This window comes from Azospirillum sp. UENF 312511 (genome assembly GCF_058780635.1).
Window position 1 is genome coordinate 117625 of sequence record NZ_JBSNCG010000003.1, and the last position, 55711, is coordinate 173335.

Annotated in this window: 51 protein-coding genes (1 of these 51 cut by a window edge); 18 read left to right on the plus strand and 33 right to left on the minus strand. The window is 68.9% G+C overall.

Annotation, left to right across the window (positions count from 1 at the left end):
- The 5 genes from ACWPN7_RS11875 to ACWPN7_RS11895 form a co-directional block, all read right to left on the minus strand.
- Positions 1–434, minus strand: the start of a protein-coding gene (locus ACWPN7_RS11875; protein ID WP_014240257.1) for an LL-diaminopimelate aminotransferase. 841 nt of this gene lie to the left of the window's left edge; 434 of the gene's 1275 nt are visible here — the first part of the coding sequence; its start codon is at positions 432–434; its stop codon lies beyond the left edge, outside the window.
- Between the two features lie 154 nt (positions 435–588).
- Positions 589–1935: a multidrug effflux MFS transporter gene (locus ACWPN7_RS11880; RefSeq protein WP_459197652.1), complete on the minus strand. Its 1347-nt coding sequence runs from the start codon at positions 1933–1935 to the stop codon at positions 589–591.
- Complete coding sequence (locus ACWPN7_RS11885) at positions 1932–2375, minus strand: MarR family winged helix-turn-helix transcriptional regulator (protein WP_492273291.1); 444 nt, start codon at positions 2373–2375, stop codon at positions 1932–1934. Before ACWPN7_RS11885 ends, ACWPN7_RS11880 begins: the two co-directional genes overlap by 4 nt.
- Positions 2376–2454: 79 nt before the next feature.
- The gene (locus ACWPN7_RS11890; RefSeq protein WP_149651145.1) at positions 2455–2673 is read right to left on the minus strand and encodes a hypothetical protein; all 219 of its coding nucleotides are present in this window, start codon (positions 2671–2673) and stop codon (positions 2455–2457) included.
- 87 nt (positions 2674–2760) lie between these two features.
- Positions 2761–3156, minus strand: coding sequence for a hypothetical protein (locus ACWPN7_RS11895; protein WP_459197654.1), 396 nt, complete (start codon positions 3154–3156; stop codon positions 2761–2763).
- Between the two features lie 233 nt (positions 3157–3389).
- On the opposite strand from ACWPN7_RS11895, the gene ACWPN7_RS11900 reads away from it, so the two are divergent.
- The gene (locus ACWPN7_RS11900) at positions 3390–5189 is read left to right on the plus strand and encodes a PHA/PHB synthase family protein (RefSeq protein ID WP_201043390.1); all 1800 of its coding nucleotides are present in this window, start codon (positions 3390–3392) and stop codon (positions 5187–5189) included.
- Between the two features lie 189 nt (positions 5190–5378).
- On the opposite strand, the gene ACWPN7_RS11905 is transcribed toward ACWPN7_RS11900, so the two are convergent.
- From ACWPN7_RS11905 to ACWPN7_RS11930, 6 genes are all read right to left on the minus strand, one after another.
- Positions 5379–5966 carry an OmpA family protein gene (locus tag ACWPN7_RS11905; protein WP_014240251.1) on the minus strand — a complete coding sequence of 196 codons (588 nt, stop codon included), beginning with the start codon at positions 5964–5966 and terminating at the stop codon, positions 5379–5381.
- Positions 5967–6179: 213 nt separating this feature from the next.
- Complete coding sequence (locus ACWPN7_RS11910; RefSeq protein WP_201043412.1) at positions 6180–6698, minus strand: gamma carbonic anhydrase family protein; 519 nt, start codon at positions 6696–6698, stop codon at positions 6180–6182.
- 35 nt (positions 6699–6733) lie between these two features.
- Positions 6734–7786: an N-acetyl-gamma-glutamyl-phosphate reductase gene (gene argC, locus ACWPN7_RS11915; protein ID WP_014240249.1), complete on the minus strand. Its 1053-nt coding sequence runs from the start codon at positions 7784–7786 to the stop codon at positions 6734–6736.
- A gap of 135 nt (positions 7787–7921) precedes the next feature.
- Positions 7922–8404: a 30S ribosomal protein S9 gene (gene rpsI / locus ACWPN7_RS11920; protein ID WP_014240248.1), complete on the minus strand. Its 483-nt coding sequence runs from the start codon at positions 8402–8404 to the stop codon at positions 7922–7924.
- Positions 8405–8408: 4 nt separating this feature from the next.
- Entirely contained in the window at positions 8409–8873 is a 465-nt protein-coding gene (gene rplM, locus ACWPN7_RS11925) for a 50S ribosomal protein L13 (protein WP_014240247.1), read from the minus strand.
- 196 nt (positions 8874–9069) lie between these two features.
- Positions 9070–9540 carry a PaaI family thioesterase gene (locus tag ACWPN7_RS11930; RefSeq protein WP_035673266.1) on the minus strand — a complete coding sequence of 157 codons (471 nt, stop codon included), beginning with the start codon at positions 9538–9540 and terminating at the stop codon, positions 9070–9072.
- 259 nt (positions 9541–9799) lie between these two features.
- Between ACWPN7_RS11930 and ACWPN7_RS11935 the strand changes: the two genes are divergently transcribed.
- The 4 genes from ACWPN7_RS11935 (at position 9800) to ACWPN7_RS11950 (ending at position 13267) form a co-directional block, all read left to right on the plus strand.
- Positions 9800–10606: an enoyl-CoA hydratase gene (locus tag ACWPN7_RS11935; RefSeq protein WP_459197655.1), complete on the plus strand. Its 807-nt coding sequence runs from the start codon at positions 9800–9802 to the stop codon at positions 10604–10606.
- The gene (locus ACWPN7_RS11940; protein WP_459197656.1) at positions 10603–11121 is read left to right on the plus strand and encodes a CoA-binding protein; all 519 of its coding nucleotides are present in this window, start codon (positions 10603–10605) and stop codon (positions 11119–11121) included. The genes ACWPN7_RS11935 and ACWPN7_RS11940 overlap by 4 nt, the downstream gene beginning before the upstream one ends.
- An 18-nt stretch (positions 11122–11139) precedes the next feature.
- Positions 11140–12429, plus strand: a complete 1290-nt coding sequence (locus ACWPN7_RS11945; protein WP_459197657.1) for an O-acetylhomoserine aminocarboxypropyltransferase — start codon at positions 11140–11142, stop codon at positions 12427–12429.
- Positions 12430–12604: 175 nt separating this feature from the next.
- Entirely contained in the window at positions 12605–13267 is a 663-nt protein-coding gene (locus tag ACWPN7_RS11950; protein WP_459197658.1) for an SPOR domain-containing protein, read from the plus strand.
- A gap of 4 nt (positions 13268–13271) precedes the next feature.
- On the opposite strand, the gene ACWPN7_RS11955 is transcribed toward ACWPN7_RS11950, so the two are convergent.
- Both ACWPN7_RS11955 and cutA read right to left on the minus strand, forming a co-directional pair.
- Entirely contained in the window at positions 13272–14486 is a 1215-nt protein-coding gene (locus ACWPN7_RS11955) for an MFS transporter (RefSeq protein WP_459197659.1), read from the minus strand.
- A gap of 121 nt (positions 14487–14607) precedes the next feature.
- On the minus strand, positions 14608–14922 hold the full coding sequence (gene cutA, locus ACWPN7_RS11960) for a divalent-cation tolerance protein CutA (protein ID WP_038528188.1): 315 nt from the start codon (positions 14920–14922) through the stop codon (positions 14608–14610).
- Between the two features lie 91 nt (positions 14923–15013).
- On the opposite strand from cutA, the gene ACWPN7_RS11965 reads away from it, so the two are divergent.
- Complete coding sequence (locus ACWPN7_RS11965; protein ID WP_137102821.1) at positions 15014–15298, plus strand: hypothetical protein; 285 nt, start codon at positions 15014–15016, stop codon at positions 15296–15298.
- A 107-nt stretch (positions 15299–15405) separates the two neighbouring features.
- Positions 15406–15933, plus strand: coding sequence for a P-loop NTPase family protein (locus ACWPN7_RS11970; RefSeq protein WP_459197660.1), 528 nt, complete (start codon positions 15406–15408; stop codon positions 15931–15933).
- A 16-nt stretch (positions 15934–15949) separates the two neighbouring features.
- Here ACWPN7_RS11970 and ACWPN7_RS11975 read toward each other — a convergent pair whose 3' ends face one another.
- Both ACWPN7_RS11975 and ACWPN7_RS11980 read right to left on the minus strand, forming a co-directional pair.
- A complete protein-coding gene (locus tag ACWPN7_RS11975; protein WP_459197661.1) occupies positions 15950–19321 on the minus strand; it encodes a PAS domain-containing protein in 3372 nt (1123 codons plus the stop codon).
- A gap of 58 nt (positions 19322–19379) precedes the next feature.
- Positions 19380–19667 (minus strand): hypothetical protein, encoded by a 288-nt coding sequence (locus ACWPN7_RS11980; RefSeq protein WP_459197662.1) that lies wholly within the window; start codon positions 19665–19667, stop codon positions 19380–19382.
- Between the two features lie 230 nt (positions 19668–19897).
- Between ACWPN7_RS11980 and ACWPN7_RS11985 the strand changes: the two genes are divergently transcribed.
- A complete protein-coding gene (locus ACWPN7_RS11985) occupies positions 19898–21349 on the plus strand; it encodes an FAD/NAD(P)-binding protein (RefSeq protein WP_459197663.1) in 1452 nt (483 codons plus the stop codon).
- A 47-nt stretch (positions 21350–21396) separates the two neighbouring features.
- Here ACWPN7_RS11985 and ACWPN7_RS11990 read toward each other — a convergent pair whose 3' ends face one another.
- Entirely contained in the window at positions 21397–21888 is a 492-nt protein-coding gene (locus ACWPN7_RS11990; protein WP_081862918.1) for a cupin domain-containing protein, read from the minus strand.
- 155 nt (positions 21889–22043) lie between these two features.
- Between ACWPN7_RS11990 and ACWPN7_RS11995 the strand changes: the two genes are divergently transcribed.
- Positions 22044–22688, plus strand: coding sequence for a dienelactone hydrolase family protein (locus tag ACWPN7_RS11995; protein ID WP_038528202.1), 645 nt, complete (start codon positions 22044–22046; stop codon positions 22686–22688).
- 77 nt (positions 22689–22765) lie between these two features.
- The gene (locus tag ACWPN7_RS12000; RefSeq protein ID WP_456511454.1) at positions 22766–23638 is read left to right on the plus strand and encodes an alpha/beta hydrolase; all 873 of its coding nucleotides are present in this window, start codon (positions 22766–22768) and stop codon (positions 23636–23638) included.
- Positions 23639–23769: 131 nt separating this feature from the next.
- Here ACWPN7_RS12000 and ACWPN7_RS12005 read toward each other — a convergent pair whose 3' ends face one another.
- The 10 genes from ACWPN7_RS12005 to ACWPN7_RS12050 all read right to left on the minus strand — a co-directional run bounded on the left by ACWPN7_RS12005 (position 23770) and on the right by ACWPN7_RS12050 (position 38810).
- Positions 23770–25455, minus strand: coding sequence for a methyl-accepting chemotaxis protein (locus ACWPN7_RS12005; protein ID WP_459197664.1), 1686 nt, complete (start codon positions 25453–25455; stop codon positions 23770–23772).
- Positions 25456–25688: 233 nt separating this feature from the next.
- Positions 25689–27578, minus strand: coding sequence for a response regulator (locus tag ACWPN7_RS12010; RefSeq protein WP_459197665.1), 1890 nt, complete (start codon positions 27576–27578; stop codon positions 25689–25691).
- A 14-nt stretch (positions 27579–27592) separates the two neighbouring features.
- Entirely contained in the window at positions 27593–30091 is a 2499-nt protein-coding gene (locus ACWPN7_RS12015; RefSeq protein WP_492273292.1) for a hybrid sensor histidine kinase/response regulator, read from the minus strand.
- 270 nt (positions 30092–30361) lie between these two features.
- Positions 30362–32314, minus strand: coding sequence for a response regulator (locus tag ACWPN7_RS12020; protein ID WP_492273293.1), 1953 nt, complete (start codon positions 32312–32314; stop codon positions 30362–30364).
- Between the two features lie 13 nt (positions 32315–32327).
- The gene (locus tag ACWPN7_RS12025; protein WP_459197668.1) at positions 32328–34403 is read right to left on the minus strand and encodes a hybrid sensor histidine kinase/response regulator; all 2076 of its coding nucleotides are present in this window, start codon (positions 34401–34403) and stop codon (positions 32328–32330) included.
- A 51-nt stretch (positions 34404–34454) separates the two neighbouring features.
- Positions 34455–34886 carry an ArsC/Spx/MgsR family protein gene (locus ACWPN7_RS12030; RefSeq protein WP_035673230.1) on the minus strand — a complete coding sequence of 144 codons (432 nt, stop codon included), beginning with the start codon at positions 34884–34886 and terminating at the stop codon, positions 34455–34457.
- Positions 34887–35127: 241 nt separating this feature from the next.
- On the minus strand, positions 35128–36147 hold the full coding sequence (locus tag ACWPN7_RS12035) for an ABC transporter substrate-binding protein (RefSeq protein WP_349621665.1): 1020 nt from the start codon (positions 36145–36147) through the stop codon (positions 35128–35130).
- Between the two features lie 33 nt (positions 36148–36180).
- A complete protein-coding gene (locus ACWPN7_RS12040; RefSeq protein WP_014240225.1) occupies positions 36181–36990 on the minus strand; it encodes an ABC transporter permease in 810 nt (269 codons plus the stop codon).
- Positions 36991–37014: 24 nt separating this feature from the next.
- Positions 37015–37869 (minus strand): ABC transporter ATP-binding protein, encoded by an 855-nt coding sequence (locus tag ACWPN7_RS12045; protein WP_014240224.1) that lies wholly within the window; start codon positions 37867–37869, stop codon positions 37015–37017.
- A 101-nt stretch (positions 37870–37970) separates the two neighbouring features.
- A complete protein-coding gene (locus ACWPN7_RS12050; protein WP_459197669.1) occupies positions 37971–38810 on the minus strand; it encodes a CE1 family esterase in 840 nt (279 codons plus the stop codon).
- A 167-nt stretch (positions 38811–38977) separates the two neighbouring features.
- On the opposite strand from ACWPN7_RS12050, the gene ACWPN7_RS12055 reads away from it, so the two are divergent.
- Positions 38978–39643, plus strand: a complete 666-nt coding sequence (locus ACWPN7_RS12055) for an ATP-dependent Clp protease proteolytic subunit (RefSeq protein ID WP_459197670.1) — start codon at positions 38978–38980, stop codon at positions 39641–39643.
- A 6-nt stretch (positions 39644–39649) separates the two neighbouring features.
- Here ACWPN7_RS12055 and ACWPN7_RS12060 read toward each other — a convergent pair whose 3' ends face one another.
- Both ACWPN7_RS12060 and ACWPN7_RS12065 read right to left on the minus strand, forming a co-directional pair.
- Positions 39650–40831, minus strand: a complete 1182-nt coding sequence (locus ACWPN7_RS12060; RefSeq protein ID WP_456525474.1) for an aminotransferase — start codon at positions 40829–40831, stop codon at positions 39650–39652.
- 125 nt (positions 40832–40956) lie between these two features.
- On the minus strand, positions 40957–42189 hold the full coding sequence (locus tag ACWPN7_RS12065; RefSeq protein ID WP_200475993.1) for a diaminopropionate ammonia-lyase: 1233 nt from the start codon (positions 42187–42189) through the stop codon (positions 40957–40959).
- Between the two features lie 187 nt (positions 42190–42376).
- On the opposite strand from ACWPN7_RS12065, the gene ACWPN7_RS12070 reads away from it, so the two are divergent.
- Positions 42377–42658, plus strand: a complete 282-nt coding sequence (locus ACWPN7_RS12070) for a DUF2312 domain-containing protein (RefSeq protein WP_014240219.1) — start codon at positions 42377–42379, stop codon at positions 42656–42658.
- 112 nt (positions 42659–42770) lie between these two features.
- Here the strand turns inward: ACWPN7_RS12070 and fliN are convergent, their stop codons facing one another.
- A complete protein-coding gene (gene fliN / locus ACWPN7_RS12075) occupies positions 42771–43073 on the minus strand; it encodes a flagellar motor switch protein FliN (protein ID WP_014240218.1) in 303 nt (100 codons plus the stop codon).
- 194 nt (positions 43074–43267) lie between these two features.
- Between fliN and ACWPN7_RS12080 the strand changes: the two genes are divergently transcribed.
- Positions 43268–44110 (plus strand): sulfurtransferase, encoded by an 843-nt coding sequence (locus ACWPN7_RS12080; RefSeq protein ID WP_103040992.1) that lies wholly within the window; start codon positions 43268–43270, stop codon positions 44108–44110.
- Between the two features lie 3 nt (positions 44111–44113).
- On the opposite strand, the gene murJ is transcribed toward ACWPN7_RS12080, so the two are convergent.
- Entirely contained in the window at positions 44114–45664 is a 1551-nt protein-coding gene (gene murJ, locus ACWPN7_RS12085; protein ID WP_038528226.1) for a murein biosynthesis integral membrane protein MurJ, read from the minus strand.
- Between the two features lie 172 nt (positions 45665–45836).
- Between murJ and ACWPN7_RS12090 the strand changes: the two genes are divergently transcribed.
- Entirely contained in the window at positions 45837–46616 is a 780-nt protein-coding gene (locus ACWPN7_RS12090; RefSeq protein ID WP_451991857.1) for an alpha/beta fold hydrolase, read from the plus strand.
- Between the two features lie 100 nt (positions 46617–46716).
- Here ACWPN7_RS12090 and ACWPN7_RS12095 read toward each other — a convergent pair whose 3' ends face one another.
- Complete coding sequence (locus tag ACWPN7_RS12095) at positions 46717–48156, minus strand: hypothetical protein (protein WP_349621656.1); 1440 nt, start codon at positions 48154–48156, stop codon at positions 46717–46719.
- 276 nt (positions 48157–48432) lie between these two features.
- Here ACWPN7_RS12095 and ACWPN7_RS12100 point away from each other — a divergent pair, with 276 nt between their 5' ends.
- Together ACWPN7_RS12100 and ACWPN7_RS12105 are read left to right on the plus strand one after the other, a co-directional pair.
- Positions 48433–49185: a hypothetical protein gene (locus ACWPN7_RS12100; protein ID WP_451991855.1), complete on the plus strand. Its 753-nt coding sequence runs from the start codon at positions 48433–48435 to the stop codon at positions 49183–49185.
- Between the two features lie 171 nt (positions 49186–49356).
- Entirely contained in the window at positions 49357–49881 is a 525-nt protein-coding gene (locus ACWPN7_RS12105) for a response regulator (RefSeq protein WP_081863038.1), read from the plus strand.
- Positions 49882–49986: 105 nt separating this feature from the next.
- Here ACWPN7_RS12105 and ACWPN7_RS12110 read toward each other — a convergent pair whose 3' ends face one another.
- Positions 49987–51348 carry an HlyD family type I secretion periplasmic adaptor subunit gene (locus ACWPN7_RS12110; RefSeq protein ID WP_137114380.1) on the minus strand — a complete coding sequence of 454 codons (1362 nt, stop codon included), beginning with the start codon at positions 51346–51348 and terminating at the stop codon, positions 49987–49989.
- A 55-nt stretch (positions 51349–51403) separates the two neighbouring features.
- Complete coding sequence (locus ACWPN7_RS12115; RefSeq protein ID WP_345772292.1) at positions 51404–53140, minus strand: type I secretion system permease/ATPase; 1737 nt, start codon at positions 53138–53140, stop codon at positions 51404–51406.
- A 198-nt stretch (positions 53141–53338) separates the two neighbouring features.
- Between ACWPN7_RS12115 and hutH the strand changes: the two genes are divergently transcribed.
- Together hutH and ACWPN7_RS12125 are read left to right on the plus strand one after the other, a co-directional pair.
- Positions 53339–54865 carry a histidine ammonia-lyase gene (hutH, locus tag ACWPN7_RS12120; protein ID WP_459197671.1) on the plus strand — a complete coding sequence of 509 codons (1527 nt, stop codon included), beginning with the start codon at positions 53339–53341 and terminating at the stop codon, positions 54863–54865.
- Positions 54866–54975: 110 nt separating this feature from the next.
- Complete coding sequence (locus ACWPN7_RS12125) at positions 54976–55506, plus strand: peroxiredoxin (protein ID WP_038528240.1); 531 nt, start codon at positions 54976–54978, stop codon at positions 55504–55506.
- Positions 55507–55711: the final 205 nt, after the last annotated feature.

Below are 55711 nucleotides of genomic sequence, written 5' to 3' on the forward strand. Positions count from 1 at the left end.
AGATGGCGCACCGAGGCGCCGGCCAGGATGAAGCCGAAGGGATGGATCGGGTAGCTGGGGTTCGGCACCAGGATGATGTCACCGGGGCTGGTGATCGCCTGGGCGAGGTTGGCCAAGCCTTCCTTCGAGCCGATGGTGACGATGCACTCCGACTCCGGATCGACGTCCACGTTGAAGCGGCGCTTGTAATAGGCCGCGTGCGCCTTGCGCAGACCGGGGATGCCGCGGGAGTTCGAGTAGCGGTGCGTCTTGGGATCGCGCACGGCCTCGATCAGCTTATCGACGATGTGCTGGGGCGTCGGCTGGTCCGGGTTGCCCATGCCGAGGTCGATGATGTCCTCGCCGGCAGCTCGGGCTCGCGCCTTCATGGCGTTCACTTCGGCGAAGACGTAGGGCGGAAGCCGCTTGATCCGGTGGAATTCTGAATCGCTCATGGACGCTCCGAAGCCTTGTCCGGCCACGCCACGAACCCATATTTGCGGACCGGGACCACTTATCTACCGCCCCGCATCTTCAGAAGCGAGGTAAAATTCGCGTCCGGCCGCATTCCTGCGCTCCCCAAGGCATACCGGACGCCGAAGCCCATCTTCAGCCTCCCTTGCGGCCGGAAGCCCGGCGCTGGTGGAGCGCTTCCTCGATCTCCTCGCCGCCGGCACCAACCAGGGCGACGGGGTCCACCGCGACCTCCAGATCCTCCGGCCGGGCGGGCTTGGCCGGGTGGCCGCGCCGGGACGCCGGCACGCGCAGCAGCGCGAAGGAGAGCAGCGACAGCGAGGCGAGGCCCGGCATGATGGCCGTCGTCGCGGTGTAGGGATCGGCGAACAGCGCGGCCACCGCCGTGCCGGCCAGCCCACCGCCGATCTGCATGAAGCCGATCAGGGCCGACGCCGCCCCGGCCATGCGGGGGAAGCCGGCCAGGGCGTCGCTGGTGGCCCCGGGCATGACCAGGGCGATGCCGAAGGCCCAGACGGCGGTCGGCCCCATCACGCTCGCCACGGTCGGCTCGCCGGTCAGGGGCGCCAGGGCAAAGCCGAGCCCGCCCACGGCCACGCAGGCCAGCCCGTAGGGGATCAGCCGCATCGCGTCCACCCGGCGCAGCAGCCGCCCCGCCAGGGTCGCCCCCAGCGTGTAGGAGCCGGTCTGCAGCAGCATGGCGAAGCCGAAGACGGTCGGGCTCAGCCCCACCCGCTCGATCATCACGAAGGGCAGCAGCGCCGCCATGGTGTAGAGGCCGCCCAGCGTCGTGCCGAGCACCAGCCCCGCCCGCATGAAGCGCCGGTCGGTCAGCAGGGTCCGGTAGTTGCGGATCACCGGGCCGGGCCGGGCCGCCGAGCGATCCCGCGTCCGGTTGGTCTCCGCCGTGCCCAGCGCGAAGACGGTCAGCACGGCGAGCCCGTAGAGCGTCATCACCACGAAGATGGCGTGCCAGCCAACCGTGCCGAGGATCACCCCACCCAGCGTCGGCGCCACCGCCGGCACGATGGCCAGCATCAGCCCGATCAGGTTGAGGATGCGCGCCGACCGCTGGCCGGTGAACTGGTCGCGCACGATGGCGCGGGAAATGGCGATGCCCGCCGCCGCCCCGATGCCCTGCAGGGCCCGCCCGACCAGCAGCCATTCGATGCTGCCCGACAATGCCGCCACGACGCTGCCCAGCACATAGGTGACGAAGAAGCCCAGGGCGACCGGCCGCCGCCCGTAGGCGTCGGACAGCGGTCCGCAGGCAAGCTGGGAAAAGGCGAAGCCGAAGAAATAGACGGAAAGCGTCAGCTTCAGCGCCGCCGGTGTGGTCTGGAACGCCTCCACCAGCATCGGCAGGGCCGGCGTGTAGAGCGCGAGGCTGAGCGGCCCCAGCGTGACGATCAGCGTTCCGATGACGGCCGTCCGCGTCTCCGTCATGGCGGGCGCGTCGGTCTGCACGGGAGGATGGCTCATCGGCCGGCTCCGCCGCGGTCGTTGGCGATCATGTCGTCGGCGATCATGCGGTTGCGCAGGCGGCCCAGCATGTCCTTGAGCAGGACGATCTCTTCCGCCGAAAGGTCGGCCATGGCCGACTCCCGCTCGGTGCGGAAGGCTTCCAGGACCTGGAGCGCCAGAGGCTCGGCCTGCGGGGTCGGCTGGACGATCTTGGCGCGGCGGTCCGCCGGATCCGGCTCGCGGACCACCAGCCCGCGCGCCTCCAAGCGGTCGAGGAAACCGACCAGGGTCATCGGCTCCACCCACATGTGGGTCGCCAGCACCGACTGGCGCGAGCCGGGGTGGCGGCAGACGTAAACCAGTGCCCTCGCCTCCCCCGCCGTGAGGCCGAGCCGGGCGTCGTCCAGGGCACGGTCGAACCGCGCGCGCAGAAGCCGCGCGCAGTCGATCAGGATCATTCCGAAGGGGGATTCATCAAGCATCCCTTATTGTAAGGGCGCCTTATAATTCCCATCAACCACGGGCGGCGCAGGGCCGTCATGCCGCGGCGCCATAGCCGTGCAGCGGCGCAATCCACCCAAGCTGAAGCGAAGCCGACGCGCCAAATAGTCGCAGTTTTAAAATCTGTTGCGGACCCGCCGCCGCAAGACGTAGTTTTTCCACCTTGGCAGCAGCAATGGGTGCTCCGTGGTCCGCGCCACCGCCTTCGTAACTGCGCATCGACCGGACGAAGACCGGCGCGTCCTTTTCCTTCAAAGGGATGCCATCAGAGGCCGAAGGACGCTCCGCATAGGTATACTTACGGATTACTGGCAGCGCCCGCCTTTTGCTACACCCCTGCCCTCAATTGGGCTTTCCGGGGGCGGGCTTCCCGGCGCTTGGCTGTCCAGGCGTGATGTCCGGCGGCGGGGGAATGTCCATGGGGGTCGGCAGCATGGTCTTGGCGGCCTCGCGGTCCTGGGCCAGACGGTCCAGGTCCTGCTGGCGCTGCGCTTCCGTCCGCAGATCGGTGGGGCGCGGCGGAACGGTGCCGAGATTGGGGTATTCCCGGCTCTGGCCGGACATGCCGCGCACCGGCGACTCCTGGCTGGGCACGTCGCGGCCGGTCACGGCGCCGACCAGCCCGGTGTCGAGCACGCGGTCGCTGCAGGCCGGCAGAGCGAGAACAACCAGGACGGACAGCGCCGGACCCAACCGGCCCGCCTTCGCCACCACGCCGCGTCGGATACCCGTTTCCATTCTGCGAACCCCACATCCGAACCCATCCGGCCGCTTGAACGGTGGTGGGCGAAATGAAATCTTCATACGAGAGGTGTATGACGGACCCCGGCTCGAACGGACATGGCATAAGCTGTCCGGGATGCCAGGACCGGAACGCACTCCGACCGAACAGACTTCCGGCAGGCACTGTATAAACCGCACAACGTCCCTCCTGAAGCCTAAAACTCGCCTAAAGAAGAAGGACCGCACCAATGGCCGAAAACCAGGCCCCTGACGTCAAGCTTCCCGACCCGGTGGAGATGTCGCGGGCGATGACCCGCATCGCCGAGCAGAGCCAGCGGCTGGTCACCGAATTCCTGTCCCGTCAGGCCTCGGACGGCGTCGGCGCGAAGAACCCCGACCCGATGGGCGTCGGCCATGCGTTCCTGGAGATGACCACGCGCATGATGGCCGACCCGGCCAAGCTGATGAAGGCGCAGATGACGCTGTGGCAGGACTACCTGACCCTGTGGCAGCGCACCACCCAGCGCTTCTTCGGCCAGGACGCCCAGCCGGTCATCGCCCCGGCGAAGGACGACCGCCGCTTCAAGGATTCGGCCTGGGACGAGAACACCCTGTTCGACTTCATCAAGCAGTCCTACCTGCTGTCGGCCCGGTGGATGCAGTCGACGGTCAACGAGGTGGACGGGCTGGACGACCACACGGCCAAGAAGGTCGACTTCTACACCCGCCAGTTCGTCGACGCGATGGCGCCCTCCAACTTCGTCATGACGAACCCGGAGGTGCTGCGCACGACCATCGAGACGGGCGGCGAGAACCTCGTCAAGGGGCTTGAGCACCTGCTGAAGGACCTGGAGCGCGGCAAGGGCGAGCTGCGCATCTCCATGACCGACTACGACGCCTTCCAGGTCGGCAAGAACATCGCCGTCACCCCGGGCAAGGTCGTCTTCCAGACCGATCTGATGCAGCTCATCCAGTACACCCCGACCACGCCGGAGGTGAACAAGCGGCCGCTGATGATCGTGCCGCCCTGGATCAACAAGTACTACATCCTGGATCTGCGCGAGAAGAACAGCTTCATCAAGTGGGCGGTGGACCAGGGCCACAGCGTCTTCGTCCTGTCCTGGGTGAACCCGGATGAGAAGCTGGCCCAGAAGGGCTTCGAAGACTACATGTTCGAAGGCGTGCTGGCCGCGCTGGACGCCATTGAGAAGGTGACCGGCGAGAAGGACGTGAACGCCATCGGCTATTGCCTGGGCGGCACGCTGCTGGCCTCCACCCTGTCCTACATGGCCGCCAAGAAGGACGACCGCATCAAGTCGGCCACCTTCTTCACCACCATGCTGGACTTCACCGAAGCCGGCGAGCTGTCGGTCTTCATCGACGAGGAGCAGCTCACCATGATCGAGAGCCAGATGGCCCAGCAGGGCTACCTGGACGGCTCGAAGATGGCGACTACCTTCAACATGCTGCGCGCCAACGACCTGATCTGGTCGTTCGTCGTGAACAACTACCTGCTCGGCAAGGACCCGTTCCCGTTCGACCTGCTCTACTGGAACAGCGATTCGACCCGCATGCCGGCGGCGATGCACAGCTTCTACCTGCGCAACATGTACCAGAAGAACTTGCTGGCGCAGCCGGGCGGGGTGACGCTGGGCGGCGTGCCGATCGACCTGCGCAACGTGAAGACCCCATCCTTCTTCCTGTCGGCGCGCGAGGACCACATCGCCCCGTGGAAGTCCACCTACATGGGCGCCAACCTGTTCTCCGGCCCGGTGAAGTTCGTGCTGGCGGCCTCCGGCCACATCGCCGGCGTGGTGAACCCGCCGGCCGCCGGCAAGTACTGCTACTGGACCAACGCCAAGCTGCCGAAGGCCTCGGACGACTGGCTGGCGTCGTCGGAGCAGACCCCCGGCTCCTGGTGGCCGGAGTGGAACAACTGGGTCTCCACCTTCTCCGAAGGCAAGGTCCCGGCGCGCAACCCGGAAAAGGGCGGCCTGCCCGTTCTGGAAGACGCCCCCGGCTCCTACGCCAAGGTGCGCATCGTCTGATGTCCCGAATCCGGAGGGCGGTCCGCCGCCCTCCGGATGCCCGGAGCAGTCGGCGAGCCGTCGGCACGGCGGACCACAGGAGTGGCCCATAAGAAAAGGCCCCGGACCATGGTCCGGGGCCTTTTCCTTTGCCGGCAAAAACCCCGGACCGAGGTCCAGGGTTCCGTGTCCCGAAAGGGAACCTGCGCCTTACGACGACGGGGCGTTCGCACCGCGCGGCAGGATCTGCGCACGACGGTTGGACGGCTCGCGGACGTTCGGGCCGGTCTGCACCAGGAGCTGGCTCTCGCCCTTGCCCTCGGTGGTGATGGCGCCGGCGGCGATGCCCTTGGAGACGAGGGCCTGCTTCACCGCCTCGGCGCGACGCACCGACAGACGCTGGTTGTAGGCCGGCGAACCCGAGGTATCGGTGTGACCGACGACATGGACGCGGGCGTTGGCGCCCTTGCCGATGGCGGCGGCCGCATCGCCGATCACGCGATCGGCGGCCGGGGTGACGTTGGCCTTATCCCAGTCGAAGAACACGAGGTATTCGGTCTGGGCGCGGGCGGCCGGGGCCGGGGCAACCGCCGGAGCGGCGGCCGGCGGGCACTTGAAGCTGCCCTGGTGGGTGGCGTAGCCGCCATCCGCCGTGCGGACCGGGGTGTCGTTCCAGCCGATGACCGGATTGCACCACTCGGCGGTGTCGGCGCTCTGGGCCTGAGCCCCGGCGGTCAGGCCGAAAGCGACAACGGCGGCCGGCACGACGGCCATGGTAGCGCGGAAGAAGCTGTTCATTTCTCCACTCCCTTAGAGACACACTCCCTACCGCTTGGTTCGCGGAGGACGAATCGCACAAACGATAGGACATATCGCGTGCATGTAACGTGACAAAACGCGAAACATGTGGGGTTTGTCCACGTACAAACATACCCTCCGGAAGTCCTACACGTTTCGTGCCGGTGTCACTGTTGCTAGTATGCCACAGTGCTGCGACGCACTAAAGAGGTATTAGCCCTCTCTGTAGATTTGAGCAAGCCGCACGTAGTTCCGGATGTTTACCGGGAAGAAAGATGTGTCCTTTTCCGTAAGTGCACGCACGGGTCTTGCGGGACTTCCGGCCCAAAGTTGCCCGGCGGCAACACGCTTCCCAGGGGTCACCAGAGCTCCGGCGGCCACCATGGCCCCCGACTCGACATAGGCACCGTCCATGACGCACGCCTGCATGCCGATGAAGCAGCCGCTCTCCAGCGTGCAGGCGTGCAACAGGGCCATGTGGCCGATCGACACGTCGTCGCCGATGTAGGTCCCCTGCCCCGCCGAAGCGACGTGAATCACGGTACCGTCCTGGATGTTGGTGCGCGCACCGATTCGGATCTCGTTCACGTCGCCGCGGATCGTGCAGCCGAACCAGACACTGCTGCCCAGCCCGATCTCCACGTCGCCGATGACCGAGGCCGTCGGCGCCACATAGACGCTCGGGTCGATCTTCGGATGCGTGCCCTGGAAGGGCAATATCAGGCCGGACATCGCAGGCAATTTTTCCTCGGGCTGTTTCTCTTCGGTCACGGGAACAGCGGGGCCTGCTCCAGGCCGGTCGTCTCGCCCAGGCCGAACATGACGTTCATGTTCTGGATGGCCTGGCCGGAGGCGCCCTTCACCAGATTGTCGATGACCGAGACGATGATGGCGCCGCGCGGGGTGCGGTCGGGAAAGACGCCGATCAGCGCCTGGTTGGAGGCGCGGACGTGGCGGGTCGCCGGGGCGATGCCCGCTGCCGTGACGTTCACGAAGGGCTCCGATTCGTAGCGCGCGGTCAGGGTGGCGCGCAGGTCGTCGGCGGTGACCCCGTCGGCCATGCGGACGTAGATCGTCGCCATCATGCCGCGGTTCATCGGGACGAGGTGCGGCGTGAAGCTGACCGTCACCGGACGCCCGGCGGCCAGCCGCAACTCCTGCTCGATCTCCGGCATGTGGCGGTGATGGCCGACGCCGTAGGCGTTGAAGCCCTCCGACACCTCGGTGAAGAGATTCTGCTGCTTGGCGTCGCGCCCGGCGCCGGACACGCCCGACTTGGCGTCGATCACGATGCCGCCCGGCTCGATCATCTCATCCATCAGCAGCGGCAGCAAAGCCAGCAGCGAGCAGGTCGGGTAGCAGCCGGGGTTGGCGACCACGCGCGCCTTGCGCACGCCCTGCCGGTTGAACTCGGTCAACCCGTAGGCGACCTCCTTCTGAAGCTCCACGGCGCGGTGCTCATGCCCGTACCAGGTGGCGTATTCGGCGGGGTCGGACAGGCGGAAGTCGGCGGACAGGTCCACCACCTTGATGTGGCGCGGCAGGCCGGCGATGACCTCCTGCGTGGTGCCGTGCGGCAGGGCGCAGAAGACGGCGTCCAGCTTGTCCCAGGCGACCTCCTCGATCTTCACGAGGCCGGGCAGGTTGAACTGGCCCAGATGCGGGAACACCTCCGCCATGGGCTTCCCCGCCTGTCGCTCGGCCGTCAGCGCGCAGATCTCCACGCCGGGATGGCGGAGAAGCATGCGCACCAGCTCGGCGCCGGTGTAACCGGACGCGCCAAGAATGCCGACGCGGATGGGGGAAGTGCTGTTGGCCATGGACGCTGTTCCTTTTGACGCACGGGGATGGGCACGGAACGGTGAAAAGAAGTGAAACAGACCTGAAACAAGAAAGGGGCGTCCCGTCGGGACGCCCCTCGCTTGTACAGCAGTAACGCGGGTCCGCGGTAGGCTTTAGCGCTTCGAGAACTGGAAGCTGCGGCGGGCCTTGGCCTTGCCGTACTTCTTACGCTCGACGACGCGGGCATCACGGGTCAGGAAGCCGGCGGCCTTCAGCGGCGGACGGAGCGCCGGCTCGAAGTAGGTCAGCGCCTTGGAGATGCCGTGACGGACCGCGCCGGCCTGACCGGACAGACCACCGCCGGCCACCGTGACCATCACGTCGAACTGGTCGGCGCGGTCGGTGATGCCGAACGGCTGGGCGATCATCATGCGCAGCACGGGGCGGGCGAAGTAGACTTCCTGGTCGCGGCCGTTGATGACGATCTTGCCGGAGCCCGGCTTGATCCACACGCGGGCGACGGCGTCCTTGCGCTTGCCGGTGGCGTAGGCGCGGCCCTGGGCGTCCAGCTTCGGGGCGACCACTTCGGCGGAGGCGGCGGCCGGAGCGGCAGCGATGTCCTTCAGGCCGGAAAGGGTGGTGGTAACCTGAGCCATTGGATTACGCGCTCCGCTTATTCTTCGGGTTCATGGCCGCAACGTCGAGAGCGACCGGCTGCTGCGCCTCGTGCGGGTGGGCGGCGCCCTTGTAGACCTTCAGGTGGGTCATCACCTTGCGGCCGAGCGGACCGCGCGGGACCATGCGCTCCACGGCCTTCTCGATCACGCGCTCCGGGTACTTGCCGTCCAGGATCTGGCCCTTGGAACGGCCCTTGATGCCGCCCGGATAACCGGTGTGCCAGTAGAAGATGTCGTCCTGGCGCTTGTTGCCGGTCAGCTTGACCTTCTCCGCGTTGATCACGACGACATGGTCGCCGCAATCCATGTGCGGGGTGAAGGTCGGCTTGTTCTTGCCGCGCAGGATGTTCGCCAGGATGCTGGCAAGCCGGCCGAGAACGAGGCCGTCGGCATCGACGACGTACCACTTCTTCTCGATGTCGGTCGGCTTCAGATTGAAGGTCTTCATCGCCACACTCGTTGACTAAACGTGGATCGGCGGGCCACCGAAACTGGACGTTCAATCCCCGGGGCGCCGAAGCGGCCGGTTTTGTACGCAGTGCAGGGGTACCCTGTCAACGGAAAAATATCCGTTTCATATCAAAGCTCTACGAGCACGGTATCATTTTACCGTGAAGGCAAAGCCATTGATATCACTGGCGTTTTCAGGACATTTCCGGATCGTGGTATCCTGATACCGCGAGCGTCACCGGGTCGTGCGGCGGAATCGAGTAGGTGCCGGTGGCGTGGGCGACGGGCTCCGGATCGCCCTCGGAGAACAACAGGACTTCGCCATAGGCCAGCCGCTTGCCCATCTTCAGGATCCGGCAATCGGCGGTGATGGCGACCGGAGCCGGACGGCGCAGGAAGTTGATGGTCATGCTGGTGGTCACCGCCAGTTCCACCCGCCCGATCAGGCTGAGCACGGCGGCGTAGAGCGCCACGTCGGCCAGCCCAAACATCGCCGGCCCAGTCACCGTGCCGCCGGGACGGACGAAGCTGTCGTTGTAGGGCAGCTTCATGCGCACCGTCCCGGCGCCGAGCTGCTCGATGGTGATCCCGTAATTGCCGACCAGCGGCACGCCCTCGCGAATCAGGGCTTCCAGTTCCTCGGCGGACACGACCGGCGCGCTCATTCCCTCACCCATGGCTTTTCTTATGGAGACCCGATCATGGCGAACATTGCCCGGCCCGCCAAGCGCGTCGCGGCGCCATCCATTTCACACAATCAACCTACGTCGAACGGCATTAAATCTACAAATTCAATCAACAAACAAGTTGAGTTGTCCGCCTTGGCGTCGTTAGATGATCGGACCACACGCCCGGTTCCGTGGCGGGGGCGGTCGGGGTACTGTTCCCGCCAACGATCAAAACATCCGGGAGGATTGGACAGCGATGAACGACACCCCGCCCCTCATCGGCGACGACGCGCCGCTGGTTCTCCGCGAGGATCGCGACGGAGTCGCGAGCCTGACGCTGAACCGCCCGCAGGCGCGCAACGCCCTGTCCGTCGGGCTGATGGGCGCGCTGCAGGCGGAGCTGGAGGCCATCCACCAGGACTCCAAGGTCCGCGCCGTGGTGCTGGCCGGGGCCGGGCCGGCCTTCTGCGCCGGGCACGACCTGAAGGAGATGCGCGCCAACCCGGACCGCGCGGCGTATGAATCGCTGTTCGTCCAGTGCTCCAAACTGATGCTGACGGTCAGCCGCATCCGCCAGCCGGTGATCGCCAAGGTCCACGGCATCGCCACGGCGGCGGGCTGCCAGCTCGTCGCCACCTGCGACCTCGCCTATTGCGCCGACACGGCGCGATTCGCCACGCCGGGCGTCAACATCGGCCTGTTCTGCTCCACCCCCATGGTGGCGCTGAGCCGCGCCGTGGGGCGTAAGGCGGCCATGGAGATGCTTCTGCTCGGCGACCTGATCGGCGCCGAGGAGGCGGAGCGCATCGGCCTCGTCAACCGCGCGGTGCCGGCCGACCGTCTCGACGCCGTGGTGGCGGAGGTCGCCGGCAAGATCGCCGCGAAATCGCCGCTGACCCTCGCCATCGGCAAGGAGGCCTTCTACCGCCAGATCGAGCTGGAGGTGGAGGAAGCCTACGCCTACGCCGCCCGCGTGATGACCGAGAACATGCTGGCCCGCGACGCCGAGGAGGGCATCGACGCCTTCCTGCAGAAGCGCACACCGGTGTGGTGCGGCCAATGAGCGGCCCCGCCCCCTCGCACGACGGCTACAGCGACGAGTTCATCCATCAAGTCCTGGACCGGGTGAAGACCATCGCCCTGGTCGGCGCGTCGAACGACCCGGTGAAGGCCAGCTTCATCGTGCTGAAATACCTGCGCGACAAGGGCTACCGGGTCATCCCCGTCAACCCGAAGCTGGCCGGCCAGACCATCCTCGGCGAGCGGGTCTACGCCAGCCTGTCGGAGCTGCCGGAGCCGCCGGACATGGTGGACGTCTTCCGCAACGCCACCGCCGCCGGGGGCGTGACGGACGAGGCCATCGCCATCGGCGCCAAGGTGGTGTGGATGCAGCTCGGCGTGCGCAACGACGAGGCGGCGGCGCGGGCTGAGGCGGCGGGGCTGACCGTGGTCATGAACCGCTGCCCCAAGATCGAGCTTCAGCGCCTGTTCCACGAGATCGGGCGCATCGGCGTCAACTCCAACATCCTGACGTCCAAAAAGGCCGCACCGGCCAAATCCTTCAAAAAACTGATGTAAAAAGCAGAGGAAGCCATCATGAGCGAGCAGAATTCCTTCGGTTTCGAAACCCGCGCCATCCACGCCGGCGCCGCCCCCGACCCCGCCACCGGCGCGCGCCAGACGCCGATCTACCAGACCACCAGCTTCGTCTTCGACGACGTGGACGACGCGGCCTCGCTGTTCAACCTCCAGAAGGTCGGCTTCATCTACTCCCGCCTGACCAACCCGACCGTGTCGGTGCTGGAGGAGCGGCTCGCCAACCTGGAAGGCGGCGCCGGGGCCACGGCCACCTCCTCCGGCCACGCCGCGCAACTGCTCGCCCTGTTCCCGCTGATGGAGCCGGGGGACGAGATCGTCGCCTCGCGCAAGCTCTACGGCGGCACGCTCAACCAGCTCGGCACCAGCTTCCCGCGCGCCTTCGGCTGGAAGTCCGTCTTCGTGGACACCGACCAGCCGGAGAACGTCCGCACCGCCATCACCGCGAAGACCAAGGCCATCTTCGTGGAAAGCCTCGCCAACCCCGGCGGCGTGGTCACCGACCTTGAGGCCATTGCCAAGATCGCCGACGAGGCCGGCATCCCGCTGATCGTCGACAACACGCTGGCGACCCCGTACCTGATCAACCCGATCCAGTGGGGCGCCACGCTGGTCGTGCATTCGACGACGAAGTTCCTGTCCGGCAACGGCACCTCGGTCGGTGGCGTGGTCATCGACAGCGGCACCTTCGACTGGGGCAAGTCGGGCAAGTTCCCCGCCCTGTCGGAGCCGGACGCCGGCTATCACGGGCTGAAATTCCAGGAGACCTTTGGTCATCTGGCCTTCACCATTCACGGCCACGCCGTCGGCCTGCGCGACCTCGGGCCGAGCCAGGCGCCGCTGAACGCCTTCCTGACGCTGAATGGCATCGAGACGCTGCCGCTGCGCATGCAGCGCCACAGCGACAGCGCCCTGAAGGTCGCGCAGTTCCTGGAGAGCCATCCGGCGGTGGGCTGGGTCAGCTACGCCGGGCTGGAATCGTCCAAGTACAACGCGCTGGCCAAGAAGTACCTGCCGAAGGGTGCCGGCGCCGTGCTGACCTTCGGCGTCAAGGGCGGCTTCGACACCGGCGTGAAGGTGGTGGAGAACGTCCAGCTCCTCAGCCATCTCGCCAACATCGGTGACAGCCGGTCGCTGATCATCCACCCCTCCTCGACCACGCACCGTCAGCTGTCGCCGGAAGGTCAGGCCCAGGCGGGCGCCGGCCCGGACGTGCTGCGCCTGTCCATCGGCCTGGAAAGCGTGGAGGACATCATCGCCGACCTCGACCGCGCGCTGTCGGCTGCCTGATGCCGGCTCCCCTCCGCCCGCTGCGGCGTCCGGCCCGGCGGGCGGAGGAACACCCCGTAAGAGGTAGACGTGACGCGAAAGGCTGAGCGCTGGCCGTTCCATTGACCTCCGCAGGTCATAGCACCGACCCTTACCCAAGCAGGATGGGGACGCGAACAAGGCGGGGAAGCGGGGCATGAGCGGACGGCTCAGGCGGGGAGTGGCGGCGGTCGCGCTGGTGGGGCTGGGCGGCTGCGCGGGCGCCCCGGTGGCGATGACCGCCGCGTCCTTCGCGGTGGACGGGATGCTGTATGTCGGCACCAACAAGAGCAGCACCGACCACATGCTCTCGGCGATGCTGCAGCAGGATTGCGCGACCTTCCGCGTCCTGAGCCAAGGCTATGTCTGCAAGCCGGTGATCGTGCCGGTGGTTCGCAACGCCGAGAGCGTGCCTGTCCCTCTTCCGGAAACCGACCCGTCGCCCGCCCCCGTCCCACCGCCGCCCGCGCCGCTCCCCGTGACGGCGGAGGTGGAGATCGCTACGCTTCGGCCGATGCCGCGATCCCCTGAACGGCGCTTCCTCGTGGTGGCGGGCAGCTTTTCCAAGCGTGGGCAGGCGGAAGCCCAACGCGCGCGGCTGGGCCATCCGGAGGCCGACATCGTGGCGGCCGACGTGCACGGTCGGCGCATCCACCGGCTCGTCCTGCCACCGGAGGACCGCCCAACCGCCCTGCGTCGCTTGGCCGAGATCCGCGCCGCCGGGGTCGGCGACGCGTGGCTCCTGACATGGAAGGGGCGGACGGTGGTCGCCGACCTGCCCGGCGACGCGCCCTACCCCAGCCTGCCGGACCAGATGTGAGGCGTCACTCCGCCGCCGCCATCGGCGCCGCGGCGGGCTTGGCCGGAACGTCCCGGTCGCGCGGCAGCAGCAGCGCCGCCGCGAAGGCGACCAGCGCAAGCACCGACAGCGTGATGTAGAGCATGACGAATTCGCCCGTCCGTTCATAGACCAGGGCGACCAGTTGCACGGCCAGCGGACCGGCGCCGAAGGACAGGATGAACTTCGCTCCGTAGGCCAGCCCGCGGTGCTTTTCCGGGGTGTAGCGGGCGAGCAGAAGATTCTCCGCCGGGATCTGCACCTGGGAGGCGACGACGACCAGCGCCGCCGCACCGACCAGCGGCAAGTCGGCCAGGACCGCCACCGCCGCCATCATCGGCACCTGGACCAGCAGGCACAGGGTGTAGATGCGCTTCAGCGGGTACTTGTCGGCAAGATGCCCGCCGATCAGCTGCGGCAGGGCGGCGAACAGATAGACCGCCGTCACCACGCCGCCGACCCCCAGCGTGCTGCCGCCCAGCAGGTCGCTCAGCCGCGCCTCGAACAGTTTGGGCAGCACCACCTGCATGGCGTTGAACATCAGCCCGGCGCAGACCATCGTCACCGACAGCACGACGAAGGCGCGGATCACGTCGCCGCGCGACGCCTTGGGGATCGGCTTCACGTCGCCCTGGCGGTCCTCAATCTTGCCCATGGCGATCAGCAGGGCCAGCACGACGCCCAGCCCCAGGCAGACCGCCCCCGGAATCAGGAAGGCGGAGCGCCAGCCCAGCCACTCGGTCAGGCCGCCGGCCACCACCGCCGCCGAGGCGATGCCGATGGTGCCGAAGATGCCCTGATAGCCCAGCGCCTTGCCGCGGTTGGTGGCGTTCTTGACCATCCAGGCCATGCCCACCGGGTGGTAGATGGAGGAGCCGAGCCCGAGCACCGCCAACGCCCACAGCAGCGCCTCTGGACCGTCGGTCAGGCCGCAGGCGATGGTCCCCGCCCCGGTCAGCAGGAAGAAGACCGCCATCATCCGGCATTCGCTCCAGCGGTCGCCCAGCCAGCCGGCCAGCGGCGCGCCGACGCCGATCATCAGCGCGCCGAGCGTCCACAGCCGGATCAACTCATCGTAGGGCAGCTTCCATTCCCGCCCCAGCGCCAGGACAACGGTCAGGAACAGGGCCGACACGATGTGCATCAGCGCGTGGCCGATCCAGGAAAAGCCGATCGACAGCCGCGCCGATGTGTCGGTCATGGAAATTCTCCGCATCCGGATGATTTGCGCTTGAAAGCAACCCTTGCGAAACTGGCACGCGGGTCGGAGGCGGTCCAATGCGCCGCCGTCATGGCCGACATGCGGCGGCTGGCATCGGGGCTCAGGCGGTCTCGTCGCGCAGCCAGTCCAGATAGGCCGGGTTGCCGCGCCCCACCCTCAACTCGACCACGCAGGGCACGTCGTAGCTGTGCAGCTCCCGCACCCGCGCGGCCAGCCGGTCGAACAGATCCGCCCGCGTCTTGGCGATCAGCACCGTTTCCGTGGCTTCCTCGATGGCGTCCTGCCAGCGGTAGATGGAGGTCATGCCGTCGAAGATGTTGGCGCAGGCGGCCAGCCGCTCCTCGACCAGCGCGCGGCCGATGCGCCGGGCCTCGTCCCGCGATCCGGCGGTGATGTAGGCGAAGACGAATTCCATGACCGAACCCTTTCGATGTAGAGTGCCCGAATCTTGCCACAGGCCGCAGGGCGCAACAGCCAGGCCGCAACATCTTCCGAGGCGACGAACCATGGCCGCACCCCGACGCACCACGTCCCGACGCCGCCCCACCGAGGCGCAGGCGGCGTGGCTGCGCAACGGCCTGGAGCAGCCCGGCGGCAAGCTGCCGCTGTTCGACGCCGACGGCCAGCGCGTCAAGCGCCAGACCATCGAAAGCTGCCTGAAGTCCGGCTGGGCCGCGCGCTGGTTCGACAACCCGCTGAAGCCCGACTGGCTGGTCTGCCGCCTGACCGACGCCGGCCGCGCCGCCCTCGCCCCCCGCCCCGCCGCGAAGGAACTCGTCCAGGCGGAGTGACCGCCGGGCGGGTGACGATCCACCCCATGCGCACCCCATGCGCACCATGTTGCGGTCCGCGAGCGCTCGCGGCCCGACCGGGCTTTGTTTCGTAACGGTATCAATCCATGCAGCTCTCCGACCTCGGCCAACGCATTTGCATCCTCGGCCCGTCCAACAGCGGAAAATCCACGCTTGCCGAAGCGATCGCGCGGCAACGCGGCTTTTCCGTCGTCCACCTCGACCGGCTGTACCACGCCCCCGGCACGGATTGGCAGCCGCGGCCGACCGAAGAATTCATCGCCCTGCACGACGCGGCCATCGCCGGCGAGCGTTGGATCATGGAGGGCAACTACTCGCGCTGCATCCCGCAGCGTTTCCAGCGGGCGACGGGCCTGATCTATCTGGACGTGCCCATGCCGCTCAGCCTGCTGCGCTACGTCCGCCGAACCCTGTTCGAGCGGGAACGGCGCGGCGCCCTGGAGGGCCGTCGGGACAGCATCAAATGGGAGATGATCCGCCACATCGCCGTCACCACCCCGAGAAACCGGGCGCGGAACCTGCGGACCTTCGATCAGGCCGACCTGCCGAAGATCCGGATCGACTCCGCCCGGGACCTGAACGCGTGGTACCGGCGCTGGGGCCTCACGCGATAAGGCCGCGGCGCACGCCTCACGCCGACACGGCCTTCAGTTGCTGGTCCACCGCCGCCGCCAGTTCACGGGGCGTGACCGGCTTGTGGATCACCGTCAGCCCGTGGGCAGTGGCGTCCAGCAGGCAGTCCGGCCCCGTCTCGCCGGTCAGGATCACCCCCGGAATCCCGCTGCCGTAGCGCTCGCGCACGCGCAGGATCACCTCGGTCCCGATCCGTCCCTCACGCAGCCGGTAATCGGCGATCACGATGTCGGGAACGCGGGTCTGTGCCGACAGACGCTCCATGGCCTGATCGGCGCTGCCCGCCGCCAGCACCGCATAACCCCATTCCGTCAGGATCAGCTGAAGCCCCATCAGCACGATGGCGTCGTCGTCCACCAGCACGGCAAGGCGGCCCTGCCCCATCCCCGGTGCCGCACCCCCGGCCCCTGCGGCGGCGGCGACCACCGTTTCGCCCATCGGCACCAGAACCCGGAAGGCCGAGCCCTTGCCCACCGCGGAACGCACCTCCACCGGATGATCGAGCAGCCGCGACAGGCGCCGCACGATGGCGAGGCCGAGGCCGAGGCCCTGGTTGCGGTCCCGCTCCGGGTTGCCGACCTGATGGAACTCCTCGAAGATCCGCTCCAAATGGTCGTCGGGAATGCCCATGCCGGTGTCCTGGACGACGATCGACAGGAACCGCCCGTCCGGCCGGCACTGCACCCGCACCAGCCCGCTGTCGGTGTAGCGGATGGCGTTTTCGACCAGATTGCGCAGCATCCGGCCCAGCAGCGTGCGGTCGCTGCGCACCCGCCCGGCGGCGACCTCGACTTGCCAGCCGATGCCTTTGCCCGCGGCGACCGGCGCGTAGGCGGCGCGGATGGGGTCCAGCACCTCCCCGATGTCGAAATCCTCGAACACCGGCGTCACCACCCCGGCGTCGAGGCGTGACACGTCGAGCAGGCTGTCCAGCAGCCCCTTCAACGCGTCCAGCCCCTGCTCCAGATGGGTCAGGATCTTGGTGCCGGCGGGGGACCCGACATGCGCCGACAGGGCGGCGGCGAAGAAGAACAGCGACTGGAGCGGCTGGCGCAGATCGTGGCTGGCCGCCGCCAGGAACTTCGACTTGGCGAGGTTGGCGCGCTCCGCCTCGTCGCGGGCGGAGCGCAGTTCGGCCTCCATCGCCTTGCGCTCGGTGATGTCCTCGGCGACGGTGATGCGGTAGGCCGGCTCCGTGCCGGTGATCCGGGCGAGCGAGGAGGTCACCCGCACCCACACCGCCCCGCCGTCCTTGCGGCGGTAGCGCTTTTCCAGCGCGTAGCTGGACAGTTCCCCGGACAGCAGCCGCTCGATCAGTTCTTCTTCCGCCGCCAGATCCGCCGGGTCGGTGATGTCGCGGTAGGTCCGCCTCAGCAACTCCTCGCGCGGATAGCCAATGATGTCGCAGATCTTGGCGTTGACGTCGAGGATGCGTCCATCCAAGCCGACCCGCTCGATGCCCACCGCGGCCAGTTCAAAGACCGACCGGAAGCGTTCGTCGCTCTGGCGGCGCGCCGTCTCGGCCCGGCGCAGGTCGGTGACCTCCATCACGACGGCGCCGACTGCCGCGACCTCCATCCCTTCATGCACGGGGAACAGAGCGGTCAGCCAGTGGCGCGTCACGCCGGGTTCTTTGGGCGTCTCACCCACGATCTCCCGGTAGGGGATCGGTTCGCCACTGTCGAACACCCGGTCGATCAGCGGCTCGACGCTGGCGCCCACGACGGGCATCAGGTCTGCCAGCGTGCGCCCCATGTGAGCCTCGGCCAGGATGCCGTTGCAATCCGCCAACTGCTCGTTGATGCGGATGTAGCGGCGCTCGCGGTCGAAGAAGGCGAAACCGACCGGTGCGTTCTGCAGCAGGCTGTTCAACTGCGCCAGCAGTGCGTTCTTTTCCCGGTTGGCCGAAACCAGCGCCGCCTCCCCCCACTTGCGGGCGGTGGTGTCCTGGAAGAAGACGGCCAGCCCGTCCGGCGACGGAAATGCCCGCACGGCGAACCAGGATTCGAAGGCCGTGCAATACTCCTCGAACTCCACCGGCGTCTGATCCTGCATGGCGCGGCGGTAATTCTCCCCGAACGCGCTGGCGACGACCTCCGGGAAGACGTCCCAGAGATCCTGGCCGATCAGGTCGCGCCCCCCGGCGATCAGCGTCCGGGCGCGCTCGTTCATGAAGGTGATGCGCCAGTGGCGATCCACCTCGAACACGCCGTCGGTGATGCTGCCCAGAACGGCGGCCGTCTTGTGAGCCAGCGCGTTGGCCTGCTCCCGAACCTGCTGCTGGCGGGCCAGTTCCTCGGCCATGCCGTCGAAGGCGCGGGCCAGCGTGCCGAGTTCGGACGACTGGTCGGCCACGCCGCTGCGCGCCGTCAGGTCGCCGCCCTTCCAGCGCTCCGCCGTCGCGACCAGCGCCGCCACCGGCCGCCGCAGGAACCGGCTGGCACCCCACCAGACGGCGAGCAGCGTCAGCAGCAGCACTATGGCGATGCCCGTCATCGCCTGAACCATCGCGCCGCGGATGGGTCCCAGCGCCTCGCCCTTGTCCAGGCAGACCACGACGCCGATGCCGTCCAGGCTCCGGCTGGTCGGCTGATAGGCGACGATACGCGGCCGCCCGTCCGGCCCGGTCACTTCGGCGACGCCGGGTGCGTCACGGGAGAGCAGCGCGATGACCGACGGGGACAGCACGCCGCCATCCGTCTGGCTGGGCCCCGTCTGGCTGGACCCCGTCTGGTTCGGCAGAGGCGGCACCGGGGGCACCTGGGCGACCACCCGGTCGCGGCGGTCCACCAGCGTGATCCGCGCGTTGTCGGACAGCGGCCGCTTGGACAGGAAATCGGCGATCCAGGAAATGTCGGTCATCGCCGTCACGACACCGGCCGCCCGGCCCTCCGCGTCCTGGAAGGCCAAGGCGACGGGCATGGCGGAGCGCCCGTCGGTCCGCCGGAAGACATGCTCGCCCAGCGTCATCCGGCCGCTGTCCAGCGCGTCGCGGAAATAATCGCGGTCGGCGATGGAAATCCCCAGCGCTGCGCGATCGGTCGAGCAGCGCACCACCCCGTCCAGCCCGGCGATCACGATGCCGAGATGGCCGGGATACGACGCGCGCAGATCGTCCATCAGCGCCTGACAGGCCGGAGAACCGGGCGCGCGCGCCGGGTCGGCCTTCACCAGCGTGCTCAGCACCTGCCGCAGCCCGTCGATCATGCGGTGCTGCTCCGCCTCGAACAGAGAGGCGAGGTGCAGGGCGTCCCGCCCCACCTCCGCCTCCCGCGCGGCGCGGAGGGCCAGCTCGTTCCTGACCTCGATGACGGCCGCCGGAATCATCGCCACGAGGACGAGAAGCAACAGGCGGTGAAGCAAGCTCATGCAGGGCGGCTTTCGGAAAATGGTTCCGCGTGACCGTGCGCGATGCTCGACCGTCCCGTCAACGGATACGCGTTGCCTTCCAGGCGCCGGAGCGTTCGGCGCCGGCGGCGATGCGACGGTCGGCGATCTCCGTTTCATCCACCTCGGCGATCCCGGCGTGCTTCAAGGCGCGCAGAAGGACGCTGCGGACGGTCGTTCCCTCCTCCTCGGCGCGGCGGCGGACGGCGCGCTTGACGCTCTGCGGCACCATGGCGGCCAGTTGCACGTCGGGTTCACGGCGGTCCGACGGCGCTGGATTGGCGTTGGACGGAATGGTGTGGGCGGGTCGGAGGGAGTGGTCGCGCATCGGTCCTGCCGTACATGGTTCGAAGGTACGAAACCATCCCCGCTTATAGTTAATTTCTTGTTAACCATAAATCCAGCGGCAGTGCCAGGGGTTTACCCTACGCCGGAATAGCGGTTGACCTGTCCAATCCTGCACCGAAGAGTGGCCGGCTGGGCCATCCGGCGCGGGATAATCCCCTGGCACCGGATCACCGCCCCCCTTCGCACGGCCAGAGCAGAGGAGCGACGACGTTGTCAGCACGCCCTTCGAAACGCCGCATCGCCATCATCGGGGCCGGCTTCACCGGCAGCGTCCTCGCCGCGCACCTGATGCGCTGCGCCGATGAGCCGACGAGCCTGCACCTGATCGAACGCACACCCAGCGTCGGTGCCGGGCTCGCCTACTCCACGCCCAACGCCGCGCATCTGCTGAACGTGCGCGCCTACAACATGAGCGCCTATCCGGATGACCCGCGGCACTTCCTGCGCTGGCTGTGGGCGCAGGATGACGGGGCCGGGGCGGTGCCGCCCAGCGGACACGCCTTCGTCTCACGCGGCCGCTACGGCGCCTACATCCAGGACGTCCTGCGGGAGGCCGTAGCCGCCGCTCCACCTCACGTCTCGCTCACCGTGTCGCAGGCGGAGGCGGTGGACATCGCGTCGGACGCGCGGGGCACCCGGCTGCGGTTGGGCAACGGCACCAGCCTGTCGGTGGACACCGCGGTTCTCTGCGTCGGCAACTTCGCCCCCTCGCCGCCTCCGGTCCCGGCGCCGGAGGTCTATGCCTCCAGCCGCTATATAGCCTCGCCCTGGGACTGGCCGGCGCTGTCCACGATCGCCCCCGACGCGCCCGTGCTGATCCTTGGCACCGGGCTGACCATGGTGGACACCGTCCTGTCGCTGGAGGACCAGGGGCACCGCGGCCCGATCGTCGCCCTGTCGCGCCGTGGCCTGCTGCCCCAGACGCACGAGGAGACGCGCCCCTTCAGAAGCTTCATCCACCCGCAGGTGATGCCGCGCACCGTTCTGGACGTCATGATCGCCCTGAAGGCCGACGTCCGCCGCGCGCGGGAGACGGGGTTCGACTGGCGGTCGGCCTTCGACGCGCTGCGGCCCTACCATCACCTGATCTGGAGCCATCTGCCGACCGAGGAGCGGCGGCGCTTCCTGCGCCATGTCCGCCCCTATTGGGAAGTCCATCGCCACCGCATCGCGCCCGAGGTGGCGGCCCGCATCGCCGCCCTCTGCGCCAACGGGCGGCTGGCCATCCGCGCCGGCCGCCTGCAGACGCTGACTCCCGTCCCGAGCGGGGTTGAGGCGACCGTCCGCGCCCGTGGGGCGGAGGGAACCGTCTGGACCCGCAAGGTGGGGGCCATCGTCAACGCCACCGGCACCGAGTGCGACTTCAGCCGGATCGCCCACCCGCTGGTCAAGGCGCTGCTGACGCGCGGTCTGGCGCGGCCCGACCCGCTGCGGCTGGGGCTGGACGTCGCCATGGACGGCGCCCTGATCGGCGAGGACGGTCGGGCATCGGACCGGCTGTTCGCCCTCGGCCCGGTCAGCCGGCCGCCTTTCTGGGAGATGACCGCGGTGCCCGAGCTGCGCAACCAGTGCGCCCAGGCCGCCCGGCACATCGCCGGGCTGCGGCGGTCCGCCTACCCTCTGGTGGAGCCGGCCTTTCTGGGCGCGCGGGCGGTGCCCTGACGGATGGGGGGACCGGATGGGAGTACCGGATCGCGCCCCCGCTCCCCTCACCAGGGGGTGCCGTCGCGATGCGTGAAGAGATCCGTCACGCTGTCGTAGCGCAGATCCTCGTCCGGGTAATGCGCCTCGTCCCCCGCGCTGCGGTCGCCGACCTCCAGGTAGGTCGCCGGTTCGTCGGAACGGTTGACGAGCTGGTGGCCGTCGGGCTTTCCGGCCGGAAAGCCGGCACACATGCCGGGACGCAGGACCGTCTCGCCGGCGTCGGTGACCAGGGTCAGCTCGCCGTCCAGCACATAGATGAACTCGTCCTGGCGGGTGTGCCAGTGCCGCAGGGCGGAGGCGGCGCCCGGCTCCAGCCGGGTCAGGTTCACGCCGAAGTTGGTGATCCCCAGCGGGTTTCCCAGCCGCTTGCGCAGGCGTCCGGCAACCGCCGCGCGGAACGGCTCCGGATAGTCGGTGGCGCCGAGCTTCGCCCCGACCGCGGCGGGGTCGAGGACTGGCACGGTGGGCGGGGTACAGGCGGGGGGCTTGTCTGACAAAGGTGGGTCTCCCTTCACCGGGGAACGATACCGATCTCTGGATTCGGTCCGGGATCGTCACTGTAGGCCATCGGGCACGGACCGACCATCCGGCCTGTTGAGCCACCGGCCGGCCAGCTCATCGGGGCAAGGCCCAACGAAAGGGGGAAAGGCGCATGGAGACGACGCTCTACATTCCACCGCTCGGCCTTGCGGGCCAGTTCGACGCGCCCGCCGATTTTGCGGCGGCGGTGATCTTCGCCCATGGCACCTCCAGCGGACGGATGAGCCCGCGCAACCTCCGCGTCGCCGCGCGATTGCGCGAGGCCGGATTCGCCACGCTGCTGATGGACCTGCTGACCGAGAAGGAGAGGTCCGACCCGGCCAACCAGTTCGACGTCCACCGCCAGTCCGAGCGCCTGCTGCTGGCCGTCCGCCACCTGCGCGCGACCACCGCGGTGGAGCGCAAGGCCATCGGCTTCTTCGGCGCCGGGTCCGGGGCGGCGTCGGCGCTGATCGCGGCCGGGCGCGCCGCGGAGCACGATGGCGTCGGCGCCGTGGTCTGCCGCGGTGGTCGCCCCGATCTGGCGGAGGAGTGGCTGAACGCCGTCGCCGCCCCCACCCTGCTGGTGGTCGGCGGCAAGGACGCCCCGGCGCTGGACCTCAACAACGACGCCTTCGCCCGGCTGCACTGCACCAAGGCGCTGGAGGTCGTCCCGGGGGCCGGGCGCCTGTTCGAAGAGACGGGGAAGCTGGATCAGGTGGCCGATTCCGCGCGCTCCTGGTTCGCCACCCATCTGCTCAAGGCTGCCAACGGCTGAGTGTGGGTCGACAGCGGGAGCGATGCGGGCTACCTCTGGTTTCCCTACCGCATCGCAGCATCCGGATCCGACCGCCCATGCCCCAGCTCGAAATCCTCAGCCGCCGCCCTGCCGGGCCGGTGAAGCCCGTGCCCCTGCTGTTCGTCCATGGCGCCTTCTGCGGCGGCTGGATCTGGGACGAGCATTTCCTGCCTTGGTTCGCCGAGCAGGGGTGGGAGGCGCACGCCGTGTCCCTGCGCGGACACGGCGCCAGCGAGGGGCGGGAGCGGCTGAACAGCTTCGGCATCGCCGACTATGTGGATGACGTTCTGAGCGCGGTGGACGCCTGTTCGGCGCCTCCGGTGCTGATCGGCCATTCCATGGGCGGCATGGTGGTCCAGCGGGCCTTGATCCGCCGCCGCTTCCCAGGGGCGGTGCTGATGGCCTCCGCCCCGCCGCACGGCCTGCTGGAATCCACGATGCGGCTGGCCTGGAGCGATCCCTACGTGTTCCAGCAGATGGGCATGCTGATGACCTTCTCCAACGGGATCGAGGCGGAGGCGGTGCGCCGTGCCATGTTCTCCGACCGGGTGCCGCTGGAGTTGGCCAAGCGCTACGAGCCGCTGATGCAGGAGGAGTCGCAGCGCGTGCTCCTGGACATCGGCGGCTGGATTCCCTTCCCGCTCCTGCCGGCCCGCGGCGTCCGCGTGGCCGTGCTGGGCGCGGAGGAGGACCGGCTGATCCCCAAGGACCAAGTCGAGGCCACCGCCCGCGCCTTCCGGACGGAGCCGGTGTTCTTCCCGGAGATGGGGCACAGCATGATGCTCGAACCCGGCTGGGAATCGGTCGCCCGCCACGTCGCGGACTGGGTGGAGACGACCGTTCTGGCGAAACCGGCGCTGGAAAAGGCGGCGCCGAAGAAGACGGTTCCGGCGGCGCTCCCGGACACGGGCACGCGCGCCGCCGACTAAAGCAAACTTCCGTTCGCTTTAGATTCACATCGCCTCACTCGCCGGCGAGCTTCGACCGCACATGCGGCCGGGATCGCCGTCGCGGTCCAAAGCGGATTGCAATCCGCTTTAAGGTCCCGGCGCGCCGCCGTTCACTGCGTGCGCAGGGTCCGCAGGAAGCCGCCGATCTCGCCGTTCAGGGTTTCCGACTGCTGGGCCAGTTGCCGGGACGCCTCCAGCACGGCGTAGGCCATCTTCCCGCACTGCCCGGCGGCATCGGTGACGCCGGAGATGTCGCGCGCCACGTCGCGCGTGACATCGGCGGCCTGCTGGACGTTGCGGCTGATCGCCTGGGTCGCCGCCCCCTGCTCCTCCACCGCCGACGCGATGATCGTGGCGATGCCGTTCACCTGCTCGATCACACGCGCCACCCCGCCGATCTCCGCCACCGCCTCGCCGGTCGCGGACTGGACGCCGGCGACCTGGGCGGCGATCTCCTCGGTGGCGCGGGCGGTCTGGCTGGCGAGGCTCTTCACCTCGCCCGCGACCACCGCGAAGCCCTTGCCGGCCTCGCCGGCGCGCGCCGCCTCGATGGTCGCGTTGAGCGCCAGCAGGTTGGTCTGCGCCGCGATGTCGTTGATCAGGCTGACCACGGTGCCGATCCGCCCGACCGCCTCGGCCAGCCCGGTCACCTTGCCGGTGGCGCGCTCCGACGCGGTGGCGGCGTCCCGCGCGATGCGCGAGGCGTCGGCGACCCGGCGGCTGATCTCCCCCACCGACCCGGACAGCTGCTCCGTCGCCACCGCAACCGTCTGCACGTTGGTCGAGGTCTGCTCCGTCGCCGACGCCACGGCACCGGCCAGCCGGTCGGTCTGCCCGGCGGCGCGGGTCATCTCCTGGGCCTCGCGCTCCATCGCCTCGGTTTCGTGCGACACCGACTTCATCACCTCGCCGACGCTCCGCTCGAACCGTTCGGCGAGATCGGCGAGGGTGCGGCGCTTGTCCTCCTCCGAGCGGCGCAGCGTGGCGGCCTGATCGGCCTCCAGACGCTTCTTCTCCTCGGCGTTGCTCAGGAACACGCGGGCGGCGCTGGCCATGGCGCCGATCTCGTCGCGGCGGGTCGCCTCGGGAAAGGCAACGGAAAGGTCGCCGTCCGCCAGAGCGTGCATGCGGACGCTGAGGCTGCGGATGGTGGCGCTGAGCCGCACCCCGACCAGCGCGATCAGGCAGACCGCCGGCACCGCCAGAAGGCCGGCCACCGCCAGAACGGTCCACAGCGTGTTCAGGAAGGCGCCGCGGATGTCGTCGATGAAGACGCCCGTCCCGATGTAGATGCCCCAGGGCTGGAAGGTTTTGATGTAGGACAGCTTCGCCGCCGTCTCGTCGCTGTTCGGGGCGACGTTCCAGAAATAGCCGTAGGTACCCTCCCCCGAGGCCTTGGCGATGCGCGCCATGTCCATCAGGATCGGCGCGCCCCTGGTGTCCTTCACGCCGGACACGTCCTGCCCCATCAGCTTCGGGCTGGGATGGGCGAAGCCGAAGCCGTCCAGCGTGATCGCGAACAGATACTCCTGCCCGCCGTAGCGCATGCCGAGAAGCGACCGCTTGAAGCGGGACTGCGCCTCCTCCCGCGTGATCTGCCCGGCGGCGGCCTCCGCCTCGTAGGCGGCGGCCATGCTGTGGGCGGCCTCGACCATGAAGCGGAGCGACTGGACGCGGTCCGCGTGCATGCGCTGGTAATTCAGCCAGAGGCCGGCACCGACGATGGCCGCCGACGCGATGCTTGCCAGAGCCACCAACCCCCAAATCTTCGAGCGGATGGACACATTATCGAACATGACAACCTTTCCGACAAATCCGCGCCGATGGGCGGTGGCACGCATGAGCGTTTCCATGCCGGAATGCTATCGAAGCAATCGTGACTCATTTGTTAATGGTTTTATTTAATTTTGTTCAAAGAAATTCGAACAACTTCAGAGCAACCATCGAGATTGTTTTGGTGCCTCGGCCCGAAAATAGATAACTCAAAGGAGACTTAAAAGAATGCGGCAACCAGCTTTGGTTGCTCCGCTCACGCGCCGGGGGCTGATTTCTGCGTCAGGACGAGAAAGACCTTTTCCTCGAGCTGCTCCGGGGTGAAGGGCTTGGCGATGTAGGCGCTGACGTTGTGGGCCAGAGCCCGCTCCACCGCCTTCAGCGTGGCGAGCGCCGTCACCATCAGGAAGGGCAGATCGCGCCGCACCTCGCGCACCCGGCGCAGCACGTCCAGGCCGCTGGCCTTCGGCATCATCCAGTCGCAGACGATCAGGTCGTACGCGCCGTCCCCGGCCAGCCGGAGCAGCGCCTCCTGGCCGTCCGACGCCGTGTCTATGTGGCCGATGCCGAGGTCGCGCAGCACCGATTCGACGAAGTGCCGCGGCCCGTCCTCGTCGTCGACGACCAGAACGCGGATGGCGCCGAGGTCGATGAAGGGCACGCCGATCACCCCCAGCGCCCCGCGCATCCAGGAGGCGCGGGCCGAGCGCTCCTTGCCGCCCGTGGCGCCCAGCAGGAAGGAGCGCACGAAGCGCGGCCGGTGCACCTGCCGGTACAGCGCCTTGGCGACCGCCGCCCGGCTCTTGCCGCGGCAGAAGGCGCCGTCGCCGGCCAGCCGCACCATCTCCAGCACCGTGTCGGGGTTCGGCTCGTCCTTGCCCTGGAGGGGGCTCAGCAGACGCTGGGTGCGGATGAAGGCGTTCTGGATCTCGTCGATCTGCCCGGCCATATGGTCGCGGGCTTCCTCCGCGAAGGCGCTGTCGAGCACGAGCTTCTGGACCTCCGACAGCCCCTTCAGCTTCTCGGTCTTCTCCTTCCAGCAGTCGAGCAGGCGTCCGGCGAAATCCCGCCCGTCGAAGAATTGGGTCAGATATCCGTTCACCGCCCGCTCGGCGCTCGGCGACAGCGGCATCCTCTGCAGGACGAACAGGATGCGGAGCTTCTGCATCAGCGTCCGCCCCTTGGTGATCTCGGGCAGCGTGTCCTCGTTGACGAGCAGAGCGCTGCGCCGCTGGAGCGCCGCCTCCGTCCGGGCACCGCCGAAATAGCCCTCCCCCGTGCGCAGCCGCTGCGACACCTGGCTCAGCGCCATGATCTCCCGCTGCACCGCCTCCACCCCGAACAGGTCGCCGGCGCTGGTGATGGTGAAGCGGTCGGGCTTCGACAACTCGCGGCGCAGCGCGACGATCAGGCTGTCGCTCAGCACCGGCATGGCCGTGCGGCGCACCAGCGTCTCAAGCCCCTTGAAGACCGGTGGCGCCTCGTCGGACAGCGGCTTGTCCCCGGCGATCAGCGTCACGATCATGTCCACCCGGTCCACGAAGGGCGCGTCCAGGGAGCAGGAGGCGGTGCCGGTGTCGCTGCGCAGGATCTCGCCGAGCAACCGGTCGAGCGGCGCCAGCGCGTCGGCGTCCTCCAGGCCGTCCGCCACCTCCAGCAGGAGCCGCGCCTTTTCGGCGAAGCTGCGGCCCTGGTACAGGTGCGTGGTCAGCGCCGCATCGACCATGAAGCGCCCGGTGAAGGCGTCGCGGGCGGCGATCAGCCGCTCCGCCGTCGCGGCGTAGCTGGCCGGAGTCAGGTCCGGCGGCTGGGCGTCCTTCAGCCGCTCGCGGGTCAGCCGGGCGACCTCGTTGACCAGGGCGGTCAGCGCGCCCTTGCGGTCCATCGCCCGTTCCGCCTGCTGCAGGATGGCGACGAAGGTCGGGATGTTGGACAGGCTCTGCTGGTGGCGGGGGGAATGCAAAAGCTCGGTCGGGGTCAGCGCGTTCTCGTCGAAATAGCGCTGGCAGTGCCGGCCGATGCTGTCGCGGCCCTGCGGGGTGTAGAAGTCCTCCGGGGTCCGGCAGACGACGGCGTCGCTCCCGCCATCCGCGTCCAGGTCACGACCGCTATCCCGGCCGTCCGCGATGCTCTGGTCCGATGCCATGCCCTAACCCCGTCTCATTCGGCCAGCAGCCCGCGCACCGCCTCGATCAGGCGGTCCGGGGCCACTGGCTTCATGACGATCCGGCGGCCCGGCTGTGCCGTCATGTCCGCCGCCGTTTCATGGGACGCGTAGCCGGTCAGGAAGAGGATGCGCAGGTCGGGGTTGCGCTCCGCCAGGGCGCGGCTCAGCTCCAGCCCGTTCATGCGGGGCATCGACATGTCGGACACCACGGCGTCGAACAGCCCGCCGCATTCGTCCCAGCGCTCCAGCGCGTCCAGCCCGTCCACCGCCTCCGTCACCGTGCAGCCGGCTTCCTCCAGCGCCAAGCGGACGTAGGTGCGCACGGAATCCTCGTCGTCCACCAGCAGGATGGCGGCCCCCTCGTCCTCGCCCAGCCCCAGCCCGTCCGCCAGCGAACCGGCCTGAGCGGGAGCGGGAACGGCGGGCAGATGGATGGAGAAGACGCTGCCACGCCCGTCCGGCCCGGCCTCCATTTCCACCGCCCCGCCGGCCTGCTGGGCGGTGCCGTAGACCATCCACAGGCCGAGGCCGGTGCCCTTGCCCGGCTCCTTGGTCGTGAAGAAGGGCTCCCAGATGCGGTCGCGCACCGCCTCCGGCACGCCGCAGCCCTCGTCGATGACGCGGATCACGGCGTAGCGGCCGTGCGCCAGCGCGCCGTGCCGCCCGAAGAAGCCGGCATCCGGCAGGGCGCTGTCCAGCGCGATGGTCAGGCGCCCGCCGTCCGGCATGGCGTCGCGCGCGTTGAGGGCGAGGTTCAGGATGGCCTGGTTCAGCATCACCGGGTTGGCGACGGCGTGCGCTTCCCCGTCGCCGATGCGGATGTCCAGATCGATGCCGGCGCTCAGCAGCGGCTTCAGGAAGACCTTCAGGTCGCGCACCAGCGGCGCCAGCGCCACCACCTCCGTCTCGTCCGACGGTCGGCGGCGCGAGAAGTCGAGAAGCTGGGCAGTCAGCGCGGCCGCCCGGTCGGACGCCTTGGCGATCTCCCGCACGCAGGTGGTGACGCGCGCCGGATCGTCCGGCGCCCGCTCGGCCAGCCGGGCGAAACCGCCGATGGCGGTCAGCATGTTGTTGAACTCATGGGCGATGCCGCCGGCCATGCGGCCCACCGCCTCCATCTTCTGCGACTTCTGAAGCTCCGCCTCCGCACGGCGGCGCTCGGTCACGTCGTTCAGCACCAGGAGAACCGCCGCCTCCCGCTGGTAGACCGCTGGGAAGGCGCCGATCTCCACATGGCGCTGCTCGCCCGACGGGCGGGCGATCGCGCATTCCACGCGCTGGTGGTCGCCCTCCGCGCCCATCCCGAGCCGCGTCGTCACGGCCTCCGCCTCGACGATGAAGCGGTTGAGGTCCACCCCCTCCAGCCCGCCGCTGCCGCCCACCCCCAGGATGGACGCCGCGGCGGCGTTGCCGAAGCGGATGGCCCGGCGGTCCCAGATGACGATGCCGTAGGGCGCCAGCTCGACCAGCTGGCGGTAGCGCTTCTCGCTCTCGCTGAGCGCGCTGACGGTGGCCTCCAGCCGTTCCGTCTGGCCGGCGAGCTGCTCCTCGCGCCGCTTCAGCTCGGTGATGTCCATCAGGATCTTCACGATGCCGCCGGAGCCGGTGGCGTGCTCGCTGATGCGGTACCAGCGCCCGTCGGACAGGCGGCCGTCCACCGGATCGGTGTGCAGCAGGTGGCGCTTCATCCGCTCGGCGATCCAGTCGGCCATCTCGCGGTCGTCGCCTTCGTACCCGCCGCGCTCGGCGGCGGCGCGCAGGATGTCCTTGAAGGCGGTGCCGGGCACCAGCACGTCGGCCAGATTCGGGTAGGCGCTGCGGTAGCGCTCGTTGCAGAAGATCAGGCGGTCGTCCGGGCTGAACAGCACGAAGCCCTCGGAGATGCTGGACAGCGCGTCGTGCACCACCGACTGCATGAAGCGCGCCTCGACCAGGGCCAGCGTCTCCGCGGTCGTCTCGATGCCGGTGCCGCGGTAGCCGGCGAACCGCCCGTCCGCGTCGGTGAAGGGCTGGGCGCTGATGCGGAAGACACGGGTGTCGCCCGCCCCGTCGCGCAGCGTGATTTCCAGGTCGCGAAAGGCCCGCCCGGCCTCGATGTCGGCCAGATGGTCCAGCCAGGTGTCGGTGTCCTCGACCAGCGCGCCGAGGTCGAGCAGCGAATCGCCGAACACCGGCGCCGGATCGCCGCCGAGAAGCTCCGGCAGCCGTTCGGACACGTAGGTGTAGCGGTGGTCGGAGGCGCTTTCCCAGAACCAGTCGGACGCGGCCTCGGCGAAGTCGCGGAAGCGCTGGCGGCTGGCGGCCAGTTCCTCGTTGGCGGCGCGCAGCAGGCGGGCGGAGCGGTCGAGGGCCGCCGCCGCGGCGCGGGCGCGGCGCACCGACAGCACGGCCAGCGCCGCCATCGCCAGCGTCATCACGCCGAGCGGCAGCATCAGCCGGTCGCGCCCCTCCTCCGGCATCATCACGGCCAGCAGGCCGGCGGCGCCGAGCATGAGGAACAGCAGGTCGGTCAGCCCGCCCGGCCCGCGGCGCGGCGCCGCGTCCCCGCCCGGCCGAACGGCACGGACGTCGAGGTCGGTGTCGGTGGGGGCAGCCCGCCCCGGCCGGAAAGATCCACGGAGCCCCGCTCCATCGTCATGGGTGTACCGCCGCGCAAGGCGCGATCTGCATAGACCCGTAATAGGAGGGGAGCCGTTAACAGCCCGTTTCGCTGTTCGCCTTCGTACGATCGGATTCTACCGTGAGCATACGATTTCCACCGCTCAGCGCCGGTTCACCAGAACCAGGATCTTCTCTTCGAGCTGTTCGGGAGAAAAAGGTTTGGCGATGTAGGCGGTGACGTCGTGGGCCATCGCCTCCTCGACCGCGATGATGGTGGCAAGCGCGGTGACCATCAGGAAGGGCATGTCGGGACGCACCGCGCGGACCAGCTTCAGGAACTCCAGCCCCGACAGGCGCGGCATCTTCCAGTCGCAGACGATGAGGTCGAAGGCACCCTGCCGCTCCTCGAATCGGGTCAGTGCCTCGCGCCCGTCCTGGGCGATGGTCAGGTCGGTGATGCCGAGGTCGCGCAGGATCATCTCGACGTAGCCTCGGGCGGCCGGCTCGTCGTCGGCCAGCAGGACGCGCAGCGTGTTCATGGCGCGCATCGGCAGGCCGGCGCCGGCCAGCGTGGCGAAGAACTGCGCGAAGCGGTCGGCCCGCTGCTCCGTCGCGTCCTTGCAGCGGGCGAGGTAGCCGCGCAGGAAGGCGGTGGAGCGGACATGGTGCCCGACCAGCTCGCGCGCCGCCGCCACGCATTTCCCCTCGGTGAAGGCGCCCTCGGCGAGCAGGCTGGCGAATTCCATGACCTCGTCGACGTGGGGTGGCCGGTCCTTGGCGATGCGGGCGAAGACCTTGTTGGTCCGCAGGAAGGTGTTCTGGATCTCGTCGAGCATGCGGACGTAGCGCTCGCGCAGGCCGTCCGGCAAGGTGGAGCGCGCCACGCGCCGTTGCAGGTCGGCCAGCGCCTTGATGCGGGCACGCGGCGTGCGGGCCGTTTCGAACAGGCGCTGGGTGAAGTCGCGGGCCTCCAGGTGGCGACGCAGATGGGCGACGATCATGCGCCGGCTGCGCTCCCCCGACACCGCCCCTTCGAAGGCCAGCAGATCGACGATGCGGGCGTAGTGGCTCTTGGCGTGCAGCACCGCCTCCAGCCGCGCGCCGGACAGCAGCAGCGCCACCCGCCGGTCGATCAGCCGGGTCGTGCGCTCGCCGCCGATCACCCCGCCCTTCACCGTCAGGCGCGCGGCGAGGAGGCTGATCGCCGACAGCTCGTCCAGCACCGCCGCGACGCTGTTCGGCTCCGCCTTGGTGCCGGACAGCGGTGCGTCGCCGATCAGGGCGTGGTGAACTCCCGCCTCCAGCCCCAGCCGGGCGGCGCGCGCCTGATGGCGGGCGACGAAGGCAGACAGGCGGTGCAGCACCGCCGGGGCGTCGGGGTGCGACGGCGCCTCGCCCCGCCAGACCATCGCCATGGCGTCGAGCACGCCGCGCAGCCCGTCCGCCCAGCCGAACAGCGCCTCGACCACCAGCCCGTTGGCCAGCATTTCCCCGACGATCTGGTCGAGGATGGCGATGCCCTCGCCGGACAGCCCATCCCCGTCGAGCGAGAGGATTCGCACCAGCCGAAGCTCGTGGTTGCGCCCCTCCCCCAGCCAGGCGGACAGCCAGCAATCGATGGTGTGGCGCCCGGCGAAGCCCGGCGTCCGCGTCATGGTCTGGGCCACGGTGGCGGCAAACTGCTTGGCGTCGATGGACAGGGCGGTGCCGCTGTGGGCGCGCCGGGCGGTGACGGCCAGCACCTCCTGCTCCAGCCGCTTCAGCTCTTCCAGCCGCATGGCGGGTGACCGGCGTCCGGGGCGGGCCTGCCGCTGGGCCACCCGCTCCAGCACCTGGACGCGGCGCGGCCAGTCGAGGAAGGAGCGCTGCGGCTCCACCTTGTGCAGGAATTCGGTGGGGGTGATGCCGCGCGTCTCCAGGAACTCCGCCAGTTCCTCCGCGATCAGGAATCGCGCGGCGGGAGCAAAGATTTCCTCGACCCGGACGCAGACGGCGGACTCCGGCAACTCCTCCGGCGCGTCGCCGCTCAGCTCGCCGAGGAGCGCGTCGACGTCGTAGGCGCCGATGGGAATGCCGTCGGTCGGAAGGGAGGAAGGCGGCGGCACGGCGCTCATCGATGCCCTGCCATCAGATCAGCAGCGCGTGGATCGTGTCGGCCAGCTCGTCCGGGTTGATCGGCTTGCGCAGGAAGACGATGCGGCGCCCGCCTGACTTCGGGTCGGCCAGCAGGTCGTCCAGGCTTTCCGTTTCCGGCGGGTAGCCGGACATCAGGACGGTCGGCAGGTCCGGATTCTCCCGGCGCAGAGCGCGCGCCACCGACGCCCCGCCGACCTGCGGCATCACGAGGTCGGTCACCAGCAGGTCGAAGGCCCCGCCATGGTCGGCATAGGCGCGCAGGGCCTCGGTGCCGTCGGTGGCGCAGACCACCCGCATGCCCATGTCCTCCAGCGTCAGGCGGATGAAGTCGCGCACCTGCGCCTCGTCCTCGACCAGCAGGACGGTGGCGGCCATCGACAGCCCCTCCAACTCGTCGTCCGCCGCGTCGAGGAGGAACGCGTCGTCCAGGCCGGGGGCGTCCGCGTCCTGCGGTTCTGCGACGTCCTCCGTCGGCAAGCGGAGCGTGAAGACGGTGCCGCGCCCCAGCTCCGTGTCCACCTCGACGTCGCCGCCTGCCCGCGCGACCGTGGAATAGACGAGCGCCAGCCCCAGTCCGGTCCCGGCCCCCGGTTCCTTGGTGGTGAAGAAGGGTTCGAAGATGCGGTCGATCACCGCCGGATCAATGCCGCAACCGGTGTCGGCAACGGTGATGATGACTCCGAGATCGTCCGTCCGCTCCACCGCGATGGCGATCGGCCCGCCCTCCGGCATGGCGTCGCGCGCGTTGAGCACGAGGTTGAGCAGCGACTGGTGCAGCAGCGCCGGGTCGATGGTCACCACCGCTCCGCCCCCAGCGCCCTCGATCCGCAACGGGTGGCGCTCGCCCAGCGTGGGGCTGAGGAAGCGGCGCAGGTCGTCGATCACCGCGCCGACGCGCACGGGACGCGCCGCGTCGGTCTGGCCGGGCCGTCCGAAGCTGAGAAGCTGGGCGGTCAGGCCGGAGGCGCGGTCAGTCGCCTTGACAATCTCGGTCAGGCACTGCTCGACCCGCGAGCGGTCCTGCGGAGCCCGACGGGCCATCTGGGCGAAGCCGCCGATGGCCGTCAGCATGTTATTGAACTCGTGCGCGATGCCGCCGGCCAGCTGGCCGATGGCCTGCATCTTCTGCGCCTGCTGGATGGCGCGCTCCGCCTGCTTGCGCCCGGTGATGTCGGTGAGGACGAGGAACCACGCCGCCTCCCCCTCGACCGCGAAGGGGTGGATGCCGACCTCAAGCTCGCGCAGGGCGCCCTGCGCGGTGACGAAGCGGGCCTCGACCGGCGGCGGAGCTTCCAGGCCGCTGCCGGGCGGGGGCAGCCAGTCGAACAGGCGCTGCACCCCGTCGAACTCCGTCGCCTCGACCAGCGGGATGCGCAGCATCGCATCGGGATCGCCATTGCCCAGAATCAGCGCGGCGGAGCGGTTGGCGAAGCGCAGCCGCAGCCCATCCCAGATCAGGATGCCGTAGGGCGCCATCTCGACCAGCCGGCGGTAGCGCGCCTCGCTGTCGGCCAGCGCCTCCTCGTGGCGCTTCAGTTCGGTGATGTCGGTGAGGATCTTGACCACGCCGCCGAAGCGCGTGGCGTGCTCGCTGATGCGATACCAGCGCCCGTCCCCAAGTTGGTGGTCGGTCGGCGGCCCGCTGCGGATGTGGCGGTTCAGCCGCTCGGCGATCCAGTCGGACGGGTCGCCCAGATCGTCGCCGGCCGCCCCCCGCTCCACCGCGACGCGCAGCAGGTCGGCGAAACGGACGCCAGGAATCAGATGGTCGGACAGCAGCGGGTAGGCGGCGCGGTAGCGGTCGTTGCACAGCACCAGCCGTCCGTCGGCGCCGAACAGCACGAAGCCTTCGGACACGCAGCCAATCGCGTCGGACAGCAGCGCGCGGAAATGGGCTTCGCCCTCGCCCAGATGAGGGCGCGCCGGGGCCTCCATGACAGCGTCGAGCCGGTCCCGCAGCGCCCGCAACGGCTCGCGCAGACGGGCCAGCGCGCCGGGCGGCGCGGCGGAGAGCAGCGCGCCCAGGGTGTCGAGGAGTTCCGCAAGCTCTTGGTCGGGCCGGTCCATAGCCCGGCATTCAACCATTCCCCGCGGTCACCCCGCCAGTTGATTCCGCGTTCAGCCCTGCTTCGGGAAATGGTGATGGCCGTGGTCGCAGACGCCGCGCGAATGCTTGTCGTCGCAGCTTTCGCCGGACGCGGTCAGGCCGATCCAGGCGTGCAGCGTGTTGGGATCGAAACCGGCCTTGCGGTCCGCTCCGACCTGGAGCAGCGGGCGGCGGATCAGGTCGCGGTCGGCCAGCAGGGCGGCCAGCGCCGACTCCTCGTCCAGCTCGTCGGGCTTCACGGCGCCGGTCTTCACGGCGGCGGCGCGGCGGTTGAACCAGTCCTCGACCGGACGGTCCTCGAAGAAGGGGCGCAGGGTTTCGGCGGTGAGGGGCTCGGCGGCCAGATCGCGCTCCACGAGCGTGTGGCCGGCGGCCTGGAGTTGAAGCTTCTGCTTGGCGTTCGCCGTGCAGCCGGACAGACCGTAAAAGATCACTTCCGTCATGGGGTTGGTGCTCCGCATCGAAACAGGACGAATTAGGTCCAGTCTACCGGCGCAGAGACCGGGGGTGCCGGTGACGGAATGTCGCACCCTTCTCCCCTCTCCCGCCCCGGGAGAGGGAGGGACCCGCCGCGAAGCGGTGGGAGGGTGAGGGTATCGCCAAGGATCACCGGATCCATCCTTGGACGACCCTCACCCGCCCGCTGTCGCGGGCACCCTCTCCCGGGACGGGAGAGGGAACAAATCACTTGATGCGCTTCAGCGAGTCCTCGACGTAGGCATTGGTGTAGGTCTTGGACAGGTCGATGTCCGTCGCGGCCACGGCCTTGTCGAAGGCCTTCAGCACCTTGTAGGCGGCCTCCGCCCCCTCCTGGGAAAAGCGGCCGTCGGGCGAGTAGGTCGGCTTCGAATGCTCGAAGGCCTGGGCGTAGAGCGTCTGGTTGCCGAGGAAGTATTCCGGCGGCAGGACCTTCAGAACGTCCTCGGTCTTGGCCTGGTCCAGCCACTTCAGCGTCCGCACGAAGACGTCGACCAGCGCCTGGGTGGTCTTCGGGTTCTCCTTTATGAAGTCCGGCGTGGTGTAGAGCACCGCCGCCGGGTACGGCCCGCCGTAAGTGTCCAGCGTGCCCTTCTCCGTCCGGGTGTCGGCGATGGTGGTGACGTCGCCGTCGGCCTCCAACTGGCTGATCACCGGGTCGAGGTTGGCGATGGCGTCGATCTCGCCACGCTTCACCGCGGCCACCGCGCTGGGGCCGCCGCCGACACCGATGAAGGACACATCCTCCGGCGTCATGCCGTGCTGGGTCAGCAGGTAGTTGACCATGAAGTTGGTCGAGGAGCCGGGGGCGGTCACGCCGATCTTCTTGCCTTTCAGCTCCTTGATCGACTTGATCGTGCCGGCCTTGTTGACCGCGGCCAGAACGATGCCCGGATAGCGACCCAGCAGGGCGACGGCGGTGATCGGCTGGCCCTTGGCCTGCATCTGCACCGTGTGGTCGAAGGCGCCCGTCACGATGTCCGCCGAGCCGCCGACCAGCGCCTGGAGGCTCTTGGCGCCGCCGCCGAAATCGTTGATCTCGACGTTCAGCCCGACCTCCTTGAAGTAGCCGAGCCGCTCGGCCACCGTCAGCGGCAGGTAATAGAGCAGCGGCTTGCCGCCGACCGCCAGCTTCAGGTCCTTCTTCTCCACCTGCTGGGCGTTCGCCCCGCCGATGCCGAAGGCCAGGACCACCGCCGCGGCGGCGATCACGCTTTTCATACGCATGGCTTCCCTCCCAGTTTTCTTGCTATGGCGCAGTCATCCCTGCGCGTTGGTCGTCTGCGCCTCCTGCGGGCGCCAGTGCAGAAGGCGTTTCTCGATGACGGTCACCACGGCGTCGATCACCACGACGAAGATCGTCAGCACCAGCATACCGGAGAAGACGCCGACCGTGTCGAACACCCCCTCCGCCTGATGGATGCGGTAGCCGAGGCCGGCGGCGGAGCCGAGATACTCGCCCACCACCGCACCGACCATGGCGAAGCCGACCGCGGTGTGCAGGCTGGAGAAGACCCAGGACAGGGCGGACGGCAGATAAACGTGCCGGAACAGGTGCCGGTTGCTCGCCCCCAGCATCTTCGCGTTGGCCAGCACGACCGGGCTGACCTCCTTCACGCCCTGGTAGACGTTGAAGAAGACAATGAAGAAGACCAGCGTCACCCCCAGCGCTACCTTCGACCAGATGCCGAGGCCCAACCACAGCGCGAAGATCGGCGCCAGCACCACGCGGGGCAGTGCGTTGACCGCCTTGATGTAGGGGTCGAAGACGATGGAGACCAAGGGCGCACGGGCGAACCAGAAGCCGAAGGCGATTCCCGCCACCGTGCCGATGACGAAGGCCAGCGCGGTTTCCAGAAGGGTGATGCCGAGATGGTACCAGATCACCCCGGACGCGAAGTCGCTCCAGGTGCGCTCCAGCACCGCCAGCGGCGTGCCGAAGAAGAAGGGGCTCAGGATCTTCGTCGCGGTCAGGACGTGCCAGATCAGGAAGAAACCGATCAGCACGGCGACCTGCAGCAGCAGGATCACCGGACGGCTCGGCAGGCGTTTCACACGGGCCACGGCCATGGGGTCCTCACGTCGGCTTGGACGTCATTTCAGTTTGGTTTGGGCGTAGCCCTTCAGCACTTCCTCGCGCAGCTGCCCCCAGATTTCCCGGTGCAGGTCGAGGAAGCGCGGCGTCATGCGGATCTCCGCCACGTCGCGCGGACGCTCCAGATCCACCCGGTACTCGCCGATCAGCCGGGCGCCGGGGCCGGCGGACAGCACCAGCACCCGGTCGGACATGGAGATGGCCTCCTCCAGGTCGTGGGTGATGAAGACCACCGACTTGCGGTCCGCCGACCACAGGTCGAGCAGTTCGTTCTCCATCAGCTGCCGCGTCTGGATGTCGAGCGCCGAGAAGGGCTCGTCCATCAGCACGATCTTGGGGTCGACGATCAGCGTCTGGGCCAGCGCCACCCGCTTGCGCATGCCGCCGGAGAGCTGGTGGGGGTAGCGGTCGCCGAAGCGGTCCAGCCCGACGCGGGCCAGCCAGGGGCGCGCCCGCTCCTCCGCCTCGCGCCGCGGCACGCCACGGAACTCCAGCCCGGCGGCGACATTCTCCAGCGCCGACTTCCAGGGCATCAGCGCGTCCGCCTGGAACATGTAGCCGGCGTGTGGATTGATGCCGTCGACCGGCTCCCCGAAGGTCAGGGCGCGCCCGGCGCTGGGGGCGAGCAGGCCGGCCGCGACGTTCAGGATGGTGGATTTGCCGCTGCCGGTCGGCCCGACGATGGACACGAATTCCCCCGCGGCGACCGACAGGGTCACGCCCTGCACCGCCGTGTAGGTCTGCCCGCGTCCGTCGGGCGATGGAAAGGTGCAGGTCACGCCGTCCAGGCGGAGCGCGGCCTTGTCCGCCCCCTCCGTCCGCAGGGCGGCCGCCACGGCGGCGCTGTCTGACATCAATGCGTTCCGTCCCTGATGGTCGTTTTCACGGCATCTTGGCGGAATGAGGCGGCCTCGGCAATGGGCACAGCCAACAATTGTTGCCGCGGACGGTGAACTCAGTCCAGCCGCGCGAAGAAGGCCATGATCGCCGCCCCCACCCCTTGCGGCCAGTGATGCGGGTAGAAGCGTCCGTTGCGCGTGCGGTCGTCGGCCAGCGGACACCACAGAATCGGGTTTTCCTCGCCTTCGGCGCCATAGCGCCGGCAGTTGAAAAGGTGCGGCTCGTCCGGCTCGCTGCCCGTCGGCAGGCCGTCCTGGGCCAGCAGCGCACGACGCAGGCGCAGGGCTTCGGAAACCGGCACCTGCTCGTCGCGCGGGTTGTGCAGGACCATGGCGGCGACCGGCCCGCCGCAGTCCTTGGGCCGCGCGGACCCGCCCCCGACGCTGGCCAAGCCGCGGATCACCCCAGCCCGCGCGCAGGCGAGGCTGTTGGCGAAGGACCCGCCCAGCGAATGGCCGACGACGAACACCCGGCCCATGTCGATGCAATAGCTCGCCGCCATGCTCTCCAGAACGGCGTCGAACAGCCGGAAATCGCGCAGCCGGTCCGGCGGGTCGCCGGGGTCGGACCAGATGTTCAAGCCACGGGCGTCCTTCAGGCTGGCCGGATAGACGACGATCGCCGGCTCCCCCGCTTGCCCTTCCAGGCCGAAGTAGCGCCGCACCTCGGCGTTGCTGTTGGTCCGCCCATGGAAGGCGACGACGAGGCTGTGCGGATGGTCGGGGCGGTAGCCCGCCGGCACGGCCACGATCACGCCGCGCGCCACCCCGTCCAAAGTCACACGGTCGAGCACCGGTGCCGGGGCCGGTACTCCGCAACCGCGAGATAATTGCTGCACCGCCACATTATTAACCAATTCCGCCGATAAGCCCTGGAAGGCCCACAGAATCAGCATGGTCGCGGCGCAAAATGCGCAAAATTGTTTCACCAGTCACAGCCCAGACGATCGCCTTCCTCCATAAACAGCCTGCTGCGAAGGACGTTGCACTTTCGGACAGGCTTCGCGTTAACCATCACGCAAGCATTTCCCGGCACCCTCCTTCCCAGAGCAAGGAGGTTTCGATGCCGGTTCGCGCGACTGCACGCATGATGGTTCTGGGGCTGCTGCTGGCGGTCGGCTCGTCTGGGGCCGCGACCGCCGACAGCCTGTCGGTGAACCGTCCGAACCCGGCGCCGCCGCCTGTCGCCTCCGACTTTCCCGACGCCACGCTGGTCCGCGTCGACCAGACGGACTCCACGACGTTGCGGCTGGACGGCATCATCACCCCGGCCGTGGAGCAGCGCTTCTCCGACGCGCTGCGCAGCGTGCCGGCCGGCCAGCCGGTGGTGGTCGAACTGTCGAGCCCCGGCGGCTTCACCACCGCGGGCTACCGCATGATCGACCTGATGCTGGCGGAACGGCAGGCCGGGCGTGCCGTCGCCACCCGCGTGGCCGGCGGGCAGTCCTGCGAGAGCATGTGCGTCGGCCTTTATCTGGCCGGCTACCCGCGCTACGCCGCCCCGACGGCCGAGTTCATGGTTCACGCCCCGCGTCTGGCCGAGAACGGCCGCATGACGCTGCGCTCCACCGACCAGATGGTGAAGCGTCTGGTCGCGCTGGGCGCCGCCCCCGCCTGGATTGAGCAGGTGCGGGCCGCCGGCGGTTTCTCCGGCAGCCTCGACTACCGCGACAACGCCGACCATCTGGCGGCGGTGGGCGCCAACATCGTCACCCACCTGATCCGCTGAGCGTCCTTACGCTTCGCTGTCCACGAGGCGCCGGGCGATCTCCGGCATGACCGCCGCGTCGACGTTGGCGAAGGCAAAGCGCAGGTAATCGTCCTGGCCGGGACCGAACATGGAACCGGGCAGGCACAGGATGTTGTGATCGCGCGCCAGCCCCTCGGCCACGTCATGGGCGCGCTTGCCGGCGAAGGGATGCCGGACATAGGCGAAATAGGCCCCGATGCTGGCGATGCGGTAGCCGGTGCCGCTGGCCTCCATCGCCGACTGGAAGGCATGGACGCGGGCCAGGATGTCGCCCCGCTTCTCCGCCACCCAGCCGTCCAGGTTCTCCAGCCCGAACAGCGCCGCCTTCTGCCCGACATGCGGGGCGCAGATGGCGAGGCAATCCATCACCTTGCGCGCCTGGGACAGCAGGCCGGCGTCGGCGATCACCGCGCCGACCCGGTAGCCGGCCAGACTGTAGACTTTGGAGAAGCTGTAGAGTTGGACCAGCGTGCGCTGCCAGCCGGGCCGCTGGAACAGCCCGTGCGGCGCCCGCCCCTCCCAATCTGGAAAGTCGCGGTAGGTCTCGTCGAGCAGCAGCTTGACGCCGCGTCGCTCGCACAGCTCGTACAGCGCCGCGATGGCGTCGGGCGAAGCGATGGCGCCGGTCGGGTTGTTGGGAGAGATCAGCACGAGCGCGCGGGTGCCGGCGTCGATCAGCCGCTCGGCCTCCGCCGGGTCGGGGATCAGCCCGTTCTCCTCGCGCAACGCCAGCGACCGGGCCTCGATGCCCAGCATGTCCAGCGTCATCTTGTGATTGAAGTACCAGGGAGCGGGCAGGATCATGTTGTCGCCGGCCCGCGCCAGCCCCATCACCGCCACCGCGAAGGCCTGGTTGCAGCCCGCGGTGATGAGCACCTCGCCCGCCGTCACCTCGCCGCCATAAAGCGATCCGGTGCACCGGGCCAGCGCAGCGGTCAGCGGCGGGATGCCGTCGATGGCGGTGTAGCGCGCCGTGTCCGGCGCCCGCACCTGCTCGGCCAGATGGGCGGTCAACGCGTCGGCGGGCGGGTAGCCGGGCACCGCCTGACAGAGGTCGATCAGCGGCTTGTCCGCCGGAAAGCTGCGGCCTTCCACCCAGCGCCACGCCTCGGCGATGGGCGGGGCCTCGGTGGCGGCGACGAGCGGGTTGACGTCTCTGCGGTCCATTCCCTGATGTCCAGTCTGCGGGGTCCAATTTTTATGGGGCGCCATGGTGGACCGCCCCGCCGGGCCCGCGCAAGGGACCAGAACAGGGGAACGCGCATGGCAGGCCCAGCAGGGCCAAGCAGGGGTCAGGCGCCGCCCAGCACCGCGTCGGGCTTGCGGCCCACCAAGGACTCATAGACCTCGGGGTCGGTCGCCCCTTCCGATCCGAAGACCAGCACGCGGGCGTCCGGGGCGAGGCCCAGGCTGGCGCGGGTCGCCGGGTCCGCCGCGGCGCAGAGCAGGCCCGCCAGACCAGCCACACCGGACTCCCCGCCCACGATGGGCCGTCCGCCATGCCGCCCCTCGGCCAGCAGGCGCATGGTCGCCACCGCCGCGTCGTCGGGGATGGTCAGGAAATCGTCGGCCCCGCGCTCCAGGATCGCCCAGGCCAGCAGGGACACCTCCCCGCAGGCGAGCCCGGCCATCAGCGTCTCCAGATCGCCCTTGGACGGTGTCGGGCGGCCGTTGACGGCGCTCTGGTACAGGCAGTCGGCGGCGTGCGGCTCCACCACCACGAAGCGCGGGCGCTGGCGGCCCCAGCTTTCCCACAGATGGCCGCAGACGGCGGCGGGCAAGGCCCCCACCCCGCCCTGCACGAAGACGTGGGTCGGGCGCTCGCTGGCCGGAAGCTGGCCGATCGCCTCCTCCACCATCACGGTATAGCCCTGCATGACGTCGCGGGGGATGTCCATGTAGCCGGTGTAGGAGGTGTCGGAGACGACGTGCCGGCCATGCTCCCGCGCGTCCGCCGCCGCCTGCCGCACCGCGTCGTCGTAGTTGCCGGCCACACGGACGACGCGGGCGTCGAAGGATTCGATCGCCTGCTGCCGCCCCTGCGAGCAGTTGCCGGGAATGTAGATGACGCAGCCGCAGCCGAACACCTGCGCCCCCCAGGCGACGGAGCGACCATGATTGCCGTCGGTCGCCGTGGTCACCGTGATGCCGCGGGTCACCTTGGCGTAGCGCCCAACCACCAGATCCAGCGCGGTCACCGGCACGCCGGGCACGCGGGCCTGAACCTCGCGCACCAGCAGGCGCAGCACGGCGTAGGCGCCGCCCAGCGCCTTGAAGCTGTGCAGGTTGAAGCGGCTGCTCTCGTCCTTGTACCAGATTCGGTCGATGCCGGCGGCACGGGCCAGCCCGCTCAGCGAGCGCAGCGGGGTCGGGGCGTAGCCCGGCCAGGCGCCGATCTCCGTCATCGCGTCCTGGAAGGCGGCGCGGCTCAGGATCGCCCGTTCGGCGGGCCCGTAGGGCTGGTCCGTGTCGGCGCGCGGATTCGAGAAGAGACGCGGGGTGCCAAGCGGCGGCAGGTCGGACATCGTGTTCGCTCTCCAGCGCCGCAAGGACGGCCGCAGCCACGAAAGCATTGCCGGCCACGCCGCGTCAAGCCACGCGCGTTGTCCCCGGACAAAGCGCCGCGAGCTGTGCTAACAGCGCCTCCCCCCGCGGTCCGGCCAGCGCGCCGAAGGCGGCGGGGTCCCCGTTCCTGAAGGAGATGGTTCCGTCGTGACGACCGGTTTCAACACCACCGCCGCCGACCAATTGAAGCAGTTCGCCGACCGCATGGAGCGGTTGATGGACGAGATCGACGGCCTGAAGGCCGACCTGAAGGACCTGCGCAGCGAGGTCAAATCCGCCGGCTTCAACATCAAGGCGCTCGACAAGCTGGTCGCCATCCGCCGCAAGGACGCCGGCGAGCAGGAGGCCGAGCTGCTGAACGACCTGATGCTCTACGCCCACGCCACCGGCACGCCGCTGGACATCGTGGTCCCCGAGCCGGCCGAGTGACGATTTAAATAAAGGATCGTTGCGAAGCCGCATCATGATTGTTCCGGGTGCGCAACATGACGTTTCGCTCCCGGAACATGTCATTGCGAAAACGTATCAAAGCGCCGAAAGCTTAGCGCTTCCACTCGCGGCTGGATTTCACGAAGTCGGTCAGGGTGACGCCGATCTTGTCGTCCACGATGACCACCTCGCCGCGGGCGACGAGGACGCCCTCCACATACACGTCGGTCGGGTCCTTCAGGTGCCGGTCCAGTTCCACGACGGCGCCGCGGCCAAGCTTCAGAAGGTCGCGGACGCGCAGCATGGCGGTGCCGATGACCACCTTGATCTCGACCGGCGCGTCGCCGATGGCGAAGGCATCGCTGCTCATGTCGTCGGACGAGCCGGCGCCCAGCAGATCATCGATGTTGGCCATGCCGCACTCCTTCGCCTGGATCACAAGACCCTTCAACCGACAAGAGTTACCCCACCAGGGGCGCCGGAGCAACGGCGACCGTCGCAACAGCCTGCGACAAGGATGGGAAACAACAGCGTAGATTTGGTTTTCCTACGCCAGCTTGTGTTGATACCCTGCCCGTCCGACGTGAAACCAGCCGTAAAGGCAGAGCCATGACGACCGATTCTCAACGCCCGCTGGTGGACAGCGCCTGGCTGAAGGGCGCCCTCGACCGCCCCGACCTCGTGGTTCTGGACGTGCGCACGCCGCCGGCGGGCGGCTTCATCCCCGGTTCGATCCATTCCGACTACGCCAAGGCCGGCTGGCGGGCGACGGTGGACGGCGTTCCGGGCCTGCTGCCCGACACCGCCGTTCTGGAAAGGCTGATCGGCGGATTGGGGATTCGGAACGGCGACCACGTCGTTCTGGTTGCCAGCGGCCTGAGCGCCGCCGACATGGGGAACGCGACACGCGTCTATTGGACGTTCAAGACGCTGGGCCATGACCGCGTGTCGGTGCTGGACGGCGGCTTCGCCGCCTGGAGCGACGCCGGCCATCCCGTCGTCACGGCCGCCGCCACCCGCCCCGCCGCCACCTTCACCGCGGCCCCCCGCGAGGACTTGCGTGCCCCCCTGCCCGTGGTCGCGACGGCGGTGGCCGGCGGCTCCGTCCCGCTGCTGGACGCCCGCTCCGCCGAGCAGTTCGAGGGCAAGGCCAAGAGCCCGCAGGCCCGCGTTCCGGGCACGCTGCCGGGGGCGGTGCTGATCGAGAACGGCGCCTTCTACTCCGCCGCCGAGAAGCGCTTCCTCCCCGCCGACGCGGTAAAGGCGCTGGCGGATCAGGCCGGGACGGGCAAGTCGACGATCACCTTCTGCAACACCGGCCACCTCGCCTCGGTGTCCTGGTTCGCGCTGAGCGAGGTGGCGGGGATCGACGGGGTCCGCCTCTATGACGGGTCGATGTCGGAATGGACCGCCGACCCGTCTCGTCCCGTCAAGAACGGGCCGGCGGCGTAGTCCTCAAACGCTCTTGCGGCGCCGGCGGAACCGCCCGAGGTCCGACCGGCGCAGCAGGCCCAGCGCGACCGCCAGCACCGCGTAGACCAGCAGGCCGGCAAGGCCCAGCAACACCAGCCCGCCCAGACGCTCGAACAGGCCATGGGCGGTCAGCCAGGACGAGAGCTGGGTCTGCACCAGCCACAGCGTGCCGCCCATGGCGAGCGCCGCGATGGCCATGCGCGGCAGGTTGCGCAGCAGCCGGGCATCGGCCTTGAACAGCCCGCGCCGGGTCAGCAGCCACGCCAGCAGCCCGGCGTTGACCCAGGCGGCGACGGAGGTCGCCACCGCCAGGCCGACCTGGGCCAGCGGCCCCATCAGCGCCAGCTTCAACGCCACGTTGACCGCCGTCGCGGCCAGCGCCACCCGCACCGGGGTCGCCGTGTCGTGCCGGGCGTAGAAGCCGTTGACCAGGCTGCGGATCACCACGAAGGCCGGCAGACCCAGCGCGTAGGCCTGCAGGGTCGCGGCGGACTGCGCGGCGTCGGTCGGGCCGAAGGCGCCGTGCTGGAACAGCACCGACACGATGGGCAGGCCGGCGACCAGGAAGGCGGCGGCGGCTGGCAGGGTCAGCACCAGCGACAGCTCCACCGCCCGATTCTGGCTCTCCACCGCGCCGGGCTCGTCCCCGCCCTTGATGCGCCGGGCCATTTCCGGAAGCAGAACGGTGCCCACCGCGATCCCGATGACGCCCAGCGGCAACTGGTTCAGCCGGTCCGCGTAATACAGGTAGGACACCGCCCCGGTGGGCAGCAGCGAGGCGATCAGCGTGTCGACGAACAGGTTGATCTGCGTCAGGCCGGACCCCAGCGCCGCCGGCCCCAGCACCGTCAGGAACCGCTTCACGTCGGGCGTCAGGCGCGGCAGGGCCAGACGCAGCCCCATCCCGGCCCGGCTGGCCTCCCAGTACAGGTACAGGAACTGCGCCAGCCCGGCGGCGAAAACGCCCCAGGACAGGGCGTGGCCCACCGTGGGCATCAGCGGCGCGGCCAGCACCATCGCCGCAATCAGGCACAGGTTGAGCAGGATCGGCGCCGCCGCCGCCGCCCCGAACCGCCCCATGCTGTTGAGAACGCCGGCCAGCAGCGATTCCAGCGAGATGAACAGCAGGTACGGGAAGGTGATGCTGGTGAACAGCACGGCCAGCCGGAACTTCTCCGGCTCGTCGGAGAAGCCCGGCGCGAAGACCGTCATGAACTGCGGCATGATCGCCAGGATGCCGGCCAGGAACAGAAGCTGCACCACCAGCAGCAAGCTCATCACCTCCTCGGCGAAGCGCTTGGCGGCGGCCTGCCCGTCCTGCACCAGCTTGGCGGAGAACAGCGGCACGAAGGCGGAGTTGAAGGCTCCCTCGGCGAACAGGGCGCGGAAATGGTTGGGCAGCCGGAACGCCACGAAGAAGGCGTCGGCCACCGGCCCGGCGCCGAGCAGCGCTGCGGTCAGAACGTCGCGCAGAAAGCCAAGGACGCGGCTGACCAGCGTCAGCCCGCCGACGGACAGGATGTTGCGGAGCACGGTGCGTACGGGTCCTCTGATGGGCGGCGCCATCCTAGCGTTTTCCCCGCCCGCGTCACCCCTTTCGGCATGCCGGCCCGTGTGGAATTTGAAGGCGGCGGGCGGAAACGGTCTGCTAGGATCGCCGCCCACCCATTGTCCCATCCCCCACCTTCAGACAAGCGGAACGTCCATGCCCCAGGGTCTTCCCCTCACCTATCTGGAAGCCGGCGAAGCGAACGGCGGCACCCCCCTGCTGGTCCTGCACGGCCTGTTCGGGTCGGCGCGCAACTGGCAGACCCTGGCGAAGCGCTTCGCTGAGCGGCACCGGGTCTATGCCCTGGATCTGCGCAACCACGGCGGCGCCCCCTGGTCGGACGAGATGACCTACCCGGCGATGGCCGCGGACGTTCTGCGCTTCCTCGACGACCGCGGTTTCGCGCGGGCGTCGGTGGTCGGCCATTCCATGGGCGGCAAGGTGGCGATGACTCTGGCGCTCAACCATCCCGACCGGGTGGAGCGTCTCGCCGTGGCCGACATCGCGCCGGTCGCCTACACCCACACCCACGCCCCCTTCGTGGCGGCCATGAAACAGGCCAAGCTGGAAGGCTGCACCCGCCGCTCGGAGGTCGAGGCGCAGCTCGTGGACGCAGTGCCGGAAGCCCCCCTGCGTTCCTTCCTGCTGCAGAATCTCGTTCTGGAGCAAGGGTCGTTTCACTGGCGGATCAACCTCGACGCCATCGGCGCCCGCATGAGCGACCTGATCGGCTTCCCGGATCTCGGCGACGCCCGGTACGACGGCCCCACCCTGTTCATCGGCGGAACCCGGTCCGACTACATCGTGCCGGAAAACCACGCCGCCATCCGCCGCCACTTCCCCAAGGCCGCCATCGAGATGATCGAGGGCGCCGGCCACTGGCTGCACGCCGAACGCCCGCAGGAGTTCGCGGCTTTGGTTGAAACCTTCGCCTGAATCGGCCTGACGGCAAAAAGAAACGGGGGCCGCGAAGGCCCCCGTTCTCACATGCTGGCGATGCGCGGTCCTGTCAGAGCGCGCCCTGGCGGCAATTCTCTTAGAGCGCGCCCTGACGGGCGCCGGTCTTGGCGGCCGGGCCGGCGGACTGGTTGAAGGCGTCGCGCAGGTAGGGCGACAGCGCCTGCCGCATCGTGCGCAGCCACTCGTGGATGATGATCAGCGAGCGGGAGGCGACCGGCGGGGTCATGCCCAGCTTCACCAGATCCTCGCGGGTCATCTGCGCCACCTCGTCGATGCGGTGGCCGGTCAGGCGCGCCCAGGCCGGGGCCGTGCAGGGCGCCATGGAGATGACCTCCACGCCCTCGCGCTCCACCATCTCCGCCTTGCGGCGGGCGTACTGGCTGTCGTCGAGCTGGGAGAAGGGACCGGAGAAGCCGTTCTCCACCAGGACGCGCTTGGCCTTCGGGGCAATGGTGGCGATGCGCTCCAGCGTGTTCATGCCGGTGGACAGCGAGGCCAGATCGACGGTGACCGGCACCATGAAGGTCAGCCGCTCGCCCTCGCCGACGTAGTAGTCGAAGCCCGACACCTCGGCCCAGTTGAAGAACCACTGGGAGATGTTGCCGCCGAAGTCGTAGAGGCGGCCGCCACGCTGCAGCTCCGGACCGATCTGGTCCCAGAACTCGTAGAAGCCGTCGCCCGAGCCCATCATGTTCATGAAGTCCTGGGTGATGCGGCGGTGCTCCACCACTTCCGGACCGAACAGGCGGTTCAGGCGCTCGTTCACCTCATATTCGACGACCTTGAGCTGAAGGCCTTCGAGCATGGCGGTGGCCATCAGGTGATGAGACAGCAGCGTCTTGCCGACGCCACCGCGGTCGTTGAGAACGAAGATGGTGCCCAGCATGCGATCGCCTTTCCAGAGTCTGTTCGTTGTCAAATCTTGAGGTGTTGAAGCGTGAGCGGCCGGGGCCTTGAGAGTCGACGCCTTGGGAGTCGGGGCCGGGGAAATCGGAGCCTGAATTGGAGCAGCCTCCGGAACCGGGGCCGGAGTCGATTCCTCCGGGGGATCGGCAGGCACCACGGCGGCCGGTTCCGAAACGGGGACCGGCTCCGGCTCGGGAGGAAGTTCCGGTTCCGGCACGGCGGCTTCCGGCGGACCGTCGGTCGCGCCATCTGCCATGCCCGGCATGTCCGGCTCGGGCATCTCCGGCTCAGCCGTTTCCAGTTCGGGCATCTCCGGTTCGGGCGCCGCATCCTCGGCGTCGTCCGGCTGTCCCGCGGCGAGGGCGGCGCGGTGCACCGCATCCAGCGTTTCGCGAGGAGTCGTGCCGCCGTCCTCCTCCCCGTCGGCGCCGCCGTCACGTTCCTCGTTCCCCACGAGGAAGAAGGCGGAGCGCAGGGTGACGGGCGAGATCGGCTGGTTGTCGCGGGCGGTGACGCCCAGCTTCGCCAGCACGTCGGAGATTTCCGCCCAAGACAGGCCGCGCTCGCGCATCAGGCCGATGTCGGCGTAGCTTTCGCGGACGGCCTGCATGGCCGAGCGGTTTCCTGTCGGACGATCGGCAAGAAGCCGTTCCAGTTCCGCGCGATCAATCGACACCGTGAGTACCCGGCATGCGTGGTTCTGGGGAGGGGTGGGTAGGATTTGTGATACCGCAGGATTCCGTTCCCCCCGGTGCGGAAAAAATAGTACAAGCGATTGGGGTGCGCAAACGGTTTCCAACCATGTTCAACCGCATTAAACCTGTGACACGGCAACCTTCCTTGGTCTCCATCAGGATTGCAGGATAGGGCCCGGCGTTTGGCGAAGATGCCCTATGATTTCCGATCGCAGGATCAGCGGACCGCCGACTCCGGCCGGACGCCGGGGACCCCCATCGGCTTCCACGAGCTGCGCCAAGCCTGCGAGATTTCAGCCCTTCGGGAGGATCTGGAACGCGTCCTCCAGGACACCGGCGCCTTGCGCGACAGCATCGAGGACGCGGTGGAGCAGGTGCGCCAGCGCTTCGCCGCGCTGACGGCGGAGGAGTTGGCGAACTCCGAGACGATGGCACCGCTGCTCCAGTTCGCCGTGTCCACCCTGCTGACCATCCGCGACGATGCCCGGCGCATCAACACCCAGACCGGCCCGGTGGACGATGACGACCGCCCCACGCGGGCCGTCGCCGAACCGCGCGCCCAGCCGTCCGCCCAGCCATCCGCCCAGCCATCCGCCCAGCCATCCGCCGCAGCTCCGGCGGTGCCGCCCCCCGCACCGCAGACGGCCCCGCAGACCTACGCTCCGCCGCCGTCCAGCGAGCCGGCCCCTTCCTTCGCCGAGCCGCCGCGCGACGATCCGCCCGCGCCCTCAACGCCTCCGTCACCGGCGCCCGTTCTGTCGCCCTTCGTCCCGCGCGCACCCGCCCCGGCGCCGCAGCGCCCTGCGGCACCGGACTCCGCCCCCGATGCGGCTCCGGCTCCCTCCTGGCTTTCGCCCCTGTCCGGACGCAAAGGCGGTACGGGGACCAACGGCGCCGCTCCCCGCAGCGGGAATGTGGACTGGCTGAGCCGCCCCAAGCGCTGACCTGCGCACCCCTGATTCTATCGAGCCACATTGTTGCGGGAAGGTCGCACCTCGTCCGAACGCACCCACGTCACACCGATTTTCCTTGAACTCCGAAATGGGTGTGGCTACCACTTTATTTGGTAAATGAATCTTTACCAATAACACCTGCGGCGACGCATGGGGGTGGTCATGGCACGGGATGATGTGGACACGCTGGCACGACCGGCGTCCGGGGCACGACCGTCGTCCCGCCTGGAATGGCGGCACCGCTGCGGTCCGGCCGTCCAGGCCGGCCCGAACGACTCCACCCGGCGCGACACCCCGGCGGCGATCCGTCCGCTGCGGTTGCTGATCGTGGAGGACGAGTCCCTGGCCGCCGAGGCGGTGGGGATGGCCGCCATGGATCTCGGCCACATCGTCTGCGGCACCGCCCGCACCGAGGAGGAGGCGGTGGCCATCGCCGGGCGCGAGCGTCCCGACGTGGCGCTGATGGACGTGCGGCTGGCCGGCGGCGACGGGATCGAGGCGGCGCGGCGCCTGCGCGCCAATTACGGCATCCGCTCCATTTTCCTGTCCGGCTACGCCAACCACGCGATCATGGCCCGCATCACCGAGACCTACCCGCTGGGCGTGGTCAACAAGCCCTATTCGCTCGCCCAGCTGAAACTGGCGCTGGACCTCGCGGCGCGGCGTCTGCACGGCCCGCGCGGCTGACACCATCCCGCTTCGCCAAACAAGGAAGGGCGGCCTCCCCCGTGGGAAGCCGCCCTTTCCTTTTCCGGACCATCGCGGAGCGTGACGCCCCTTACGCTTGGCTCATTACTCCTGGATGAACGCCTTCACGTAGGAGTGCGACAGCGGCTGCACCAGATAGTCGAGCGGGGTGCGGGCGGACAGCAGGATGCGCGCCTCCACCGGCATGCCCGGCTTGATCGTCAGGTTGTGGACCTGATGGGAGTCGCTGTCCTTCAGCTTGATCCGCGCGATGTAGGATTCCTGACGGGTGATCGGGTCCATCACGCGGTCGGCCGAGACGTAGGTCACCGTGCCGTCCAGCGAGCCGACGACGCGGCTGTCATAGGCGGTCAGCTGCACCTTCACCGGCAGATCGACGGTCAGCGACTTGATGTCCTTCGGCTGGACCTTCACCTCGGCCAGCAGGGCGCGGCCGTCCGGGATGATGTCCAGGATCGGCTCGTTCGCGGTGATCGTGCCGCCGGCCGCCCAATGGCTGTGCATCACGACGGTACCGGCGTCCGGAGCCTTGATCGCGCGGGTCTCCAGCCGGTTGGCGGCGTCACGGATCTGCTCGGCGAGGCGGATGACGTCGCCGCGGGACTTCTCCAGGTCGACCAGCACCTTCTCCCGGAAGTCGTTGCGGCGGCGCAGAAGCTCGCCCTCGGCGTCCACCGCGGCTTGGTTGGCCTGGGCGATCCGGGCCTCCAACTCGCGGTCGCGGCCCTTGAGCTGCGCCTCCTCCTTCTGCTGCTCGACCAGCTTGGTGCGGGTGGCGTTGCCGCGGGAGAGCAGACCCTGGGTGATGCGCAGATCGTCCTCGATGAGCTGGATCTCGCGGGCCAGGAACTTGCGCTGCTCCTGAAGGCTCTTGCCCTCCTCGCGCAGCGTGGCGACGCGCTCCTTGGTCAGCTTGGCCTCGGTGTCGAGCTGGTTGCGGCGGACCTGGAACAGGGTCTCCTGGTTGCCCATCAGCTTTTCCACCGTGCGGTCGCTGCCGCGGCGGCGCAGCAGCTCCTCCGGCCACTCGATGGCGGGCTGCTCGAACAGCTCGGCGGTCAGGCGCGCTTCCAGCGCCTGGGTTTCCAGCCAGGAGGTGCTGAGCACCTGGAGCCGGGTCGCCGCCTCAGTGCTGTCGAGCCGCATCAGGACCTGACCGGCCTTCACCGTGTCGCCTTCCTTGACGAGAATCTCCTCGATCTGGGCGGTCTCGGTGTGCTTCACGATCTTGCGGCCGGTCTCCGGGGCCAGAGCGCCGGAGGCCATGACGGCGCTGTGAAGCGGGGCGAGCGCGGCCCAGGCGGTCATCCCGCCGAAGCCCACCGCCAGCACCATGAAGCCGCCGGCCAGAAGCCCGCTGACCCGGGTGTCGGGAACCAGCGCGCGCAGCGCGCCGATCGACGTCATGGTCTTCGTCTTGTAGGTGTTCATGGTGGTGTCGGTCATAACAATCGGTCCTTGATCGCCGGAAGTGCTGGGTACTGGTCTGGAGGTTCCGGCGTCAGCCGGCGGCGCTCTGCACCGGCGCCGGGCCGATGTTGCGCAGGCGGCTCCAGTTCGGACCCTGCTGCTCCTGCTGACGTTGCGGCAGTTCCACCGCCATGCCGTTCTTCAGAACGAAGGTCTTGTCGGAGATGTCGACGAAGGCCGGAGAATGGGTCAGCACGATGGTGGTGACGCCGCGGTTCCTGGCCTCGACGATGAACTCGCGCACCGCCTTGTGGCCGATCTCGTCCATGCCGGCCGACGGCTCGTCGAGAACCATCAGCGAGGGGCGGCCGTAGCCGGCGCGGGCCAGGGCGATCAGGCGGGCCGAGGCGCCGGTGATCGGGAACAGCGGGTCGGTCACCTCGGTCTCATAGCCGCCGGGCAGGCTCTCGACCCAGGAATGGATGCCGGCGCGCTTGGCGGCGTCCTCGACCTTCTCCCGCGTCGTCTCGGTGAAGCGGGCGATGTTTTCGGCGATGGTGCCGGGCAGCAGATCGGCGCCTTGCGACATGTAGCCGATGCCCTGCTCCGGGGTTTCCGGGTTCAGAGAGGCGACGGCCAGACCGCCCAGCCGCACGGTGCCCGCCGACGGCATCGCCACACCGGCCAACAGACGGGCCAGGACGGACTTGCCGGAGCGGTTGGGACCGGCGATGCACACCGTCTGGCCCGGCTCCACCGCCAGCGTGACGCTGCGCAGGATCGGCTTCTGGTCGCGGGGGGAGACGAACAGCAGGTTCTCGACGGTCAGGCGCTCGCGCTCCACCGGGATCATCGGACGCTCCGGCTCGAGCGACAGGCGCTTCAGCAGCGGGAACAGGCGGCGGAAGGCTTGGTAGGACTTCTGGATCTGGCCCCAGGCGCCGGCGCTCTGCTCCACCGGGGCGAGGGCGCGGCCGACCAGCATGGAGGTGGCGATCATGCCGCCGAAGGACAGGTGCTGCTCGATCACCAGCAGGGCGCCGACACCGGTCACCGCGATCTGGATGACCATGCGGACCCACTTGGTGAAGGCGCCGATGGCGGCGGCGCGCTCGGTCGAGCGGCCCTGCAGGGCGGAGGTGGTCATGGCGTCGCGGGCCACGGCATCCAGCGCGCTCGGTCCCATGCGCAGGCCGCGGACCGTTTCCGACCGCGACAGCAGGGAGTCGAAGAGGCGCTGCGAACGGCTGGCCGGGGCCTTGCTGTCCTCGGCGAAGTGACGGACCGCCCAGTTGCTCAGATAGCCGAGCGCCGTCATGATGACCATCGCGGCGACCAGGATCACGGCGAGCAGCGGGTGGATCAGGTAGATGCCGATGACGTACAGGGGCACCCAGGGCAGGTCCATCAGGGCCGGCAGCGACGGGCGGCTCATCGCGCCCTTGACCTCCATGAGGTCGCTGACCGGGGCGGTGTCCGGACGGCCGCGGCCCGAGGCGTCCAGCACGTCGGCGGTCAGCCGGCGGCGCCAGGCGACCTCCAGCGCGTTGCCCGCGCGGGCCAGGATGCGCGCCCGCACCGTTTCCATGGCGGCGCTCAGCGTCAGGGCCAGGACGACGATGACGGTCAGCATGACCAGCGTATCGATGTTGCCGGACGGAATAGCCCGGCTAAAGACCTGAAGGGAATAAAGCGGCATCGCCAACATCAGGAGATTGATGGTGGCGCTGAAGACAAATGCACCAACGAGTACCCGGGTGAAGTAACGTCCCCCGTGAGCCATATCTTTATTGGTCTTTTCAGACCCGCGAGAAAACAGGCGAGGCATTTACAGCCCTCCAATTGTCACCGTTTGCGGCAGTGCCCACTGGATGCAGGCGAGGTCAGTTGGCGCGTTTTTGGTAAATGAAATCTGAAGATTGAGGGACATCACAGGAATGCCACTGAAAACCACCCCCTTTGCGCAGACGCTGACGGCGCCTCATGTGAAGGACCTCCCTGTTCGCCCCGTCTCAAGGAACGCCGCATGACCGACACGCTGACCATCGACCCCGGCCATCTCGCCCTGCCCGACCTGCGCCGCATCCTGCGCGACCCGCCCGTCCTGGCCCTGGCGCCCGGCTGCCGCGCCGCCATCGACGCCTCGGCCCGCACGGTGGTGGAGGCGGCGGGCGGGGAGCGCGCGGTCTATGGCGTGAACACCGGCTTCGGTCTGCTGGCGAAGAAGCGCATCCCCCCGGATCAGGTGCGCGAGTTGCAGCGGCGGCTGGTCCTCTCGCACAGCGCCGGCACCGGGCCGGACCTGCCGCCGGGCGTGGTGCGGCTGATCCTGGCGCTGAAGGTCAACGCACTGGCGCGCGGCCATTCCGGCGTGCGCATGGTGGTGATCGAGGCGCTGCTGGCGCTCTACAACCGCGGCGTCCTGCCGGTGGTGCCGGCCAAGGGGTCGGTGGGGGCGTCCGGCGATCTGGCGCCGCTGGCCCACCTGACCGGCGTGCTGATCGGCGAGGGCGAGGCCGACGTGGACGGCGAGCGGCTGCCCGCCGCCGAGGCGCTGGCCCGCGCCGGGCTGGCGCCGCTGGCGCTGGAGGCCAAGGAAGGCTTGGCGCTGCTGAACGGCACGCAGGTGTCCACCGCGCTGGGTCTGGCCGGGCTGGTCGCGGCGGAGGACGGCTTCGCCGCCGCCCTGGTCGCCGGGGCGCTCAGCGTCGATGCCGCTCTTGGCAGCGACGGCCCGTTCGACGCGCGCATCCACGACCTGCGCGGCCAGCCCGGCCAGCGCGACGTCGCCGCCGTCTACCGCTCCCTCCTCCAGGGCAGCGGCATCCGCGACTCCCACCGCGACGGGCACGAGACGGTTCAGGACCCCTACAGCCTGCGCTGCCAGCCGCAGGTGATGGGCGCGGTGCTCGACCATCTGCGCTTCGCCGCGGGCGTGCTGGAGCGCGAGGCCAACGCCGTCTCCGACAACCCGCTGGTCTTTCCGGACAGCGGCGACATCCTGTCGGGCGGCAACTTCCACGCCGAGCCGGTGGCGATGGCCGCCGACGTGCTGGCCCTGTCCATCGCCGAGACCGGGGCGCTGTCGGAGCGGCGGATCGCCCTGCTGATGGACACCCACCTGTCGGGTCTGCCGCCCTTCCTGGTGGCCGACGGCGGGCTGAACAGCGGCTTCATGATCGCCCAGGTCACCGCGGCGGCGCTGGCCAGCGAGAACAAGCAGATGGCCCACCCGGCCAGCGTGGACAGCCTGCCCACCTCCGCCAACCAGGAGGACCATGTCAGCATGGCGACCCATGCCGCCCGCCGCCTGACGGACATGGCCGACAATTTGGCGGGCATCGTCGCGGTGGAGCTGCTGGCCGCGGCCCAGGGGATCGACCTGCGGGCGCCGCTGGCCTCCTCGCCCGCTTTGGAGCGCGCGCGGGGGCTGCTGCGTGCCCGCGTGGCGGTGTGGACGGAGGATCGCGCGATGGCCCCGGACATCGCGGCGGCGAAGCGGTTGGTCACGGAGGGGGCCTTCCGCCCCTTTGCGGCGGACGTCCTGCCCTGATGCTGAGACAAGACCGCGCAGGCGGCTCCGACCGGTTTTCGTCAATCCATTGAAGGGCTAAGGTTCGGATCATTCCACATCAACCGCTTCACTTCGATCCGGAGACCATCATGGAAGGACGCAAAGTCCCCTCGGTCGTGTTCAAGACCCGCGTGCGCGACGAAAGCGTCGGCGGCCCCAACCCGTTCCGCTGGCAGGACGTCAGCAGCGACGAGCTGTTCGCCGGAAAGCGCGTCGTCGTCTTTTCCCTGCCCGGCGCCTTCACCCCGACCTGCTCAAACCAGCAGGTGCCGACCTACGACGCGCTGTACCCTGAGTTCCGCGACCTGGGCGTGGACGAGGTCTATTGCCTCAGCGTCAACGACGCCTTCGTGATGTTCCAGTGGGGCAAGCATCTCGGCGTGAAGAACGTCAAGCTGATCCCCGACGGCTCGGGTCACTTCACCCGCCGCATGGGCATGCTGATCAACAAGGAGCATGTCGGCTTCGGCATGCGCAGCTGGCGCTACGCCATGGTGGTGACCGACGGCGTGATCGAGAAGCTGTTCGAGGAGCCGGGCATCAACGACGCCGGCGAGGGCGGCGATCCCTACGGCGAATCCGCTCCGGAAGCGGTGCTGGCCTACCTGCGTTCGCGCTGAACCAGTATTTCGTTTCTTTAAAGCGAACTTCCGTTCGCTTTAGACTCTTATCGCCTCATTCGCCGGCGGGCTCCGGTCGCATGTGCGACCGGGACCGCAGTCGCGGTCCAAAGCGGATTGCAATCCGCTTTAGCCCTCTCCCCTCTGGGGAGAGGGTGGCCCGGAGGGCCGGTGAGGTGGTTGCGCTTTTGCCGGACGCACGGTC

Excerpts from the sequence above, each read along its gene's own strand:
- ACWPN7_RS11880 (WP_459197652.1), bottom strand. The coding sequence starts at position 1,935 with ATGAGCCATCCTCCCGTGCAGACCGACGCGCCCGCCATGACGGAGACG.
- ACWPN7_RS11885 (WP_492273291.1), bottom strand. The coding sequence starts at position 2,375 with ATGATCCTGATCGACTGCGCGCGGCTTCTGCGCGCGCGGTTCGACCGT.
- ACWPN7_RS11895 (WP_459197654.1), bottom strand. The coding sequence starts at position 3,156 with ATGGAAACGGGTATCCGACGCGGCGTGGTGGCGAAGGCGGGCCGGTTG.
- ACWPN7_RS11900 (WP_201043390.1), top strand. The coding sequence starts at position 3,390 with ATGGCCGAAAACCAGGCCCCTGACGTCAAGCTTCCCGACCCGGTGGAG.
- ACWPN7_RS11905 (WP_014240251.1), bottom strand. The coding sequence starts at position 5,966 with ATGAACAGCTTCTTCCGCGCTACCATGGCCGTCGTGCCGGCCGCCGTT.
- ACWPN7_RS11910 (WP_201043412.1), bottom strand. The coding sequence starts at position 6,698 with ATGTCCGGCCTGATATTGCCCTTCCAGGGCACGCATCCGAAGATCGAC.
- argC (WP_014240249.1), bottom strand. The coding sequence starts at position 7,786 with ATGGCCAACAGCACTTCCCCCATCCGCGTCGGCATTCTTGGCGCGTCC.
- rpsI (WP_014240248.1), bottom strand. The coding sequence starts at position 8,404 with ATGGCTCAGGTTACCACCACCCTTTCCGGCCTGAAGGACATCGCTGCC.
- rplM (WP_014240247.1), bottom strand. The coding sequence starts at position 8,873 with ATGAAGACCTTCAATCTGAAGCCGACCGACATCGAGAAGAAGTGGTAC.
- ACWPN7_RS11930 (WP_035673266.1), bottom strand. The coding sequence starts at position 9,540 with ATGAGCGCGCCGGTCGTGTCCGCCGAGGAACTGGAAGCCCTGATTCGC.
- ACWPN7_RS11935 (WP_459197655.1), top strand. The coding sequence starts at position 9,800 with ATGAACGACACCCCGCCCCTCATCGGCGACGACGCGCCGCTGGTTCTC.
- ACWPN7_RS11940 (WP_459197656.1), top strand. The coding sequence starts at position 10,603 with ATGAGCGGCCCCGCCCCCTCGCACGACGGCTACAGCGACGAGTTCATC.
- ACWPN7_RS11945 (WP_459197657.1), top strand. The coding sequence starts at position 11,140 with ATGAGCGAGCAGAATTCCTTCGGTTTCGAAACCCGCGCCATCCACGCC.
- ACWPN7_RS11950 (WP_459197658.1), top strand. The coding sequence starts at position 12,605 with ATGAGCGGACGGCTCAGGCGGGGAGTGGCGGCGGTCGCGCTGGTGGGG.
- ACWPN7_RS11955 (WP_459197659.1), bottom strand. The coding sequence starts at position 14,486 with ATGACCGACACATCGGCGCGGCTGTCGATCGGCTTTTCCTGGATCGGC.
- cutA (WP_038528188.1), bottom strand. The coding sequence starts at position 14,922 with ATGGAATTCGTCTTCGCCTACATCACCGCCGGATCGCGGGACGAGGCC.
- ACWPN7_RS11965 (WP_137102821.1), top strand. The coding sequence starts at position 15,014 with ATGGCCGCACCCCGACGCACCACGTCCCGACGCCGCCCCACCGAGGCG.
- ACWPN7_RS11970 (WP_459197660.1), top strand. The coding sequence starts at position 15,406 with ATGCAGCTCTCCGACCTCGGCCAACGCATTTGCATCCTCGGCCCGTCC.
- ACWPN7_RS11975 (WP_459197661.1), bottom strand. The coding sequence starts at position 19,321 with ATGAGCTTGCTTCACCGCCTGTTGCTTCTCGTCCTCGTGGCGATGATT.
- ACWPN7_RS11980 (WP_459197662.1), bottom strand. The coding sequence starts at position 19,667 with ATGCGCGACCACTCCCTCCGACCCGCCCACACCATTCCGTCCAACGCC.
- ACWPN7_RS11995 (WP_038528202.1), top strand. The coding sequence starts at position 22,044 with ATGGAGACGACGCTCTACATTCCACCGCTCGGCCTTGCGGGCCAGTTC.
- ACWPN7_RS12000 (WP_456511454.1), top strand. The coding sequence starts at position 22,766 with ATGCCCCAGCTCGAAATCCTCAGCCGCCGCCCTGCCGGGCCGGTGAAG.
- ACWPN7_RS12005 (WP_459197664.1), bottom strand. The coding sequence starts at position 25,455 with ATGTTCGATAATGTGTCCATCCGCTCGAAGATTTGGGGGTTGGTGGCT.
- ACWPN7_RS12010 (WP_459197665.1), bottom strand. The coding sequence starts at position 27,578 with ATGGCATCGGACCAGAGCATCGCGGACGGCCGGGATAGCGGTCGTGAC.
- ACWPN7_RS12015 (WP_492273292.1), bottom strand. The coding sequence starts at position 30,091 with ATGCTCGGCGCCGCCGGCCTGCTGGCCGTGATGATGCCGGAGGAGGGG.
- ACWPN7_RS12020 (WP_492273293.1), bottom strand. The coding sequence starts at position 32,314 with ATGAGCGCCGTGCCGCCGCCTTCCTCCCTTCCGACCGACGGCATTCCC.
- ACWPN7_RS12025 (WP_459197668.1), bottom strand. The coding sequence starts at position 34,403 with ATGGACCGGCCCGACCAAGAGCTTGCGGAACTCCTCGACACCCTGGGC.
- ACWPN7_RS12030 (WP_035673230.1), bottom strand. The coding sequence starts at position 34,886 with ATGACGGAAGTGATCTTTTACGGTCTGTCCGGCTGCACGGCGAACGCC.
- ACWPN7_RS12035 (WP_349621665.1), bottom strand. The coding sequence starts at position 36,147 with ATGCGTATGAAAAGCGTGATCGCCGCCGCGGCGGTGGTCCTGGCCTTC.
- ACWPN7_RS12040 (WP_014240225.1), bottom strand. The coding sequence starts at position 36,990 with ATGGCCGTGGCCCGTGTGAAACGCCTGCCGAGCCGTCCGGTGATCCTG.
- ACWPN7_RS12045 (WP_014240224.1), bottom strand. The coding sequence starts at position 37,869 with ATGTCAGACAGCGCCGCCGTGGCGGCCGCCCTGCGGACGGAGGGGGCG.
- ACWPN7_RS12050 (WP_459197669.1), bottom strand. The coding sequence starts at position 38,810 with ATGCTGATTCTGTGGGCCTTCCAGGGCTTATCGGCGGAATTGGTTAAT.
- ACWPN7_RS12055 (WP_459197670.1), top strand. The coding sequence starts at position 38,978 with ATGCCGGTTCGCGCGACTGCACGCATGATGGTTCTGGGGCTGCTGCTG.
- ACWPN7_RS12060 (WP_456525474.1), bottom strand. The coding sequence starts at position 40,831 with ATGGACCGCAGAGACGTCAACCCGCTCGTCGCCGCCACCGAGGCCCCG.
- ACWPN7_RS12065 (WP_200475993.1), bottom strand. The coding sequence starts at position 42,189 with ATGTCCGACCTGCCGCCGCTTGGCACCCCGCGTCTCTTCTCGAATCCG.
- fliN (WP_014240218.1), bottom strand. The coding sequence starts at position 43,073 with ATGGCCAACATCGATGATCTGCTGGGCGCCGGCTCGTCCGACGACATG.
- ACWPN7_RS12080 (WP_103040992.1), top strand. The coding sequence starts at position 43,268 with ATGACGACCGATTCTCAACGCCCGCTGGTGGACAGCGCCTGGCTGAAG.
- ACWPN7_RS12090 (WP_451991857.1), top strand. The coding sequence starts at position 45,837 with ATGCCCCAGGGTCTTCCCCTCACCTATCTGGAAGCCGGCGAAGCGAAC.
- ACWPN7_RS12095 (WP_349621656.1), bottom strand. The coding sequence starts at position 48,156 with ATGCAGGCCGTCCGCGAAAGCTACGCCGACATCGGCCTGATGCGCGAG.
- ACWPN7_RS12100 (WP_451991855.1), top strand. The coding sequence starts at position 48,433 with ATGCCCTATGATTTCCGATCGCAGGATCAGCGGACCGCCGACTCCGGC.
- ACWPN7_RS12105 (WP_081863038.1), top strand. The coding sequence starts at position 49,357 with ATGGCACGGGATGATGTGGACACGCTGGCACGACCGGCGTCCGGGGCA.
- ACWPN7_RS12110 (WP_137114380.1), bottom strand. The coding sequence starts at position 51,348 with ATGACCGACACCACCATGAACACCTACAAGACGAAGACCATGACGTCG.
- ACWPN7_RS12115 (WP_345772292.1), bottom strand. The coding sequence starts at position 53,140 with ATGCCTCGCCTGTTTTCTCGCGGGTCTGAAAAGACCAATAAAGATATG.
- hutH (WP_459197671.1), top strand. The coding sequence starts at position 53,339 with ATGACCGACACGCTGACCATCGACCCCGGCCATCTCGCCCTGCCCGAC.
- ACWPN7_RS12125 (WP_038528240.1), top strand. The coding sequence starts at position 54,976 with ATGGAAGGACGCAAAGTCCCCTCGGTCGTGTTCAAGACCCGCGTGCGC.